The organism is Nodosilinea sp. LEGE 07298, assembly GCF_015207265.1.
Lineage (GTDB): Bacteria > Cyanobacteriota > Cyanobacteriia > Phormidesmidales > Phormidesmidaceae > Nodosilinea.
On the sequence record NZ_JADEXE010000011.1, the window covers coordinates 1 to 55082 of the forward strand.

The following is a 55082-nucleotide window of genomic DNA, read 5'->3' on the forward strand; positions in this document are numbered from 1 at the left end:
CCCTTCCCCCGCCAAATCGCATCCGCCACCCGACACACATCGTGCATCTCCGCCCCATCGTGGACGCGCAGAATGTCCGCCCCGCCTGCGATCGCCGCACAACAGGCCGCCGCCGTACCCCACACTCGCTGCTGGGGGTCGGGCTGGTCGAGAATGTGGCCGATAAAGCTCTTGCGCGAGGGGCCAACCAGCAGCGGGCGGCCCAACTCGCGAAACCGACTGATCTGCCGCAGCAGTTCTAGGCTCTGGGCAGAGGTTTTGGCAAAGCCCAGGCCGGGGTCAACGGCAATCTTGCTGGGTTTAACGCCGACTGCGATCGCCGCTTCGATCTGGTGCTGCAAAAATTCGTAAATCTCGCCCACCATATCGTGATAATCGGTGCGCTGCTGCATGGTAATCGGGGTGCCCCGCAGGTGCATGATCATAATCGGCACGCCCAGGTCGGCCACTGTCGAGAGCATGCCCTTGTCGTAGGTGCCCGCCGAAATGTCGTTAACAATGTCGACCCCAGCCCGCACCGCCGCCCGCGCCACCGATGACCGCGTGGTATCCACCGAGATAATCGCCTGAGCCAGAATATCGTCGTCATCCCGACGAATGGCTTCAATGACTGGAATCACCCGTTCCAGCTCCTCGGTGCGAGAAATCGACTCAGCCCCAGGCCGGGTTGACTGACCACCAATGTCGAGAATGTCGGTACCGTGGTGCACCAGGTGGCGAGCCTGGGCCACTGCCCGCTCTACCGTGTTGAACTGGCCACCGTCGCTAAAGCTGTCGGGGGTTACGTTGAGCACTCCCATCAGATAGGTGCGGCTGCCCCAGATAAAGGTGCGATCGCGAATTGTCCAGGCAGACGGCGCTGCAAGCACAGACATGGAGGTTGCCTCAGCTAGAATCTCTGCCTAGCTTAAACGAATTAGGAGATATAGAGTTTCAGGTATCAGGTTTCAGGTTCTTCCTGACACCTTAAACCCTAAACCTGAAACCCTAGCTACAGCACCTTCTCTAAAAACTGCTGAGCGCGATCGCTCTTGGGTGCGCTGAAAAACACATCCGGCGGCGCATCTTCGACCAGATAGCCCCCGTCGAGAAACAAAACGCGATCGGCCACCTCGCGGGCAAACCCCATCTCGTGGGTGACAATGCACATCGTAATGCCGGTTTTGACCAGAGCTTTCATCACGTCTAGCACTTCCTTCACCATTTCGGGGTCGAGGGCGCTGGTGGGCTCATCAAACAGCATCACATCGGGCTCCATGGCCAGGGCGCGGGCGATCGCTACCCGCTGCTTTTGCCCCCCCGACAGCCGTGAAGGATATTGGTCAGCCTTCTCCGACATCCCTACCTTAGCCAGCAGATCCAGCGCAATTTTGCCCGCATCCGCCTTCGAGAGCCCCCGCACCTTCATCGGTGCGTAGGTGAGGTTACTCAACACCGTTTTATGTGGAAACAGGTTGAAATGCTGAAACACCATGCCCACGTTCTGGCGCACCTTGAGAATGTCGCACTTGGGTGAGGTAATGTCGATGCTATCGATAAAAATGTGCCCAGCAGTAGGCACCTCCAGCAGGTTAATGCAGCGCAGCAGCGTCGACTTGCCCGACCCCGAGGGGCCAATAATCGCCACCACCTCCCCGGTATCGACCTGGGTAGAAATGTCCCTCAGCACCTCCAATGGCCCGAAGGATTTGACTAAGTGCTCGATTCTAATCACTGCGGCGCATCCTCCGCTCAAGAACTTGGGCTGCCTGGGTTAGCCCCATCACCATGACGTAGTAAATCACCCCTACCACAATCAGCGGCTCAAAATAGAGAAAGGTCTGACCTGCCACCACCTGAGCCCGCCGCATCAGGTCTAATGCTCCAATAGTAGACACCAGAGCCGAATCTTTCAGTAGCGCAATGGTCTCATTGACCAGAGCGGGCAGAATATTCTTAAACGCCTGGGGCAAAATAATATCGAGCATCATGGGTCGGTAGGCTACCCCCAGCGACATCGACGCCTCCCGCTGGCCTTTATCGACGGCCATAATGCCCGCCCGAATGGTTTCCGAGCTGTAGGCAGCCGAATTGAGCGAGAAGGTAAACACCCCCGCCTCAATCGGCGAGATCCTGTAGCCAATTAGCTGGGGAGTGGCAAAGTACACTAGCGCCAGCTGCAAAATCAGCGGTGTGCCGCGAAAAATTGACGTATAAAATTCCGCAAACCACCGCAGCGGCTTAATGCTGGAGATCTTCAGCAGCGACAGCAGGGTGCCCAGGGTAAACCCCAGCAGCGCCGATAGTACCGTAAACCTGAGAGTGACTAAAATGCCCTGGATAATAAAGGGCAGCGACGGCAGAATTTGGCCAAAGTCTAGGTTCATAGAGGTGACTACTCGGCCCCATCGCCAAACCACTTGACGATTAGCTCTTCCATCAAACCGCTCGACTCCATTTCGGCCAGCACCTGGTTAAAGTCGTCTACCCGTTCAGAGTCTTTGGGGAATGCGATCGCCGACCCCACCGGACCTTCTTCTGGAATCACGACCGCCTCTAGGTCGGGGTTGTTCTCCAAAAATCCCTTCGCCACCGTATCTTCGATAATGGCCGCATCAATACGGCCCGACTTCAGCTCCTGCACGATTTCGTTGATGCGGTTGAGGGGTGACAGCTCCATGCCGGGAGTTTCTGTCGCCAAATCTTGGGCTAGCCCCTCCTGAATTGAGCCCAGCTGTACCCCTACAGTTTTGTCTTCTAAGTCGGCTGGAGACGTAATGCCACTGCCTGAGGGCGAAACAATCGTTTGCTGGGCGGTGTAGTAAATGTCAGAAAAATCGACGTTTTGCTGGCGTTCTTCGGTAGGGGTCATACCCGCCATCACAAAGTCGGCCCGGCCAGCCTGTAGAGCCGGAATCAGGCCGTTAAAGTCGATGTTGGTAATTTCGAGGTCGTAGCCCAGCTCGGTAGCAATGTGGCGAGCAATATCGACGTCAAAGCCGACGATTTCTTCGGTACCCCCGGCGGTCTCCACAAACTCGTATGGAGGGTAGTCGGCAGAGGTGGCCATAGTGAGAACGCCGCCCGCAGCCTCACCGCCCTCAGCAGACTCATTCCCCCCACAAGCAGCGGTCAAACTCACCGTGGCCAGCGCCACCGCTGCGGTAGATGCTAAAAACCAACGTCGTTTCATAGACTCTTCTCCAGCAGTAATCAGGTCTACAGGGCTAGGGAAACCTCCCAGAAGCCATAACTCTAAAACACGAGGCTGGATCTTGGCCAGCACCGAGCGACATTCCTGATAGCTTGCAGAGAAAATTTTGCCCTGGAAGTAATAGGGGCTACCGTTTAGCAAAGTTGCGGTTTTGGTCGGTGGTGGTACCCGATCGCTGGCCTAACTTTACGGGACGACATCTTCTGGCAAAAAGCGATCGCCCAGTTGATTGGTCGACCACTGATATTCGACGTCAATTTTGGCCTGTTTACAGGTTTCTTCGAGCTGGCGCTGCTGCGACAACGCCTTGCGCAGGGCAACAATCAGCCCCTGCACCTGCATCCGAAGTTGGGGATTTTGGTAGGCCACCGACATAGTCTGCTGTTCAAGCAGTCGCAGCAGCAGTTCGTAGTGAATGTGGGAAGGTAGCGGGAGCGGTTTGCCTAGATTTGCCATTGCGGTGCCCCAGGGTTCGATCTAATGATTAAACAGGAAGTACTGAAAGACCGCAGTATCTATACGGTATTTTTTTCGTAAAGCTGGTCGATGGCAAGCCCAGGGTCGGGCTGCCGAATCAGCGATTCACCAACCAGTACAGCGGTTGCCCCGGCCGCAGCCACCGCCTTTAGATCTGCCGGGGTGTGAATGCCCGATTCGCTGACGACCAAGGCTTTGCTGGCGTTCAGCTGATCGCGGCGGGCCGTAATCAGGTCTGCGGTAGTCTCTAGCCGGGTGGTGAAGGTCTCTAGATCGCGATTGTTAATGCCAATTAGCGCCAGCCCCGGCACCGCCAACACCCGATCGAGTTCTTCGAGGGTGTGGACTTCGACCAGCACCGCCATGCCCAGAGCCTTGGCGATCTGCACAAAATAAGTCAAATCTTGATCGGTCAAAATAGCGGCGATCAGCAGCACGGCATCGGCCCCTTTAGATCGGGCCAGATACATTTGATAGGGGTAGATGATGAACTCTTTGCACAGCAGGGGCAGGTCCACCGCCTGACGAATTTGGGCCAGGTACTCAAAGTCGCCCTGAAAAAAGGCTTTGTCGGTAAGCACCGAGAGGCAGGTGGCCCCGTGGGCGGCGTAGGTTTGGGCGATCGCCACCGGGTCAAAGTCGGCCCGCATTACGCCCTGGCTGGGGGAGGCTTTTTTTACCTCGGCGATCAGGGCCGGGGTCGTGCACCCGTCCCGCAGGGCGGCCACAAAGTCACGCGGCGGCGGCGCATCCAGCACCTGTCGCTGTAAATCGGCCAGGGGCAGTCGCTCTCGCAGAGCGGCCACCTCGGTTTCTTTGTGCCAAACAATTTTTTCTAAAATGTGCCTGGGTTCAGCGTCGTCGGCTTTGATTTGATACTGCAAGTTTTTGACCGCAACGGCGGGGTTGGGAGGGCGGCGACGAATCTTCATTAATTTTGGAGTTTGGATTGGCAGTTTTAGATTGGGCCAGTGTCTCAATTGTAGGGTGGGCACTGCCCACCATTAACCCTGGGAAAAGAGCAGAGTATTAGAACCGGGCATGACGCGATCGCAGCAGCAGGTTGGTCGGATCAGGGCAGGGCGGAAAGGTGGGCAATGCCCACCCTACGAGAATTACACTGGGGAATGGCGACGATCGCGGCTGCGGGTAGATCGAGCGATCGCCAGAGAGAACGGTGGGCAGTGCCCGCTGATCAGGCGGGGACCACCACCGCTCGCTTAAAGGCCTCGTCGAGCACCTCCGAGAGGGTGGGGTGGGTGTGCACGCAGAACGACAAGTCGGTAACGGTTTGGCCATTGGCGATCGCATTGGCCGCCTCCTGAATCAGATCTGCCGCGTGCATACCAATAATGTGGGCACCGAGAATTTCCCCTGTGTCTTTGCGGTAAATTACCTTGGCCAGCCCGTCCGACTCGCCCTCGGCCAGGGCCTTGGAGTTGCCCTTAAAGTAGGTGCGCACGGTGTCGATCATAAAGCCCTCGGCCTCGGCCATCAGTTTGGCAGCGGGTTCGGTCATGCCGACAAAGCTGACCTCAGGGTGGGTAAAGGCCGCTGCCGGAATGCTTAGGTAATTGACGGTGCGAGGCTCGCCGCAGATGGTTTCGATGGTGAGAATACCCTGGGCCGAGGCCGCGTGGGCCAGCATCATCTTGCCAGTGGCATCGCCGATCGCCCACAGATGGGGCACCGGCTCACCGTTGCGCAGCACCTGTAGGTGGTCGTCTACGGGAATAAAGCCGCGCCGATCGGCCTCCACGCCAACTCGCTCTAACCCCAGATCTTTGGTAGCAGGAATGCGGCCCGTGGCCACCAGGCAGGCATCAACTTCCAGGGTTTCGACCACTTCTCGGGTTTCGCGATCGGCTAGCTCGATCACCACAGGCGATCCGGGCGTCACCTTTTGGGCGATCACGCCAGCGCGGGTTTCGATGTCACGAGGGGCAATCAGCACCCGCTGGGCGATCTTGGCGATGTCGGGGTCGAAGGTAGGCATCAGCTGATCCAGCGCTTCGATGATGGTGACTTCGCAGCCCAGGGCGGTGTAGACGTCCGAGAACTCCAGGCCGATGTAGCCACTGCCGATGATGGCGATCCAGTCGGGTAGCCAGTCGAGCTTGAGCGCTTCGTCGCTGGTAAACACCGTTTTGCCGTCGGTCTCAATGCCGGGGGGCACAAAAGGCACCGAACCCGGCGACAGAATGATGTCCTGAGCCGTAACAATTTTTTCGCCGTCGGGAGTGGCGATCGCTACCTTCTGCTCCCCCGCCAGCCTGGCCCAGCCCTTGACAATATCGACCCCCAGTCGGCTCAGGCTATTGGTCATATCGCCCTGAATCTTGCTGACCAGGTTTTTGGCGTGGTCGGCGATCGCCTCGCGATCGTAGGTAACATTGCCCACCGAAATACCCAGTGATTTTAGATGGTGCTCGTTGCGCAGCTCGCGCACCCGGCCAGAGGCCGCCAGCAGAGCCTTAGAGGGAATGCAGCCCCGGTTGACGCAGGTGCCCCCCATCACATCGGCCTCGACAATGGCCGTTTTTAGCCCCCGCTTCACCGCGTGCAGGGCAGCCCCATGGCCCCCCACCCCAGCGCCAATAATCAGCAGGTCGTAATCAAATGCGTCGCTCACAGCAGGCTCCTGAACAGGTGATCCAAAAACAGGGTTACTTAGTTGAAGGTGGGACAATGGAGAGCTTTAACCCCAGAGACCCCCAAGGGCATTGACCCTACATAAGGACTAAAGTTTTCTTTCATTCTTGACTACCAGGGGCAATCAGACAACTCCTCGACCTCAAACCTCTACCACCGATCGCTGTCGCCGCGCCTCGTAGAGCAGTAGTGCTGCCGCAATCCCTACATTTAGCGATTCTACTGCCCCCGCCATCGGGATGCACACCTCCACTGTGGCCTGTCGCTGCAGGGCTTTAGACAGCCCGGCCCCTTCGTTACCCAGCACAATCACCGTCGGCTGGGTAAAGTCTACCGACCAGTAATCCGTGGTGGCGTGGGAACTGGTGGCCACTAGCTGCACTCCAGCCTGATCCCACTCTGTCACGACAGAACTCAGATCATCTACCACCGCGAGGGGTAGCCGAAACCACTGGCCCGCCGAGGCCCGCAACACCTTGGGATGGTCGGGAGCCACGCTGTCGGCGCTGAGCCACAGGCCCTCGGCTCCGGCGGCTACCGCCGTGCGAATGATGGTGCCCAGGTTGCCGGGGTCTTGCAGGGTTTCCACCACCAGCCCAATGCCCTGAATCGCTGGATTTGGAGAACGAAAGACTTGGGGAGCGATCGCCACCACCCCATCAGGATGCTGAGTCGTGGCCATACCTTCTAGCACCGCCGCAGACACCTGCTCGACGCGATCGGCCCGCTGCTCCAGGGCTAGGGCTAGATCGGCATGAGCTTGCTGCCACTCAGGGGTGTAGCAGGCAACTTGTAGGGGATAGTCAGCGGCCAAGGCTTCCTGGATCAGGTGAGTGCCTTCGAGCAGAAATTGGGCCTGCGATCGCCGTACTTTGGCCTGATGCAGCTTGCGAATAAACTTAACCAGAGGATTTTGCAGGCTCGTAAGCATGACTACATCCCCTGGTTAACCGTTTACCGATGAATGCGGAACCCGGGACTTGAACCCGGATGTTATTGCTAACACTAGGACCTGAACCTAGCGCGTCTACCAATTCCGCCAGTTCCGCTGGCCGGGCGTTTTTTATGAACGCCGCGACTTGTAATCATGCACCCATAGAGCACCAGAGTCAAGCGTTTGAAAAAAGATTTCGTGATTCTGAATGAATCAGCTATCCTGATGTGGCCAAGTTTGGCAAATGGATCTGGATTGCTATGGCGAAATTGATGGTTTCGGGTAGAATCTAGACGAAAATTTGGGGAAAAGTGGAGTTATCAGTTGTGGAGGACACCGCCATCGTTACATCCATTGGTTTGCCCAACCCCTTAACCGCTGCCGAGGCGGATGGTGCTGTGCTCGAGATCACTGGCGGTGCTCCCTTAGCAGGCCAGGTCACCATTAGCGGAGCCAAAAATTCAGCCTTAGTCGTAATGGCAGGTACGCTGCTCTGCTCACAGCCCTGCCGCATTCGCAATATCCCCAACCTGATGGATATTGCTCGCATGGGTGAGGTGCTAACCGCCCTAGGGGTCAAGCTCAAGCGCGAGGGCGATGCCCTCACCGTCGATGCCAGCACCATTGCCCACACCAAAGCCCCCTACGACGTTGTCAGTCGGCTGCGGGCCAGCTTTTTTGTCATTGGTCCACTGCTCGCCCGCATGGGGGTAGCGCGCATTCCCCTGCCCGGCGGTTGTGCGATTGGGGCACGCCCGGTTGAGCTACACGTCCGTGGGTTGCAGGCGATGGGGGCCGATGTACACATTGAGCACGGCACCGTTCACGCCTACGTACCCGGCAGCGGTGGACGGCTCAAGGGAGCCAAAATCTACCTCGACTACCCCAGCGTGGGAGCCACCGAAACCCTGATGATGGCTGCCACCCTAGCGGACGGCGAAACCATTATTGAAAATGCTGCCCAAGAGCCTGAGGTGACCGATCTAGCCAACTTCTGCCGAGCCATGGGGGCGCGGATTCGCGGGGCGGGCACCAACACTATTACTATCGTGGGCGTACCCAGCCTGCACAGCACCGACTACGGCATTATTCCAGACCGCATCGAGGCGGGTACGTTTTTGGTGGCCGGGGCCATTACCCGTTCCGAAATCAGCATTGCTCCCATTATTCCTGAGCACTTAACCGCCGTAATTGCCAAGCTCCACGAAATTGGCGGCCAGGTCATTACCGACGGCCCCAACCGAGTGCGCTACGTGCCGTCCCACTCTATTGCGCCTACCGATATTCAGACCGGGCCGTTCCCCGGCTTCCCTACCGATATGCAGGCCCAGTTTATGGCCCTGATGGCGGTCTGCGAAGGCAGCAGCCTGATCACCGAAACAGTGTTTGAAAATCGCCTGCGCCACGTGGCTGAACTCAACCGCATGGGGGCTGATATTCGCCTTAACGGCAACTGCGCCATTATTAAAGGTGTACACCAGCTCTCCGGTGCGCCGGTGCTGGCCACTGACTTGCGGGCCTCGGCTGCTCTGGTGTTGGCAGGGCTTGCGGCCAAGAGTACCACTACCATTCAGGGCTTACACCACCTCGATCGCGGTTACGACGACCTAGAGGGCAAGCTGCGCCTGCTGGGGGCTAACCTGCACCGCTACACCGATGGGGTAACGGTACCGGTATAGAATATCGCTAGGGCGGGGCCTTAAGCTACAGACCTAGCCCAAGGCAAGCATTAACGGGCGATCGCCCCGCCCTAGCTGTCAAAATCGGCGTTTCATACGAATCGACCCTGCTGTTACGACGGTGGGGTCGATTCGTATTGGTTAAGAAAAGCATCAAAACCATCGACCAGAATTCGTCCCTGGGCAGTCTGAGCGTAAGCCACAAGATGGTTGATACTCTCTTTTGCAGGAAGGTTTGCCATGACGTCTACAGATGAGTTTTCGGTTAAAGAAATTACGGTAAGTCGGCAGTCTCCCGGGGAAGAGCGCCAGGCGGCTTTGCACCAGATCTATGCTCAGGTTTTAGAACGACAGCCCTATGGGTTTGAGCGCAAACAGCTAGCTAAAACCGAGGCAGAATTTTTAAAGAACAAAATCGGCGTCAAGCGGTTCCTGCGCGAGCTGGGCCATTCTGAGGTATATCTCAACGAGTTTTACTACAACTCCTCAAATCCTAAATTTATTGAGCTGTGCTTTAAGCACTTTATTGGTCGCGCTCCCAGTGACCCAGCAGAAATGCACCGCTACTGCGATATTCTGATGCGTCAGGGAGTAAAAGCGATGATTACCGCCCTACTCGATTCGGAAGACTATCTGCGGCATTTTGGCTGCTTTACGGTGCCCCACGCCTGGACTGAGGAAAGCTATCCTTCACCCAAAACATTTTGGGAAACCGATGTGCTGCTCCATGAACTGCACGGACGGCGGGGCTGGATTGTACCAACTATGTTCTGGCACGACCTGCATCTCAACTGCGACGGCGGTAGCTGTAGCCTGCCTGAACCTAATGCCTCCCGTGCGGCCTCGGCGCAGGCCCCAGGGCTCGATGCTCTGCACCAGGTGCTCAGCACAATGAACCCACAGGATTTAGAAAAATTTGCGGCTACCCTCTCTGTCGGCGATCGCGATAAGCTGCGTCACCTGCTGATTCAGCCTGCCCGCTAGGACTTGGCCGATTTAATCGTGGCAGCTCTAACGGCCCAGGGGGCAGGGGACGAGGTTTAAGGTTCGAGGTTTAGGGTTCGAGGTTTCAGGTTCAAGGTTTCAGGTTTCAGGCCTGCCGTGAACCGTGAACCTTGAACCCTGAACCCCACTAACCTATCCCCCGCAGATGGGCAGACCAACACGGTTTAAGGAACCAGTCGGGCAAACTTTTTCTTGCCCACTTGAACTACTTTGCCCGCTAGTTCGTCGGCGCTGGCAAATTCCTGGTTGGGGTCGGTTAGCTTTTCGCCATCGAGCTTGACGGCCCCTCCCTGGATTTGGCGACGGGCTTCGCTGCTGCTGGCGCACAGGCTGGTAGACCCCACCAGGTAAAACAGCTTGGCTGGGAAGTTGACCCCGGTCAGGGAAAACTCGGGCACGCCTGCCGCTGGTTCGCCGGTACCCTGTACCAAGCTAATGGCGGCCTGCTGGGCCTGCTGGGCCGCTGCCTCACCGTGGAACTGGCGGGTGACCTCTAGGGCCAGCATTTTCTGGCGATCGCGCGGTTTTTCCGGCAGCGTGCCGAGGTCGAAGGGCGTCAGCAGCTCAAAATAGTCGTCAATCAAAGCGTCGGGCACTTTTTCGAGCTTGGAGTACATGCTCAATGGGTCTTCCTGTAGCCCTACGTAGTTGCCCAAAGATTTCGACATTTTTTGGCTGCCGTCGGTGCCCAGCAGCAGGGGCAGCAGCAGGCCAAACTGAGGCCTGAGGCCGAAGTGTCGCTGCAAGTCGCGACCGACGGCAATATTGAACTTTTGGTCGGTGCCGCCCAGCTCCACATCAGACTGCACAGCTACCGAGTCGTAGCCCTGCATCAGGGGGTAGAGAAACTCGTGTAGAAACACCGGATCGCCTTTGCCGTAGCGCTCGGAAAAGCCCTCTTTGGCCAGCATTTGCCCCACGGTCATGGTGCTGAGCAGTTCCAGAATTTTGCCTAGATCGAGACCAGATAGCCACTCGGAGTTGTAGCGCACCTCCAGCCGCCCTGGAGTGTCAAAGTCAAGAATGGGGCGCACCTGTTCAAGGTAGGTTTCGGCGTTGGCCTTAACATCAGCCTCGGTAAGCTGGCGGCGCACCTCTGACTTGCCGGTGGGATCACCAATGCGGGCGGTAAAATCGCCAATGATCAGTACAGCGGTATGGCCAGCATCCTGAAAGGCGCGCAGCTTGCGCACCGGAATGCTGTGGCCCAGATGAATTTCGGCCCCGGTGGGGTCAATACCCAACTTGACCCGCAGGGGGCGATCGCCCTGGAGCAGCTGCTGCACTAGGTTTTGCTCGGGGTCGCTGGAGTCGGGCTGGTCAGGAAAGACCTCGCTAATGCCCCGGTAAATACGCTCGAACTGAGCGGGGGGAGCGCTGGAATTGGCCTGGGGCATGGTGAGTACGAACGGAGTTAGGGGGTAGGTAGGCAGGCGGGGAGCTAATCAGAACAGTAACGGTGGGGACTGGGCGATCGCGGCCCAATAGTATAGTTTTTGACAGAACTGGCCCTTGGCTTCTCCTTATAACCATCGGCGAGGCTAGGATAGGCGTGCTTGCGATCGCGCATCAAGTCGGTCTCTCAGCATCCTCGCCGCATAACGGTCTGGACTAGCCCCTTTGATGTGTTTGAGTAGACTGTAAACACCAGGGGCAGGTTCACTTATCTAGAGGGTCATTATAATGTCCTAACCGTCACCTACCGACGCGCACTACCCATTGAAAAGCAGCCTCGTTCAAAAGCAGCTTCTAGCATCTATCGTTACCTAGCATCGTCATCTTTAGCAGCCTTTAATAGCCAACGTGTCATCCAACACCCTTCGCCACAAAAGTCGATCTCAGCCTCAGCCCCTGCGCCGAGCGCCCAACGTACTCAAGTATGTGCAAGACGTGGGCCAGGTATCCGCAGCGGCACTCCTGGGCACCACCATGATTGCCAGTTCTGTACTGGCGGGCGGGTTGGTGGGGCTGGCCATTAGCTTTCGCAACCTGCCCGATGTGCGGGTGCTGCGCAACTATGTACCCAGCGAGACTAGCTACATCTACGACATCAATGGCACCCTGCTCCATAGCCTCCACGATGAGGCCAACCGCGAAGTCGTCGATCTCGACGACATATCTCCCCACCTAAAGCGGGCCGTGTTGGCGATCGAAGACAGCTATTTTTACTCCCACAACGGCATCAACCCCAGTAGTGTAGGCCGAGCCATGCTGGCCAACGTAGCGGCTGGGTCAGCGGTAGAGGGCGGTTCTACCATCACCATGCAGCTGGTGAAGAACCTATTTTTGACTCCCGAGCGAGCCGTGAGTCGCAAAGTGGCAGAGGCGGTGCTAGCCCTGCGCCTGGAGCAAATCTTCAGCAAAGACGAAATTTTGGAGATGTACCTCAACCAGGTGTACTGGGGGCACAACAACTACGGCGCGGAAACAGCATCCCAAAGCTACTTCAACAAATCGGCTAGAGATTTGACCCTGCCCGAAGCGGCGATGGTAGCGGGGTTGATTCAGGCTCCAGAGAGCTACAGCCCCTTCCAAAACTACCAGGCCACGAAGGAACGGCAGGCAATTGTACTCAACCGCATGCGTCAGCTGGGCTGGATTACGCCTGAAGAAGAGTTGGCAGCCCGAGACGCCCCTCTGCTGGTGGGTGAGGTGAAATCGTTTCGCAGCAGCATTTCCCCCTACGTGACTGAGGCGACGGTGCAGGAGCTAAAGCAGCGCTTTGGTAACGAGGCGGTGGTGAAGGGCGGCATGCGAGTGCAGACCACCGTCGACCTGGGTATGCAGCAAATGGCCGAAGCCACCGTGCAGCGGCACAATGCCCGGATTCGCCACATCGCTGACCAGATGGCGCTGGTGGCCATTGACCCCCGCACCCACTTTGTCAAAGCTATGGTGGGCGGAGTTGACTACCAGCAAAGCCAGTTCAACCGCGCCATTCAGGCTTACCGGCAGCCAGGGTCGGCCTTCAAGCCATTTGTGTACTACACAGCCTTTGCCACTGGACGCTATACACCAGCCAGCTCTATTGCCGATACCCCAGTCAGCTATCCCGACGGCTATCGCTCCTACAGTCCTAAAAACTATGACGGTAGTTTTATGGGCAATATCCCCATTCGCACGGCCCTGGAAATGTCGCGCAACGTGCCAGCAGTAAAGCTAGGCCAGGCAGTCGGGGTCAACCAAATTATTGAGTTGTGCCGCACCCTGGGTATTACCAGCCCGATGCAGCCCGTGACCTCGCTCCCCTTGGGATCGGTAGATCTGACCCCGATGGAAATGGCCGGTGCCTACGCCACCTTTGCCAGCAATGGCTGGTACTCTGAGCCAACCTTTATTGTGCAGGTGAGCGACAGCAGCGGCAATGTGCTGCTCGACAATACCCCCCAGCCCCAGCTAGTGCTCGACCCCTGGGCCGCCGCTTCACTCACCGATGTGCTGCAAGGCGTAATTGCCCGAGGCACGGGTACAGCCGCCCAGATTGGAAGGCCCGCCGCCGGTAAAACCGGCACCACCGACTCCCAGCGCGACGTGTGGTTTGTGGGCTATGTGCCCCAGCTTTCAACGGCGGTGTGGATCGGTAACGACAACTACTCGCCGATGCGAGCGGGCACGACTGGGGGCACCTACGCCGCCCCGGTGTGGAAAGACTTTATGCAGCAGGCTTTAGTCAATGTGCCGGTCGAAAATTTCAAGCGGCCTTCGGAGTTTGTGCAGCCCTAGGGAGGGCAGTGAATGCTGAACTGGTGTTTTGGGCACAAAGATTAGGGATCGGCTTCGTCGATTTGGGCCAGGACGCGATCGCGAAATTCTGGGTCGCTATTGGCTAGCCCCAGCAGTTCCCAGTAGGCCGACAGGGTGAGCCCGTCAGCCTGAATTAACTCTAGGGCAGCCGCCTGAATCTCTTGCTGCATTTGGTGCGACTCGGTGTCGGTTTCGGCCCGCTGTAGGCTCAGCTCGCGCGATTCGATCAGCTTGACCACAGCTATATAGGCCCTGACAAAGCGGCTGACGGTCTCAGAGGGAATGTCGTTAGCATCGGGAGCGGTAGGAGTCGCCAAGGGAGCAGCATCGGCAGTGGGCATTGTCGGGGCTGCGATCACCGGTAGGCCGAACCCTAGCAGCAACAGGGCGATCAAGCTGAGACCAACCAAGCCCTTTTTCCACTGGGCTAAGCGGTTGTTTACCCTGATTAGCATGGCTAGAGGCTTATTGATAGCGGCAGTTATCCACCCATAGCCCATTGCACTATCGCCTCGAACCTGTTCTAGAAGCCTACCCGAAACCAGATCGCCTATAGTGGTAGTAGACATAAGCATAAATACATAATGACAAAGGGAACAGACCGCTATGGCAAGCGATGAGATGTCTCCGGTACCCGGTCAGGGAAGCCTTTCTGACCGGGAGCTACAGATCGTAGAGCTAGTGGCATCGGGGCTAACCAACCAGGAAATTTCTGAAAAGCTAGAAATTAGCAAGCGCACCGTCGACAACCATATCAGCAACATCTTGACGAAGACAGCAACAGGTAATCGGGTGGCGCTGTTTCGGTGGGCATTGCAGTCGGGTAAGGTCTGTATCGACGAAGTCAACTGCTGCGTGCTGCCTGAGGCCAAACCCGAAAGCCAGGAGGCTTGAGTCACTGGCTCTGAGTCCAACACGGGCTATGATGGGGATTCTGTATTGCCCTTTGAGAGCACCTGTTCAGATATGGAGCCGATTCAATCTCTGCCCGGAACCGAAGATATTGTGCCAAAGGCGCAGTTTGTAGGCCAAGACCTCAAGGTGGCCGATATTCACACCTGGCAGCGGGTTGAGGCAACGGCCCGAGATATTTTAGGCCGAGCCGTCTACCGCGAAATTCGCACCCCCACCTTTGAGGCCACCGCACTGTTTGAGCGGGGCATTGGTGAGGCCACCGATGTGGTGGGTAAAGAGATGTATAGCTTTAAAGATAAGGGCGATCGCAGCTGTACTCTGCGCCCTGAGGGCACCGCTGGGGTCGTGCGGGCCTACGTTCAGCACAGCCTCTATGCCCAGGGCGGCGTGCAGCGGCTCTGGTATGCCGGCCCCATGTTTCGCTACGAGCGCCCCCAAAAAGGTCGCCAGCGGCAGTTTCACCAGATCGGCGTCGAGGTGCTGGGCAGTGCCGATCCTCGCGCCGATGTTGAGGTGATTGCCCTGGCCACCGATATCTTGCAGGCGTTGGGGTTAAAGAATCTGACCTTTTATCTCAACTCGGTGGGCGACAGGAGCGATCGTGATCGTTACCGCGAAGCTCTGGTCAACTACCTCACCCCCTACTCCGCCGATCTAGATGCAGATTCGCGCGATCGGCTCAGCCGCAACCCGCTGCGCATTCTCGACAGCAAAGACGAAAAAACCCAGGCGATTACCGCCGATGCGCCCAGCATTTTGGACTATCTCGGGCCTGAGTCGAAGCGCAACTTTGACCAGGTGCTAGATCAACTCGCCGGTCTTGGCATTGACTTCGAACTCAACCCGCGCCTGGTGCGGGGGCTCGACTACTACACTCACACAGCTTTTGAAATTCAATCCCAAGATTTGGGGGCTCAGGCGACGGTATGCGGCGGCGGTCGCTACGACGGCCTGGTAGAAGAACTAGGTGGCCCAGCAACCCCGGCCGTGGGCTGGGCGATCGGCCTAGAACGCCTTACCCTGCTGCTTGAAACCCTTCAGCAGACAACGACTGCGGCCCCTGACCTCTACCTGGTGTCGCGGGGCGAACAGGCCGAGGCCAACGCCCTACAGCTGGCCCAAAAACTACGTCATCGGGGTCTGTCCGCAGAGCTTGACCTCAGCGGCTCGGCCTTTGGCAAGCAGTTTAAGCGGGCCGATCGCAGCGGTGCTGCCGCCTGCCTAATTGTGGGCGACGACGAAGCAGCCCAGGGCACCGTGCAGATTAAGTGGCTGGGCTCCGGCAACCAAACCAGCCTTTCGCAAGCCGCGCTGCTCAGCGATATCGATGGGTTTTTGCAGCAGATTCAGAACGCCCGCCTTTAGGGACTCGAAAATTAATAAAATCTCAACGTCATTCCCGCGCAGGCGGGAATCCACTACGGAGTAGCTATTCTAGCTGGTGCTTTATTTTGAGGCGCATCCCTTAGTGTGCCAAATAGTGTGCCAAAGTACCTCCGGCACGTCTAATAGAGCACTCGTGACTAAACACGTCAAAGCGTTATCTCATCCCTAAAGGGTGTGGGATCCTATCGATGGGCAGACCCCACGCCCTCAGAATTTTCGTTACAATCGTTTACACGATTAAATATTTTTTGTTCAACAATTAATTCATCTGCTGGTTGTATGCCTGACACCATGACGAAACTGGCTTATCAAGCCTTACAACAGGGCAAAAGCTACTTTGGGCTGGCCCACAAGACTGTTAGCACCCAGGTCATGCAGGCGGTTAATCCGCCCAAAGACGTTCAGACCACGCCCCTAGATATCAAATCCCTGCAGCTGCTTCAGCAGCGCATGAGTGCTTTACTTGAGCGCGATTGGCAGGATGCCGAAGCGGGCATTTATCCTAAAGAGCTGCTGTTCGATAACCCCTGGGATGATTTCTTTCGGTTTTATCCGCTGGTATGCCTAGACCTGCCCAACATTTGGGATCGATTCAATCAGGGTAGTCATCAGACCTTTGCTGATGATATTGACACAGCAGGCTACCCCAAGTACTACCTGCAAAACTTTCACCACCAGACCAACGGCTACCTGAGCGATATGTCGGCTAACCTGTACGACCTGCAGGTAGAAATCCTCTTCAATGGTACTGCCGACCCGATGCGGCGGCGCATTCTGGCCCCTCTTAAGCAGGGCCTAACAACGGCTGGCATCACCGAGGGGGCAAAGGTGCTGGATGTAGCCTGCGGCACTGGTCGCACTCTGAGCATGATTCGTGAGGCACTGCCCAAAGCCTCGCTGTATGGGGTGGACCTGTCGCCGACCTACCTGCGCAAAGCGAATGAAACCCTGACCGCCCAGCCCGGTGTGCTGCCGCAGCTGATTCAGGCTAATGGCGAGAGTCTGCCCTTTATCGACAACTACTTTGACGGCGTGGTGAGCGTTTTCTTGTTCCACGAGCTACCGGCGGTGGCCCGGCAGAACGTGATCAACGAGATGTATCGGGTTGTGAAGCCCGGCGGCACCGTAGTTCTGTGCGACTCGATTCAGCGGCTCGACTCACCTGAGTTTGAGGCGGCCATGGAGAACTTCCCGACGATGTTCCATGAGCCCTATTACCGCCACTACACCACCGACGACCTCAATCTGCGGATGACTGATGCAGGTTTTGAAGAGGTCAGCAATCAGATCCACTTCATGAGCAAGTACTGGGTGGCTCGCAAGCCAGCGGTAGCCTAAGTCGCTAGCTCACAGTACCAAAAGCCAACAGCCTCCGGTTCTTTGCCGGGGGCTGTTTTTGGACAGTGCTCAGGGAATGCGCCACAGATAGAGTACAGAATCTTCCTCTGACGGCTCTAGGCGCTGGGTAAGGTGGGGCTGCCAATCGCCCATGTCAAACATGTGCGAGACAATGCGGCTACCCGATCGCAGCTGGGTTTGCAGGCGCGATCGCAGCCGCAGATTCAGGTGCGGCAGCAGGTAGATTAGCACCACCGTAGCGTCGTGCAGATCGGCCTCAAACAAATTGCCTTGGGTAAAGGTCAGTCGATGGTTAACCCCGACCTGGCGGGCGCGGGCGCGAGCCTGCATTAAAAGGACTGGGTCGACGTCAATGCCTACCCCCTGAACGCCATAGTCTACAGCAGCCTGCATCAGCAGACGACCATCGCCGCAGCCCAGGTCGTAGACTACATCGGCAGCGGATAGCTCGGCCAGCTTGAGCATGGCGGCGGCGGCATCGGCGGGGGTTGGTATAAAGCCAATGTCGGGACGAGGTAAGGCTGGCATCAGGCGGGCTGGAGCGTGGCCCAGTGAGCCTGAATATCCTGAATGGTAAACAGGGCCTTAAAGGGGAGATTCTGGCTTTGGTAAAGCTCGGCCCCACCCTGCTGGCGATCGACTAAGGCCAGAATTTGGTCGACCTGATACCCGGCAGACTGGAGGCGGTCGACGGCTTTAAGGGCCGACTGGCCGGTGGTGACCACGTCTTCGAGCACCGTTACGGCACTGCCGGGGGGTAGGGTAATGCCCTCAATGTAGGCGCGGGTGCCGTGCCCCTTGGCCTCTTTACGAATAATCAGCGGAAATAGGGTGCGCTCATTGTAGAGGCCGACCAGGCTAACGGCGGTGACCAGCGGGTCGGCCCCCAGGGTGAGCCCCGCCACGGCGGTTGTCTCGGCAGGCACTAAATCGAGCAGCAGTCGGCCCACCATCAGCGACCCCTGAGGGTGCAGGGTAACCAGCTTGCCGTTGATGTAGTAGGTGCTGCGCTGCCCCGAGGTGAGGACAAAGTCACCCTCCTGGTAGGCTCCCTGGCAAAACAAATCGAGCAGGGGCGATCGCAGGGCAGCGGTTTCTAGACTAAGCAGATCAGAGGCTGAGATTTTCAGCAGTAGCTCGTCCATGGGCGGTTAATTCCTTAAAAATGCTCCAGTTTTCTGCGATCGCGCTATAAAGGACATGCACTGGGTGATCGGTTCGGCACAGTTTTGTATAGGATAGGGGCATTTTTGGCCCCAGGCCTGGTTCAGGGCAGCGGCACAATGCCAGAATCGCACCAATTCCCCGCACTGTTTTATTGAGTTGAGGAGGCTTGGCCATGGGCATTCAATTAAATCATATTTCTGGTTTGGCGCTGGCAATGCTAGCGGCGGCGGTCATTGCGCCGGCAGCGCACGCCCAGGATACAGCACCCGAAACAATTCCTGAAGCCCTAGACAACCTGGGTACCACCTACTCCGGCGACTACTTCAGAAATCGGGGCATTACCCGCCAGGCCAAACGCATTTTTGGCCTCGACTTCCCTGAGCGCGCGATCGAGTGGGATGCCAATGCCACCTCTGCCGCCGTTCGAGATATCTTGCTGCTGCAAAATACCAGCGACCCCACCATCCGTGTACCAGATTTGGCCAACCCCTACAGCAGCAGCCTGCTGACCATGCCCAGCAGCAGCGCGCCCTACGTCGGGTCAGAGTTTATCTTTGAACAGCTGTAGCTATCCGTAGCACGGGCTGGTTTAACAGTGATTTTTACCAAAGCAGATCCAGCTAAATCAGCAAAGTTCCCGCCTTGAGCGAACGAGCGTTCATCCAGGGCGGGATTTCTTTGCAAAAAACGCCCTGAGCCTAGACACTCAAACACCCAGTTGAGCCGACAGGGGGTGAAAAATCCAGGGTGCAGGAGTTGAACCTGCCTGGGGCGAATTATGAGTTCGCTGCCTAATCCGCTCGGCCAACCCTGGGATGCTACCTAAACGGTAAAGCACTTTCTATTGTACGCGCAGGTCTAAACCATAATCTTAAATTTTGTTTGAGGCTTAAACTTTATAATTGGGGTAATGTTTAGACCTAATGGGCTGCCAAGCCAAAGATACTGGGTCAGTAGGGTTCAAGGTGTCCGGCCCACGGTCTGTCTTGAGCCATATACCTTGAATTTTGGGCAACTGCCTCCTGTCGCGATTAACTTGGTCAAGTACTCAGCGTCTAAAGTATTTCCATCTCAGGTTTTCTATTTTTGCCCCTGCCATGAACCCTGCCGTAGCGTTTACGTTAATTTTGCTCTCGCTGATGATTGGTTCGGGGGTCGTCAGCGCGTCGTGGGGGTTTACCCTGGGGCGGCAAGCGCTGACCGGTGTACGCCAGCCAGAAACTCGGCCTACGAGTGGTTCTCCCGTCGCCCGCGAGGCTGGGTCGGCAGGACATGGCGATGTCGTTCTAGTCAACGAAGCTGAGGTTTTGCAGCAGGTAAAAGCTCGCACTAGCGGCGGCCAGTAGCTTTTAGGCACTGGACAATGGGCGTTTTACCCTATGTATTAACCGTCATTATTCCTGAACAGCTGCCTCCCGCCGCGATCGCATCGCGGCTACTGGCTGTGCTGATGCTAATTGGCATTAACGCCTTCTTTGTGGCGGCAGAATTTTCAATGGTGTCGGTACGGCGATCGCGCATTAGCCAGCTGGTTTCTGAAGGCGATGTGCAGGCCAAGACGGTGCAGCAACTCCAGCGCAGCCTCGATCGCCTGCTTTCCACCACCCAGTTGGGCATTACCCTGTCTAGCCTAGCGCTGGGGTGGGTGGGCGAAGGCACCATGGCTGTCATCCTAGCCTTTTGGATTACCCAAACTCCCCTAAACGAGGCCCAAAGCGAAGCTCTGGCCCACGCCCTGGCGATTCCAATCGCGTTTTTTTTGGTTGCCTACCTGCAAATTGTGCTGGGAGAACTGTGTCCTAAATCGGTCGCGATGCTTTACCCCGAGCAAGTTGCTCGGTTCTTAGGTCCCCCCAGCCTGACCATTGCCCGGCTATTCAATCCGTTTATTTGGATTTTGAATCAGTCGACCCGGCTGCTGCTGCGGCTGGTCAATATTCGGTACAGCGACCAGGTCAGCTACAGCCGCCTTACCCCCGAAGAACTCCAGCTCATCATTCGCACCACTGCCGAAACCCCAGGCCTGGAAGCCGAAGAGCGCGAGCTGCTCAACAATGTGTTTGAGTTTCGCGACGTGACCGCCGAAGAAATCATGGTACCCCGCACTCAAATCCATGCTATTCCCCTAGCGGCTACCTTTGGGGAGCTAATTGAGGTCGTGGCCACCACCGAGCACTCCCGCTACCCGGTCATGGGTGACTCCCTCGACGACATTCATGGCATGGTCGAGCTGAAGCAGTTTTTGCAGCCTCTGGCTCGCCAGCAGATCAATGCTGATACGCCTCTGCGGGCCTGGGTCAAACCCGCTCGCTTTGTGCCCGAGCACACGCCGCTGCACGAGTTGCTGGCCACTATGCAGCGAACAGGCCAAGAACTCGTCATCGTTGTCGATGAATTTGGCGGTACCGCCGGACTGCTCACCCTCCACGACTTAACTACCGAAATTATTGGCGATATTCACGAGCCCGATGACCACGAACAGTTGGTGCAGCTGCTCGCCGATCAGTCGTATCGCATTAAGGCTCACACCGACCTCGAAGAGGTCAATGAACTGCTCAACTTAGCCCTGCCCTATGCTGACGACTACCAGACTCTAGGCGGATTTTTGATCTATCAAATGCAAAAAATCCCCCACACGGGCGATCGCCTGGTGTTTGCCGAGCATGAGTGGGTGGTTTTATCGACCGATGGCCCCCGGCTCAAAGATATTTTGGTGCGATCGCTTGATTCACCGCTGCCGGGGCCTGAACCAAATATCTCTAGTCGTAGTGCCTCCACCGATTCCGATGAGACGTTTATGATCTAAAGTGCAGCATTCCCCAGGGACAAACTATCGGCGACGCCATCTAAGCGGTTAAAAAACTAGGTGTAAAACGCCTGCGATCGCGTGGGAATCCAGCCGTTTAGACAGCTACTTAACTGCCACAGGTCGCTCGACGGCCTAGGCCAGCATCGTTAGCATTACAGAGCAGGCCAAAATTCGAAATAACGAGTACAGATCCGGGCTAGATTGCGAATCTGGTCGTAAATTCATGCTTCTCTGCCCAGGAATGTCGCTATTCTTTACAGTGTGAAGCATTGTGATACTATCTGAGTAATTTTACCTGGCCGTCCCAGTTCTCCATTGGCTCTGACGTTCGCAATCTATTAGCTGTTTAGCTGTCAGCGTATCTTTGTCTCCCTAGGAAGGACAGGCGTGCAAAACCCCATGTTGTCATCTGCCTTAGACATGCACCAATCTCGAAATCTACCAGATCCTATTCGTGTCGGCGTTATTGGCGTGGGCAACATGGGCCAGCACCACACGCGTGTACTCAGCCGGTTTAAAGACGTAGAGCTAGTCGGCGTGTCTGATGTCAACGTAGAGCGGGGTTTAGACACCGCTGGCAAGTACAGAATTCGTTTTTTTGAAGACTATCAAGAGCTGCTTAAGCATGTCGATGCGGTGTGCGTAGCGGTACCCACCCGGCTTCATCACACCGTGGGCATGGCTTGTTTACAGGCTGGAGTGCACATTTTAATTGAAAAGCCGATCGCCGCCAGCATTGCCGAGGCAGAGTCGCTGGTGAATGCGGCGGCGGCGACCAACTGCATTTTGCAGGTGGGCCATATCGAGCGGTTTAACCCCGCCTTTCAAGAACTGCACAAAGTTCTGAAAACCGAAGAACTGCTGGCCCTCGAAGCCCGCCGCATGAGCCCCTACTCCCAGCGGGCTAACGACGTGTCGGTGGTGCTTGACCTAATGATTCACGACATTGACCTGCTGCTTGAGCTAGCCGGGTCAACAGTCGCCACCCTCACCGCCAGCGGCAGCCGGGCCTCTAACTCTGGCTATTTAGACTACGTTACCGCCACTCTGGGCTTTAGCAATGGCATTGTGGCCACGCTGACCTCCAGCAAGGTCACCCACCGCAAAATTCGCAGCATTACGGCCCACTGCAAAAACTCCCTCACCGATGCCGATTTTCTCAACAACGAGATTTTGATTCATCGGCAGACCACCGCCGACTGCTCTACTGACTATGGCCAGGTGCTTTACCGCCAGGACGGCCTGATTGAAAAAGTTTATACCAGCAATATTGAACCTCTCCACGCTGAGCTAGAGCACTTTATTAACTGTGTGCGCGGTGGCGAAAAGCCCTCCGTAGGCGGCGAGCAGGCCCTCAAAGCCCTGCGCCTGGCCAGCCTTATCGAGCAGATGGCCCTAGACGGCAAACCCTGGCACCACCTTAATCTAACCGATGTAGGCAGCGAACTCCCGGTGGCCCTCCAGGTCTAACCTCTCGACGGGAATATCAGTAACGGTTAGCTCTTTCTGCTGGGCCTTATTTTTTCCCCATGAAGGTCTCTATCAGGGCTGGAAGGCTTTCCAAAGCGGGATGGGTAATATCGGCCTTGCTCAAATCCTCCGCGATATCAGTCGGCTCACCGTTCCTGAAACCCAGTACCTGAAACCCTCAACACAGCAGCTATAGCGCCGCCACAGAGTACTAAGGCACCACCTTAATCGGGGTGCCTATTTTGATATAGCTGTAGAGCTCGTGGATGTCTGCTTCAAACATTCGTACGCAGCCATGGGAAACGGCCTCGCCAACTAGCGTTTCTTGGTTAGTACCGTGAATGCCAATATGATACTGGCCCTGCAGTGCAAAGCCAATCCAGCGCGAACCCAGAGGATTGCTAGGGCCAGGGCCAACGTCTTCTTTAGTAATAGGGTGCTGCCACACGGGGTCGGTGCGCATGTCGCGGACTGCAAAATCGCCCACGGGGGTTTCCCAATCATCTTGACCAATGGCCACGGGAAACTCGTCGCGCACGTTGTCGTTTTGAAAGAGGGTAAGCCGTCGCCGACTCAGGCTAATGACCACGCGGGTGTTGGCGGTAATTAAGGTTTCGGGCGCTTGAGTAATGATCGGGGTCAAACGGGCTAGGCGAATGCGCTCGAAGGGAGCCTCAAACCGCCAGCGCGAGTTGACCTGGTCTTGCCAGGTAGCGGCAGCTAACAGCCCGGCAGCGCCGTAGCACAGCACCATCAGGCAGCGATTTAGGGGAGCTGGCGTGTCCATAGGTCGTTTTGATTGATCCCACCCAACTCCAGCATACTGCTATCCCCAGGTTGTAGCCCGTTTGCAGCGCAGCACACCAGGGCAAGTGCTGCGGGGATTGATATGATTGAGTCGCAGACATAGTGCCGGGGTTGAAAACTGTGGCGGTAAAACCAGATTGGTTACGGGTAAAAGCTCCTCAGTGGGAACGGGTCGGTGAAGTTAAGTCGATTCTGCAAGACCTGGGCCTCAACACCGTTTGTGAAGAGGCCTCGTGCCCGAATATTGGCGAGTGCTTTAAGGCGGGCACAGCTACGTTTTTGATTATGGGGCCAGCCTGTACTCGCGCCTGCCCCTACTGCGATATTGACTTTGAGAAAAAGCCCCAGGCGCTCGACCCGACCGAGCCCTTGCGCTTGGCCGAGTCGGTGCGGCGCATGCGGCTCAATCACGTGGTGATTACATCGGTTAATCGCGATGACTTAGCTGACGGCGGAGCCAGCCAGTTTGTCGCCTGCATTGAGGCGGTCAGGCAAACAACCCCCGAGACCACCATTGAAGTGCTGATTCCTGATCTGTGCGGCAACTGGCAAGCGCTGGAGACCATTTTGGCCTCGCGCCCCCACGTACTGAACCACAACACCGAGACTGTGCCTCGCCTCTACCGGCGAGTGCGGCCCCAGGGCGACTATGCCCGTTCTTTAGAACTGCTGCGGCGCAGTCGAGAGCTCGCCCCCTGGGTATATACCAAGTCGGGCCTGATGATGGGGCTGGGCGAAACCGATGCCGAAGTGCGGCAGGTGATGGATGACCTAAGGGCCATTGACTGCGACATTTTAACCCTGGGCCAGTACCTGTCGCCGGGGCCAAAGCATTTGCCTGTAGCAGAGTTTGTCACCCCGGCCCAGTTTGATGCCTGGCGCGTGGCGGGCGAGGCAAAGGAGTTTTTGCAGGTAGTGTCATCGCCGCTGACCCGCAGTTCGTACCATGCTGAAGCTGTGCGCCAGCTCATGGCCCAGCATCCGCGCTAGCATCCGCGCTAGAAGTTAGCACCATTTTGGGAAGACTCTAGGGGCAGTTGTCGGTAAAACCGCAAAGGTGGAACCGACTGTTTGGTGCAGCCGTCAAAGGGGAGGGCTGAGTCGTTTACGGCAGCGCCACATTTTACCCTGAGGAAATAGCCATGCAGCAATGGAAACAAATGCTACGCCCCCAACCTGCCCGCGCCATTCTGCTAGCAGCGGTTTTAGCTGGGCTGCTGCCGGTATTCCTAACCCCGGCAGCAGCCCAGCGCTCGGCGACAAATTCTGGCGTAACCGTAGCCCAGGCCGACATCGCGATCGATCAAGATTTGCTGCGGCTGGTCAATACCGAACGCCAGCGGGTGAATGCGCCGCCCCTGACCATAAACGACAAACTCACTGCTGCGGCCCAGCGCCACGCCCAGGATATGGCGACCAGCCAACGCATGAGTCATGATGGCTCTGACGGATCGACGATGCGATCGCGGATTGATGCCACCCAGTACAACTGGTCAAATATTGGTGAAAACGTCGCTATGGGGCAGCCCACCGCCGCCGAGGTCATGAGCGCGTGGATGAATAGCCCCGGCCACCGCCGGAATATTCTTAACCCCGCGTTTACGGAGTTGGGCGTTGGGTACGCCACGGGCAGCGGTCGGATCTACTGGGTACAGGTATTTGGCAGACCGCTTTAGTAGTCTGCCAAGCCAAAGATGACGGGTTAGTGGAGTTCAAAGTTTCAGGTACACGACTGGCCTTAATGGACTCGCAAGAAAATAAGGTAGCTGTTGATCGGACTTCGACTTCGCTCAGCCCTCGATTCCTGAAGGCTGAGCGAAGTCGAAACCTGGCTACCTGGTACACCATTAATCCGCAGATCCCTAAACTATGACATCTCAAACCTGAACCCTAACCTGCATTAATCCGAGGGCATCTAGGTGTGGGGAAAGAGATGTACACCATTGTTTTATAGCGAAGGTTAGAATCTGTTCGCCTGAATGCCAGGGATGGTGACTAAAGTGCTGTCATCACTTTCAAAAATTCTTCTGACAGACAGGCCGTAGCAGCACTCTTTTGGCGAAAAAGAACCCCAGCCAGAAAGTAGATTCTTTCTGAGAAAAAGGCCTGACGCCTGCGCTTGAGTATTGCAATAGAGTCTCTTACTTTGGGTTCACAGCTGTAGTAGCCAAACTTAAGCGGGGTGACCATAAAATCAACTACCTCATACCCAAGGTTGAGCGCATGGTTAACCGTGTCCACAGGGTTTGAGTAGGCGGAGATCATGAGCATGACTTGCTCGCAGCCCTGAGCAATGAGCTGCTTGGTAATGGTTGCGCCATCGTCGCCGCCGTGCAAGGACGGCATATAGAGCTGATTATCAGGAGCGGGTAGGTAGGGAGGATTGGCGACCAGGCATCGCGCTGCTGCTGTAGATCCTTTGAAAAAGCAGTCATTGTGAACTTGGTAATAAGGGGTTAGCCCGTACTGCTCAATTCTGAGCTTCGCCAATTGGTAGGCGGCTAAGTTTAATTCGTATCCCTGAATTGTTCCCTTAAAGGAGCTTCTCAGCAGCGCCTGAATCACCGGGCTACCATCCCCAGACCCAAATTCAACGATGGGGCTTTCTGAAGCGCCCTGAGATAGCACCATTTTCTCCAAACACTGGGCATAGAACTGCGATTCTTCGGGGCAAAAGAAAACTTGATTTGGAGATTTCACCTCAACCGCAGGGTCAGAGGTCAACAAGCTTTTGTTCATGGCAAGGGTTCAGTAAGTAAGTTAGAAAACAGGCTCACAGCTTAGACTGAGTAGATCTTGGGTAGGGGAGTGGTCGCTTGCTTAATTTGCTGAATGATCGCTTGGCCTGCCCGTTCGCCAATAAATTTCTCCTGGGCATATCCCAGCAAAATTTCCCAGGCGTGATCGGTGTATTGCTCTGCTAGGGCGATCGCTACATCCTGCAGCATCCAAAGGCCGTGGCGCTCATCTTCGCGAATGTGCAACTCCCAATATCCTGACGACTCTTCGCTCAAATTCAATCGCTGGGCCGCCATCAGGTAGTCGGTATAGATAGATGGGCCAACAATTTCAAAGTAGGTTAACCCGCCGTTGTACCGCAGGAAGTGCTGCTTACATTCAGTCAGCAAGAAGTTATGGTTAATGCTGGCCAGCAGCTGCCAAGGAGCCAGATCAAAATACCCTTCTGGGGTAGTGTCTAGGTTCATTTCGGCCATCATTTTGGCAAAAAAAGTAGAGTGCTTACGAGAAAGGCGACCGTTGCCGTACTCCTCCATGAGCACTCGAATCAACATGGCTTGAATTGCGTTGCTGGCCCCCCCCAAAATGCGCGACATGCGGCTAGCTTCTACTAGACCATCTAGTGATGTAATGGCTAGCAGTCGGCGATAGCCCTCGCGATCGAGGTCTTCGCGCAGGAACCGTCTGTTTTCGGTCACCGGTGGGTTTAGATCGGCGTCGTACCATTCTCTTAAGGTTTGCTGTACGTCCTGCTGTTTCAAGCGTTCGACGTCTATCTGGCCTAACTCCCAGGCTTGCCAGGCAGACTCAATGCGATCGCGTAGCCACTGCAGGTAGAGCGATCGCTCGTTTCTGTAGTGCTGGAGGTCGTCATACCAAAAGAGGTTGAGACGGTTGATGCGGTACAAAATGCGCTGCAAGAACCGATGGGCCGATTGATCGCCTGGTTCTGAGGTATCTCCATAGGCTAAAGGCAGTGCAGCGGCGATCGCGGCTTCTAATGCCTCAACATATTGGGGAGACTGAGTAACCTGCTGGTCAAGATTTTCAAGATTCAGCAGATCAATAAATTCTTGCTCTAGAGTGCTAAAGTCAATGTCTTCAGGAGTTGAAAAGCTGCGACTTGAAAGGTCTTTCCTCAAGTCTCGATTGTTGACAGCGGCAAACATAAAGATACCTTAAAAACCTCTTTCCATGAGTTCATCGATCGACTTATCTTTAACCAATCGACTAGCAAAACAATCGATGAATAAGACGACCCAACACTTGCTCGCGAGCATAATGTAACTGTAGCTACCAAACGAATAAACCCTATCCGCCCAGAGACAGAATATTAAGTTGAGCTATTCGCTAGCTAAGCCGTTTAAGCTAACCTGTGTTAAGAACAAAATCGTAGTAAAAATTCACGCGCTCTAGAAACTGAAAAGCCCTATTTTTTAGGCACCCACACCGCGCTTAGTTTGACTTCTTAAGTGTCCAGGTCAGTGACTTACGGGGAGCCTTCTTCAATGCCTGAGTTAGTTCGTCATTGGATGAGAACTGCAGCTGTGACAAATAGCAGGCATCTACCTTGATCACAAATTTATCGCAGGAAAATGGCCAGGGCGTAACGCTTAAGTCGCCAGAATCGAGTTGATAAATGCTGTAGGGCCGACCATCAGGTCCAGAGGTTATTTCTAATTTGCGCCCGCCAACAGGAATCTGGCGCTGAGACAAAATTAGCGAGAGGCGATCGCACCACCGCATGTAGGTATAAGCTTTTTCAGCCTCTTCTTGACTAATCTCTAGTTCGGCTTGCCACTCGGCCTGTCGCTTTTGTTGTTCTTTTAAGAACTGGGCCATATCAGGATCGTCTTCCCCTTTACCCTGGTTTAAAAAGCACAGATGCATTGAAATCAGCATTGCTACCCAGCGCCCCTGGTAAAGCGCCTCATCGGCGTGCTTGCGCAGCTTTTCAAGCGGTGATTCTTTCTCTAGGGTAAAGTCTAGGGGTGCACCAGCTTCGGTGAGCTGATCGTCTTCCCACTCTTTTTCGAGGTGGTCGTGGTGGGCGATCGCGGCAATAGTTTCGTAAAGGCGATAGGTCTGCTTGTCAAAGTCCCAGTGGCCGGCAATTTGGGCAGCTAAAAGAGCATGAGCGCGATGGTAAATGATTTCCCAACCATCGCTTTGAAGATTGACGATCATAGCGTTTTAGATGTAGCAAGAGAATAAATTTGAGGATGCGATCGCTCTATTTTGTTTGGCCTATTCTTCAGCTTAAGTTCCAGGCCAAAACAACGTGCGGTTGTTTTGGCCTGGAACGTGACTTTGATTTACCAAACAGGCAATCTAGCGATAGAGGCTAGCTGTTGGGGAGGTCAGGAGTGTTTTGATCGACCGTATTGGCAGCGCGATTGATAGCTCCCTTGGTATTTGCAGCGGCATTGTCGGCAGCCCGCTGGGTCGACTTACCAATGTTCTTAGCGGCCTCTTCTACCGCGTTATCGTCAGTACTTTGCATGCGCTGCTCGGCCTGACGAATCATGCGATCGGCCTTGGCATCGGCGGCACTGGTGTCACGGATGGTATCTTTGTGAGGGTACATGGCCTCGTTTTGGGCCGGGCCGCCGCTACCAACACTGTTTCTAGCGGGTGTAGAAGACTGGGCTGCGCCACAGGCGGTCGTTACAAGCACCATTAACCCAGCTAGAAAAACGATGGCCCACTGCCGTAAGGCGGTAGGATTAAGAACTCGTTTTAGGCTTTGCATAAATTGCTCCTTAAAGAACTAAGTTGAAACATTTGAAACTTTTGGGATGAAACCTAATTGCTCAAGCTTCACGTTGATGCAGATGTGGCACTAGCTCTCGTCCCCAAGGGTGGGGCGGCCAAATCAGGCTCTTACGGACCAGCATCGAGAAGCAAGGGGTTTCACCCAGGCTGACAATAACCAAATTGCGAGCCTCTTATACACCGAGCGCTACTACATTTGGCTTTGCAGCGTCTGCTTGCTCTCCTTGAAACGCGCGCCCATACGCTCGCGGTCATCTTGGGAAAGGTTTTTGCGCATAGACGCAAACATGGTGCTTTCTTCCTGGCGAGTGTGGTCGCCTACCATGGCCTTGAGCTGCTTAATCTTGGCGATAAATGAGTCGCCTGTAGAAGGCATAGACTTGATCTCGTTAAGCAGGTTTTCCATCTCGGCTTGCTCAGAGTAAAGCTCTTGGGTGTCATCGCTGCCGTAGAAGGGCTGAACGGCAGGGTAAACAACGGCTTCTTCCGCTTTGGAATGCACCAGCAGATCTTTGTAAAGCTGGCCAAATAGAGCCTTACGCTGCTCGGCATTGTCTGTATTGCGAATTTCGCTGATAAGGGTTTTAGCCTTTTGGTGATCCATAAAGATCAGGTCGAGGACATCAGCGGAGTCGCTATCCGAGGCCTGGGTGGTGGCACTGCCCACAACTCCAGTGGCAGCGGCGATCGCATCCTGCACACGAGCCCATAGCCCCTGCTGAGGTTCTTCGCCAGTCAGCTCCAGGGTACCGAGGTATTCGAGCATGCCTTTGAGCTGCTCCTGGTGGGCGCGGTTTTCAAAGTTGACGGTATTGAGGGGGGCGAGGGCAGCTTCTACGTCTTTGCCCACTACCTGAGCCGCTTTGTGTACCACTAGGCCCGAGACAACCTGGCCATGCTTGAGCAGTTCGTGCTGGGCCATTTTTTCGTACAGGCTCAGCTCGGAGCGCGAGAAGGTGTTTTTGGTCTGGCTGACCAGCTCTTGCACCGTAGATTTGGGCTCGGCCTGTACCCCGTACTGAGTAATGGCGGTTTCTACAATGTCTAAATTCTTTTGGTCGTCTTCAAGCATATCTTCCAGCCGCTTGCGCAGATGGTCGTTGTCGCACTGGTTTAAAAACTGCTCCTCATTGTCAATAATCACGCTTTGAATAGCTTTGATATCGGCCAATTTCTCGGCGATCGCGGCTCGTTTTTGATCGTTTAAGGTGGCAGGCATAGATGTAAAGACTCCAGTGATATTCCGATCACAGCCTAATAACTTTAGGACAAAGGCATATCTATCATTAGAGCTGAATAACTAATCTCAGTTGGGCGACTGCCTATTTCTTAAGAACTAGCCTCAACTCGTCTTAATGTCATCCTAAAGCTAACTTAACAAACGTACAAAAGGGCTTTCTTTTTCTCTGCCTGGACTCTGTTCATCTTCATACAAGGCTACTTCAAAATCACCTGATCTAAATCCTTCAAAAGATGGCGAAAAGAATCATTCGGGTGAGCGATGACGCCATCTCGATTAACCCTTTAGCGTCAAGGCAAGTTGCCATCGGGAATACCTATATGAGCCTTGTTCTAGAACAAATAAAAACGCCCGGCCTGGCCCAGCTCTCTTATATTGTTGGCGACGCGGCGGCGGGGGTTGCCGCTATTATTGACCCCCGCCGTGATGTCGACGTGTATCTACAGCGATCGCGGCAGCTGGGGCTGCGCATTACCCACGCTATTGAAACCCACATTCACGCTGATTTTGTCTCGGGGGCGAGGGAGTTGCAGGCGCAGCTCGGCCTACCAATTGCGGCAGGGCGCAGCGACGACTACCAGTTTGACTACCAGCCCTTAAAGGCGGGCAACACCATCACCCTGGGCAACATTACCCTGGAGGTTCTACATACCCCAGGGCACACTCCTGAGCACATTAGCCTACTGCTGTCCGATACAAAGCAGGAGGAGCAGCCTTTTGCAATATTCACCGGTGATACGCTGTTTAACCTGGATGTGGGCCGACCCGACCTGTTGGGAGAAGGCACCGCTCGACCGCTGGCGCACCGGCTCTACCACTCGCTGTTTGAACTGCTGCTGCCCTGGGGCGATCGCATGGAAATTTATCCCTGCCACGGAGCTGGGTCAGCCTGCGGCAAGTCGATCGGCGATCGCACCCAGAGTACCCTGGGCAATGAGCACTTGTTTAACCCGGCCCTGCAGCCGCGCAGCGCCGACGAGTTTGTCGACTGGTTGCTCAGCGATATGCCCGAACCGCCCCGCCACTATGCCCACCTTAAAAAAGTCAACGCCGCCGGACCGCCTGTTCAAGGCTGCCTTCAGGCCCCCCAGGCTTTAACTATTGAAGCCTTTCAGCGCCAGATGGAGCAGGCCAACACTCTGGTGATCGACACCCGCTCGATGCTGGCCTTTGGCGGCGGCCATATACCAGGGGCCATCAATATTGGGCTAGGGCCATCGTTTCCGTCCTGGGTGGGCTGGCTGATCGATCCTGAAACATCGCTTTTACTGATTACCGAAGGCCCAGAGGATCTTAAGGCCGCAAGTGAACACCTGTTTCGAATTGGCTATGACCGGGTGAGCGGTTATTTGCACGGCGGCATGACCGGGTGGCACACCCAGGGGCTACCGCTCCAGCGCATTACCCAAATGCCCGTCACCGAGCTATACGAGCAGCTTGACCGCGATGACCTGCTGGTCTTAGACGTGCGCAGCGACCAGGAGTTTTTAAACGGCGCAGTGCCCCACGCCCAGCATATTTACCTGCCGCACCTGGAGGAAAACCTGTCCCGTCTCGACCACACTAGAACTGTCGCCACCTACTGCGGTAGCGGCTACCGGGCTTCGATCGCCGCTAGCCTGCTACAAAAGTATGGCTTTGCCTCGGTCGTCAATATTCCTGGCTCCTGGAGCGCATGGCGGTCCGCCGATTTACCCATAGAAAAGCCCACAAGCTAGTACTCTGCGGCGCAAGTTTAGATACTATTCTCCGGGGGCTAGGGAACAGGGGGGCTAGGGAGCCAAGCGATTCGGAATGGTGGGCATATTTCAGCCGTCGAGGACTAGGCAATCGGTAGCAGCTAGGGGCCGTTAATCAGATTTCAGATTGCAGGGGGGAATGCTACCGGGCTGGTGAACAATGCCCACCCTGCAATTATTAAAAGCTGATGTTCAACGACTAATTTCGGCTTCATCACCACTGGAGTTACTGACCGCCACGTGGTTGATATCGACAGAACGAGTTCCGTCAACCTGGCTGGCTACGTCGACGATACGCTCCAGGATAATGCGATCGCCCACCTGGCCAGTGAGCTGAATGGTGCTGCCGTGCTGAATTAGGGTGAGGGTATCGATGGCGGTTAAATCAGACTCGCGATCGAGGGCCTCAGCCAGGCGGCGCACCAGCCCAAAGGTGTCGTACTCCCCTTCCAACCCCATATACTCCGGCGGCGGCGGCGGCACGTGCTGGCCCGCCTTCTCGCGCAGTTCGTCGTCGTAGGTGTTGGTTAGGCCCGGCGTCATGGAGCTAGATGTCGAACCGTGGGAAATAGTGCAGCGGTCAAAATCAATATGATCTTGCCAAGTCATAATTACACCTGAATAATTTACAGGGAATAGCTGAACCGGGCGTTGCAGGGCAGGCCCTTACGGCTCCATAGTTTCACCGGGGCCGACGATGCCGACCTTGTGACGAAACGTCAGCTCGCCGCCAAACCAACCGCTGACCAACAGCATCCCCGACACCACCAGCGACAGCACCAGCCCTACGGGCAAAATGGCCCCCGCTGGATTGCCCCACCGCAAAATGACGTTGATAATGCTGAGCACCAGCGCCCCAGCATTGAGGGCCATATGAGCCCATCCAGCGGTACGGTGACGCACCCGAGGAATATTGATAAAGTCGGCCATACCGGTAACGGCGGCAGCCACGCCCGACAGCACCCCTAGCCCCAAGAGCCAGACACTGGCCCTGGCCCAAAAGAAATCTTGAGTGAGCCAGTAGCCCAGGTCAGCACCCGCCGCACTACTCAAAAAGGCAATCGGGAAAATAACGATGATGGGGTGAATGGGATGCCCAAAAATAGCGATCGAACTGGTAATGCCAGTGCCTCGATACTCCGTCGCGCGGCTGTCGATCAGCGGCGGCAAATTGGGATACGGCACCTGATTAGACTGATTCTGGTAATCCTGGGTGGCCATGGCGATGTCCTCTAACTATGTGAATGATCAACTACAACGCTCGTTCAATATTCACCATCAGCCAGAGTTTGTGCTGGCTGATGGTGAAAGGCTTTAGCGACTTAAGCTAGCCACTGACTTAAAGCGGTCTTTGAGCCAATTACCGGCTTCTTTCAGGTTGTACTTCAGGGGTTCCTGCACACTCAAGAACACGCGAGCGCAGTTGCGCCCCGGCATACCCGAAATTGAGCCGCCCGGATGGGTACCCGCCCCAGTCAAAAACAACCCGTCAATCGGAGTTTGATAGTTGGCTAGTTCGGGCAAGGGGCGAAAGAACACCATCTGATCGAGGGTCATATCGATGTGGTAGTGATTGCCCTTGCGCACGCCGATTCGCTGGGTCAGCTCGGCCGGGCTTTCGACCCGCCGTGCAATAACGGACTCTTTCAGGTTGGGCGTGTAGTCGGCCAGTTTGTCGAGCACGCGATCGGCCACTTTGTTCTTCAGTTCGTCGGTCCAGCCGGTGCCCATTAGCCCTGTGCCTTCGGCCCCCTTGACCTGGTAGGGAGCAAAAAACTCAATCCAAAGGGTATGCTGGCCCGCTGGTGCCATTGATGGGTCCATCACCGTAGGCACGACCACATAAAGCGATGGGTCGTGGTCGGGAATCAGGCCCTGACTGGGCATGGTGTGGGCTGTTTCTACCTGATCTACTGAATCAGCAATCAGCACCGAGCCAATCAGGTAGTCGTCCTGGTGGTTGTAGGCCTCAAAGCGGGGCATTTCTGAGAGCGCACAGTCAATTTTGAGAATGCCCTCGTTGTTGTTGACAATCCGACGGTCTAGCCGTTCTGCCAGGCCTGGGGCCAGGGTTTGAGCGTCGGCGGTTGGCACCAAGTCTTGAAAGACTCGCTGGGCATCAATATTTGAAATCACCCCTTTGGTGGCCCGATATTCTTGACCACCGGCTACTCGCACCCCTTCTACACGCCCGTTGGCATTCACTAAAATTTGCTCAACGGACTGGTCGCATAGAATGACGCCGCCGTTGTCTTCAACCATGCGCACCAGGGCTTCGACGAGGGCACCCGTGCCGCCTCGGGGCCGGGCCACTCCGGGGTTATGGCGCAGCCCCATCATCATCGATCCTACCGCCAGAGTCTTTTGGGAGGGCGGCCCCCCCAGTTCTGACGCCAATCGCGCCAGAGGGGCTTTGACTACCTCGGTCTCAAACCATTCATTGAGGGTGTCTTGAGGGCTGTTCAGCATGGTGCGAATCAGGTCTAGCGCCTGATCCACGCCCCCAATCAGCGAAAACAAATCTTGCAGGTTGTGCAGGCCGTAGTTGCCTAAAATATCGACAACCGATTTTGGCGGTGCGTTGAATACGGGGGTTATGGCTTGGGTGAGGGTATCCCAAAAGGCCATGTATTCTTTGTACTTTTCTGCATCTCGCTGGCTGTAGCGGGCAATTTCAGCACAGGTTTTGTCAACTGAGCGGTAGGCCAGAAATGCTTTGCCATCCGCTTGCGGACAGTAGGTGATGGGGTCGCAGTAGAGATACTCTAGGCCGTAACGCTCTAGCTCTAGCTCATCGACTACAGGTCCTAGATGGATAAACTCGTGGTCAATGGCGCAGAGGTTGAAATAAAAGCCAGGCGCATCTTCGGGCAAGGCCTCTTCTGTAGTGGCTGCCCCGCCCGGAATCTCGCGTTTTTCTAGTAGTAAAACGCTGTAACCTGCTTTTAGTAAATATCCTGCACAAACTAAGCCATTATGGCCTGCCCCAATAATAACAACGTCGAATGTCTGCATGGGAGAATTACTCAAAGTGTGTTTTGATGGTAAATAATATGCTGATTGAGGCGACCTACCGTTAGAAATAGATTGTTGAGAGAAAAATTCTCTTAAGGGTTTTCTTCGTCTATAAGGACAAGATCAATCCTACCTGAGTGAGGTTTGAAGGTGATACCTCCTCCCATGAGGTAGGGTCGTATAGTGTGAAGTTGCGGCGACACGACTTTGGGCCTCTGTAATATCAGAGGCCCAAAGCTCAACGTATTCGCAGAACGATTTGCGGCAGTAGATAACTGCTCTTAGCTTTGGGACATAGTTTTCATCAAATGCTTGCGAATCTCTTGAATTTGATCCATCTCGGTCTGCTTGAGCTGGGTAAATAGATCAACGCATTCCTGCGAGTTAGCATCGTGGGCATCCTGCACGTACTTGTCGTAGGCTTGAAGCGCCTCCGCTTTGTTTTGCATAACGGTGAGCCAGTCATACTCAAGGTTGCTGACGACTTGTTGAACTTTAGTTCCGGTAGCCATAGAAAATTTCCTCCACGGTTTAATGTTTATATGTGCTCTCAATTGACAGTGAGGCTGAACAATTAGAATCCGTTAGGATAAAGGGCTTGAAGTGCCTTGGCATGCCCATACTCACTCCCAGTAATCATTAGACTGACCCCTATCCCAGTCTTTTCCATCGTCCTAAAGAGGGTTTTGGTCGAGATGACGGCAGCGCAGGGGCAAATGTTACCGGAATACGCGGACAAGCAACAACATAAGTGAACGGTTCTAATTGCTGAATAAAATTAGTTATTAGTGGTGCTGTGAGCCAGGCATAACATTTCTACAACGAAAAATAACTTAACAACCAGAAACTGAGAGCATTACCCTAGGCAAGCTCTGCCTTTTGGCTTAGCCGTCCTATAGCTGTTGGGAGATGTTTGTTAAAGCCAAGTTACTTAAACTACTGATCGACATGTGGTGAGGCGCGGTGCGATCGCCCATTTAGCTGGTCTTAAGGCTGTAGCTTTTTAAGGCGATCGGCAAAAGATCGCGAATCAAAACCTCACTAGTCGTTTGTTATTGGAGTAAAGCCCATGTTGATTGCTTTAGAAGTTGGAATGGTGATGGTTGGTCTGGGGGTAGCCCTGCGGCTGGTACGCCTTCCCAAGGCTGGACAAGCTAGTTTAGTAACCGCAGCTTGTCTGGCGGTTGTGCTAGTTGGATTTACTCAACCGGCTATGGCTGGTGCGGTTAATGGCGATGCTTTGACGAGCGGCCAAAAAGAACTTAACGAAACGCTCCAGACGACCCCCCAAGGCAATCAATACCAAGGCATTGAGTATGCCGATGCGAAAGGTACACCCCTGGGCGATCAGGAGATTACCAATCGGGTTGAAAGCAAGACCCCCAAAGAGCTGAAAGTTAGTGTCTCCAATGGTTCTGTGCGACTGTCGGGCAAAGTAGCCGATCGCAGCGCGGCCCAGGCTATTGTTGACGACATTAAGAAGATCCCTGGCGTGCATGAAGTAGCCTACGATTTGGGCCTCAGGGGCTAGGCTGAAGCGCTACTGAAGAGGTCTACAAAGGCCTGCTCTAGGGCTTATTAAGCAAGTTCAAAAGCTACTGATTGATTAGCTGTATCGGCGGTCCTGCCTGGGCCGCCGATTTCGTTTGTAACTAGACGGCGGCTCAGACGGGCTAAAGTCTGCCCAAGGGCAGACCACGGCTCTCTTTAGGGCACTCTAAGCTATACCAAAGGGAGCATAAAGCGATGGGAATTGCTAGACACAGGTGTGAATCAAATATTCAACCTCTCTCGTAGGGGCGAGCAGCCACAAAGCCTTCAGATTGGCTACGCCTATGCCCCTAGCCAAGGTCATGCCGCCGCTTAGCAACGCCAGGCTGTGAATTTCAGTCATAATTGAATATGTTGCGATCGCTGACTGGCCAGCTTTAGCTCTGTGCACACGCTTCGCGAACGCCATCACGGCTCTCCCCAACGCATCTTCCGAACCGCTAATGCCACCATCTCCCCTACCTCACAATGAAGCGGGACGGTTAGAAGCCCTGCGGCGATACAACATTCTAGATACTCCCCCCGAAGCCGGGTTCGACCGCATTACAGCCCTGGCAGCCCGACTGTTTGACGTACCCATTGCTCTAATTTCGCTGGTCGATGAGTCTAGGGCCTGGTTTAAGTCAGCCTATGGGTTTGACCTGCAGTTGGTACAGCGACAGGCCTCTGTTTGTAGCTATGCGCTGCTGACTGAACAGGTGATTGTGCTGCCCGATGTTCATCAAGATCAGCGCTTTGCCGGTAATCCGCTGGTGCACGGTGAGCCGGGGGTACGTTTCTACGCTGGGGCACCACTGCGTACCCACGATGGCTTTATCGTCGGCACCCTTTGTGTGCTCGATGCTCAACCCCGCGACGGGCTCAGCGATGATCAGCAAATGGTGCTGGCCGACCTGGCGGCCCTAGTCGTCGATGAGCTAGAACTGCGCCTGGCCGCCCACAGAGTCGCTGACATTGATACGGCCCTGGTAGCCGTAACTGAAGGAGTAGCGGCCCAAACGGGGTCAGCTTTTTTTGCAGCGCTGGTGCAGCACCTAGCCCATACCCTGGGCATTGATTACGCTTACATTGGGCTGATTGATGGCGATCGCCAAGATACAGTGAAAACCATTGCTGCCTGTGTTCAGGGGCAAATCGCCGACAATTTTGAGTATCTACTGCACCACACCCCCTGCCAGCAGGTGCTGCTCAACCGGGCGCTGTGCTGCTATGCCGGTGGGGTAAAAGTGCAGTTTCCCGATGCCCCACTGCTGCAACCCCTGGGCATCGATAGCTATGCGGCCATTCCCTTTTTTGATGCCGACGGCATCCCCCTGGGCCTGCTGGGGGTCATGGACTGTAGCCCCTTCACCAATGTTCAGCTGATTGAGGCGCTGTTGCCTATTTTCGCCCTGCGCATCGCCACCGAACTCGATCGCCAGCACACCGATACCGCCCGACTGCGGGTGCAGCAAGACCTGGAGCAGCTGGTGGCCCAGCGCACCGCCGAACTCTCCCATACCAATGAGCAACTGCAGCTCGAAATTGCCGAGCGACAGCAGGCCGAAATTGCCCTGCAAACAGAGCAGGAGATGCTGCGGGTGCTGCTCGAAAACGTGCAGGCAGGCATCGTGGCCTGCAATCAGACGGGCATTTTGACCCTCTTTAATCAGACGGCCCGCGATTTTCACGGCCTGCCCGAAGAACCGCTGCCCCCCGAGCAGTGGGCTGACTACTACGATCTCTATCAACCCGATGGCCATACGCCTTTGCCCACAGAAGAGATTCCGCTGTTTCGTGCCCTACAGGGAGACGTCGTAGACAATGTTGAGATGGTGATTGCCCCCAAGGGGGGAGTAGCCCGCACGGTGTTGGCGAGTGGGCAGGCGATCGCCGCCGTTGACGGCAGCCCCCAGGGCGCAGTAGTGGTCATGCACGACATTACCGATCGCAAGCGTATGGAAGATGCCCTGCGCGCTAGTGAAGCCCAGCTCTCCAGTATTTTTGAGACTATTCCCGATGGAATTGCCATTTTTAACCTGCAAGGCCAAATTGTGGCGGTTAACTCCGCCGCCGAGAAGATTCTGCGCCAAACTCGCCATGAGCTAACTCAGCGCCGCTACAGTGACCCAACCTGGCTGATTACGACCCTAGAGGGCGAAGCCTTTGCACCCGCAGATCTGCCCTTTATGCAGGTCATTCGGACTGGGCAGCCGGTGTACGGGTTTGAAATGGTTATTACCCATACCGACAACACCCGCACAATTTTGTGTGTCAATGCCTCGCCGCTGCTCGATGCGCAGGGCAACATTACCCATGTGATCTCGTCAATTAGCGATATTACCGAGCGCAAGCAGGCAGAACTGACCCTGCAAGCCTCTGAGGAGCGCTATCGCTCGGTGATTGAAACGACCGCCGAAGGTATTGTCTTGCAGGATGTCGACGGCACAATCTACACCTGCAACGCCAGTGCCGCCGAAATTTTGGGCCTCACCGTTGACCAACTAACGGAGCGCAACTCCCTCGACCCTGCCTGGTCAACCATTTACGAAGACGGCTCCGATTTTCCCGGCGATCGCCACCCTAGCATGGTCACGCTGCGCACTGGCGAACCGCAGTCTAACGTGGTGATGGGGGTAAACAAACCCGATGGCACCCTGACCTGGATTTCGATCAACACGCGACCGCTGTTTCACCCCAATGACCCCACCCCCTTTGCTGTAGTGGCGTCATTTTTTGACATTACCGATCGCAAGCTGATCGAAGCCGAGCGAGCCCAGCGCATTCGTGAACAGACGGCTCGCTTGGATGCCGAAGCCGGACAGTTTCGAGCCGCGCTGCTGGTCGATATCAGTACCGCGCTGGCTTCGTTGCTCAACCACACCGATACCCTACAGCGGGTAGCCGATCGGGTCGTACCCTTCTTTGCCGACTGGTGTGCCATCGATCTACTGGCGTCTGAGCAAACCCTGAAACGGGTGGCCATGGCCCACTGTGACCCGGCTAAGGTAGAGCTGGGTTGGCAGCTATATCACCGCTATCCTCAACCGCTGGACACACCCGCAGGGGCCGCCAAAATTTTGCGTACTGGTCAAACCGAGCTGGCGGCAACTATTCCGACCATGGCCTTGGAACTGGTGGCCCAAGACTCTGAGCACTTACGCCTGCTGCAAGCGCTGGGGCTAACCTCATGCATCGCGGCACCCCTGATTGCCCGTGGGCAAATTTTAGGGGTGATTTCGTTTGTCACCGCCGAGTCTAACCGCCAGTACACCTCGACTGATTTAGCTTTGGCCGAAAATATCGCCCACCAGGTGGCGATCGCCGTAGACAACGCCCGCCTCTACCAAGACGAGCAAACTGCCCGCAGCGAGGCCGAGGCGGCCAACCGCATCAAAGATGAATTTTTGGCCGTGCTCTCCCACGAGCTCAGGTCGCCCCTCAACCCCATTTTGGGCTGGTCGCAGCTGCTGCAAAAGCGCCAGTCCGACGACGACATTCTCATGCGGGGCCTGCAAACCATTGAGCGCAACGCCAAGCTACAAACCCAGCTGATTGCCGACCTGCTTGATGTCTCCCGCATTTTGCAGGGCAAGCTCAATCTAGATAGTGCCTTTGTGTCGCTGAAGACCACCATCGAAGCCGCGATGGAAACGGTGCGGTTGGCAGCAGAGGCCAAGTCGATTCAGCTGCACACCCACCTCGAAGCCACTGTGCTACCCGTGCTGGGCGATGCTGGTCGCTTGCAGCAGGTGGTGTGGAACCTGCTCTCCAATGCGGTGAAATTTACCCCCGAGGGGGGCCGAGTGGAGATTAGCTTGACAGCAATTACCCCAGAGCCAGACTCCTCAGAGGCACCGCCGCAAAAAGGAGGGCCATCCCACGCCCAAATCATCGTTACCGATACGGGCCAGGGGATTACCCCAGAGTTTATCCCCTACATTTTTGACCGCTTTCGCCAGGCCGACAGCAAAACGACCCGGCAGTTTGGGGGGTTGGGTCTGGGCTTGGCGATTGTACGGCAGTTAGTAGAGCTTCACGGCGGCACGATTGCCGTGGCCAGCCCCGGCGAAGGGCTAGGATCTACATTCACGGTGCGGATTCCGTTGCAGAGGCACTCCGACGACGCGATCCAGGAAGCTGAAGCCGCCGCTGCTTTCTGCCGCTCGAGTCGGCCTACCCTGCTGACCGGGGTGCGTATTTTGGTGGTCGAAGACGAAGCCGACGCCCGCGAACTGCTGGTGCTAGTGCTAGAGCAGGCTGGGGCAAAGGTAACAGCCGTCACCTCCGCCGTAGAGGCGTTGCAGCGACTGCCCCAGCTAGAGCTAGACGTGTTGATTAGCGATATCGCGATGCCCGACATTGATGGCTACATGCTGGTGCAGCAGGTGCGATCGCAGCTTGCTAAGCAGGGTAAGCAGCCCACCTTCAAGGCGGTAGCCCTGACGGCCTACGCCGGAGAAATCAACCAGCAGCAGGCCCTAAGCGCTGGGTTTCAGCGCCATCTCAGTAAACCCTTTGAACCGGCTGATCTGGTGGCTGCGATCGCGGCCCTAGCTGAATAACGGCACGCGCTTGCCCACTCGCCTCTAAGAAGCCGAATCGTGGTGGTGACACTCTTCTAACAGGGTTGCCACCTTCGTCAACAATTGGTCAAACTCGATGGGCTTACGAATGAAATTATGGGAGCCCAACGCTAAACCTTGACCGGTGTTGATTGTGTCGTAGGCAGTGACCATTAAAATAGGCATAAACGGTAAAGCTGGATTTTGCCGAATCTGTCGGGTCACTTCGTAACCATTCATATCGGGCATCATCACATCCATCAAAATCAAATCGGGGGGAGAGCTTTCGACTTTCGCCAAAGCCGTGCCGCCATTCCCAGCAGTATCTACCGCATAACCCTCTGTTTCCAGAACGGTTTGCAGTAAAAACAAATTATCGTCGATATCATCTACGACAAGAATACGAAAATCTGATGGAGTACACACTTTAATAAGTTAAAAATTTCTTGAATACAGTTAGCTTAATCGATAAGCTATTATGCCTACCTCAAACTTCCGGTACAGATTTTTTTGGCTCGATTAGCCGGAAAGATATAACCAAACCATGCAACAAAAAAGGTAGGCCGAAACCTACCTTACTAACTGTCTGCTGTGTTGATGTAGTTGACAATAGTCGGCCGTCGGCCAGCCCTTTAGCGGGTAGCGGCACGGGGATGGCGAACGCCAACGGCAGAGCCAGCCAGAGCAGCTACCAAGCCTAGCAGCGAACCCAGTGCAAACGACCAGCCTACTTTGGCGGCGTTGCCTGCAGCGTTTTGGATCTGTTGGGGGGGCACGCTGGGGTCTTGGGGAACGTTGGGCAGTTCACCAGCAGGGATCTGGTTAAGGACCGCATCGGCCCCTTGAGCGGCCAGGCCAAAGGCTCCTGCTACACCGGTAGACAGTAGCCAGGCGCTTACAGCCAGAGTAGTCGCCCATAAAATAGCGCCATTGAGCATAGCCGTTTTACGGTTCATGGGGCCGCAGGCGCGGGCTGTAACCCAACCGCCAATAAACAGCGCAATCAGCAAACTAATGATTGACCAAATACCAACGGCAGTGCCAACACCACTCGCCTCGCCTTGGGGGGTCGGTGCGTTGGCTAGAGTCGTGAGGCCTATAGCAGCTCCTATACCGGTCAGCACAAGCTGAGTTGCGATCGCAATCACTAATCCCGCAAAAATTGGCCCCCAGCGTACCAAGTCGTGATACTCGGCTACGGGCATAGTTGTTGTTGTTTCCGTAACCCGGTAGTTGGGGTTGGCGCTGGGGTCATCCCTGTAAGCTCCGGGCTCATTCCTGTAAGCACCAGGTTCGTTGGTGTAAGACATAGCTGTACTTTCCTTCTCAATTGCTACTGCAATGAATGCGAACGGTAATCAATTCTTGCCAACTAATGTATGACCTAGCCAAATCCGCCCCATCTACCCACAGACGCAAAAGAAGAGGCCAAAAGACGTAGATAGGCCTTGAAATTAGAAAATTTCGGCGCATATCTAAGCTTTATTGGAGAAATCACCTTTGTTAAAAACTGTTTGTGTTCAATTCGTTAGGATTACGCGCATTCTTTACAAAATTTAGACATTTTCTCCAAGGGGTTATGCCCTGGGGTACATGTCGATGGAGGGAATAAAGGCTTAACCCTAGAGTAGGGATCTACGGGTTAATGCTGTACTCAGAAGCCAGGTTTCGACTTCGCTCAACCATTAGTGCTCGAGGGCTGAGCGAAACCAAAGACCGATCGGCAGGTACGTTGTTTTCTGTTAAGTCCTCAAAGGTAATAGGCTTCAGAATTTCAGCAGTCTTCAGCAGTCGACGGACTCTACTTTCTGCGGGGTGAACTGTCGCTAGTAACGCAACTAAAGCCAACCCCGGCAACGCTTGGGCTAAGGCCCACTAACGCTACAACCCACCCTATAGCGCCATTTAGTTACGCCTCTCTGCTGATCACAAAAGCAGCCCAGAGGATAATGCTGTTTTTAGAAGCGTACTTTAACCTCGCTAGTCGTAAGCTACAAACAAAGAAGGAGATACTGTGAATAGAGTGTTAGGAATCGTACTGGGTGGCGGCGCTGGAACCCGCCTCTACCCATTGACTAAAACTCGAGCTAAGCCTGCTGTACCCCTGGGCGGAAAACACCGATTAATTGATATTCCCATCAGCAACTGCATCAACTCAGATATTTCCAGAATCTACGTGCTGACGCAGTTTAACTCAGCTTCTTTAAATGCACATATCTCCCGTTCCTATAGCTTTTCAGGCTTTCAGCAGGGGTTTGTAGAAGTGCTGGCCGCCCAGCAAACTCCCGAAAATCTAGATTGGTTTCAGGGTACCGCCGATGCCGTACGGCAGTATCTCCCGCGTTTCGAGGATATGAATGTAGACGAGTACTTAATCCTCTCGGGCGATCACCTGTACCGCATGGACTATCGAGACTTTGTGCGGCACCACCGCGAGACCAATGCCGACATTACCCTATCGGTACTGCCAGTAGACGATAAGCGGGCTTCCAGTTTTGGTCTCATGAAAATTGATGACTCGGGTCGCATTATCGACTTCAGTGAAAAGCCTAAGGGTGATGCCCTTAAAGTGATGCAGGTCGACACCACTACTCTAGGTCTCTCTGCTGAAGAAGCTAAAGAAAAGCCCTACATTGCCTCCATGGGGATTTACTTATTTAAACGAGATGTGTTAATCGACCTGCTCAAGCAGCAGCCCGACCAGACTGACTTCGGCAAGGAGATTCTCCCCAACTCGGCCAAAGATTATCGGGTACAGGCCTATTTGTTCAACGATTACTGGGAAGATATCGGGACTATCGAGTCGTTCTTCAACGCAAATTTGGCACTAGTGAAACAGCCCAACCCGTTGTTTAGCTTTTATGACGAGTCGGCCCCCATCTATACGAGGGCTCGCTATCTACCGCCCACTAAGTACCTGCAGTGTACTATCTCTCAGTCGATGGTTAGCGAGGGCTGCGTGCTCAAAGAATGCAGCATTACCAATTCGGTAATTGGCATTCGCTCTCGGATTGAATCGGGTTGTACCATTGAGGACAGCTTAATTATGGGGGCCGACTATTACCAAGACAATTTTGAGCGTCGAGGTAACTGCGATACCGTCAACACTCCCGTTGGCATTGGGGCGAACAGCACAATTCACCACGCCATTGTCGACAAGAATGCTCGCATTGGCTGCAACGTGCAGATTCTCAACAAAGATCGTGTCGAAGAAGCCGATCGAGAAGATCAAGGGTTCTTTATTCGCAGCGGTATTATTACCATTTTGCGAGGGGCCACCATCCCCGACGACACAGTGATTTAAGTCATGTCATAAAAACTTAGCACTTAAGCAAGATTCCCTGGCGTTTGTCAAGGAATCTGCTTGAGTGCGAGTTCGGCTTTAGGCCACGCGAATCAAGCAGATACAGCAGTTTTTGCTCAGGTAGAGTACCACAGAGAGATTCACCTCCCCTTTACCAAGGGGGTAGCAGAGCAAAGCCTAAACAGCCTAAAACCGGGGAGCTAGAATTCAGAAATTTTGTACCTTGCTAAATCGAGAATCGCTATATAGTCTGCCTTGCGAAGTAGGGATAGCTATCCCCTATTAAAGAGGCTAATGCGGCTAAGAATTATTAACTTGATTGCAGTTGTCGCGCTTAAGCTAAATCTAATCTGCCATGAAGACTACACAGAAATTTGCATTGATAATTGGTATTGTCTATGTCGCCATTGGCGTCATGGGCTTTATTCCAGCCTTAGTTTCCCATCCTGTCTCCTTTGACTCAGCGGCTAGCAACCTAGAAGTGGTTTCTGGCTATGGTGCTCTAATGGGCCTGTTTCCGGTCAATACCGCTCACAATATTGTGCACATTGTGACTGGGCTGTTGGGTATCGTAGCCGCTATTTCGCTGGATAGCTCTCGCCTATTTGCTGGACAGTTAGGCATTTATTACACCGTGCTCGCCATTATGGGTTTTGTTCCTGTCCTAAATACCTTCTTTGGCCTTTTTCCTATTTTTGGGCCAGACGTATTCCTGCACGGGCTAACGGGTCTGCTGGGCATTTATTTTGGTTTCTTTGTTACCCCCTCACTGCTCACCCTGTTTAAGAAAAACGTTAAGGATGGTGAGGGTGCTGGTGAAGTTCTCTAGTTAGAGAATAACAAGCTGTACTCCGCTAACTGCTGTAGTCATCAAGGCTAGATTTGCTTCGCAGGTCTGGCCTTGATGGATCGATCGTTTCAGGAGAACTGCCCAAATGATTAAACGTACGATCGCGATCGCGAGCACCCTAACCATAGTTAGCATCGGGCTACCTCTAGCTGCCCAAATTGATAACGACGCTGAAACCCCTACTGTTCGCCCCACTCGCCCCACGGTTGATGACGACGTTGGGCTACCCGATGGCGTTGAAGACCCAGCCGATAGCAGTCTGCCCGACGCTGGAAGCCCACTACGGGTAACTCTGCTGCTACTGGCATAATCATTTTAGAGATTGACGGCGTTCCTACTTACTACGCCCCCATCGATCCAAGCCAGGTCGATCTCAGCGGTGGAAATATTCCTACCTACAGACTCGATCGCGGCTCTACAACCTCTAACGATGTCAATACCGACGCTAGCGATACCGAAGATCGCAGCGGTGGTTTTGTCATTTATCCCCCTGTAGACAGCCTTGACGATCTAGAACCCGAAGACATTCTTCAGTAAAAGTGTTCCCATTGACCGATGGGCAAAGCAAATCGTTTTCTTAAGCTGTAAGGGTGTTAATCAAATTGGAGAATAATCCATGGGTATTCAAGATAGAGCCGAAGCTACCGCTAAGAATGTCGAAGGTAAAGCACAAGAAGCCGCTGGTAAAGCAACCGGCAATACCTCCGACGAAATGAAAGGTAAAGCCAAGCAAGGTGAGGCTGAAGCCAAGCACGCCAAAGAAGACGTAAAAGATCAGGCTAAGAAAGCCATCGACTAATTGGCGTTAGTGCTACACACTAACCTTGGCCTCTTTATTTAGGCCTTAAAAAAGGGAGAGCAGTGCATTGCTCCCCTTTTTTTGTGCGTTTTTTTAGACCGGCTTAGCTCAAAAATAGTTAACTCAAAGCGATCATCAGTAGAGGGCTGCCATTCTCTTTATTGGATAAACGCTGTGTAGAACACCTTAACCGGTCGATCTGGCGATGACTATACCGGCCTTCTCAGTACTCTACCGAAAGTCTACAAAAAGGCAGATGGTTCTACACAATTACGCTATTAAGATTTGTTTAGAAACATAATTATTCAAAGGAGAATATTTAATGGATTTTGGTATTAAAGGCAAGGTAGCTGTAATTACAGGGGCTGACTCTGGTATCGGCCGCGCTACCGCTAAACTTTTAGCCGATGAGGGTGTAAAAGTTGCGCTCCTCGATAAAACCGATGACAAGCTTGATGCTGCTGTAAACGAGTTAAAAAAAGTCGGCGAAGTCATCGGGGTGCAGGCCGATTTACGCAATTTAGATGATATTGAAGCCGCTAAAAATAAGGTGCTCGACCAGTATGGGCAGGTAGATATTTTGGTCAACTGTGCCGGTATTACCGGGGCTACTGGCGACTTTTTAGAAATCAGCGACGACGATTGGCTAGAAACCCTCGAAGTCGATCTAATGGCGGCAGTAAGAGTGTGTCGCACCTTTATTCCGCTTATGCGCGAAACAGGCTGGGGCCGAGTTGTGCTGATCACATCTGAGGATGCTGTGCAGCCCTACACCGATGAAATGCCTTACTGTGCGGCCAAAGCCGGTGTACTCAACTTTGCCAAAAATCTCTCTAAAGCCTATGCTGAAGATGGCGTGCTGGTGAATTCGGTAGCACCCGCTTTTATCGCTACCCCCATGACCGACGCCATGATGGAGCAACGCGCCGAAAAAACCGGCACCGATGTCGATGGCGCGATCGAATCTTTTCTAGAAAAAAAGCGGCCCCATCTGAAGCTCAAGCGCCGGGGCAAACCTCAGGAAGTGGCGGCTGTAATCGCCTTTTTGTGTTCTCAACAATCCAGCTTTGTAGTGGGGGCTAACTACCGGGTTGATGGTGGTTCGGTAGCCAGCATTGGACTGTAGCGACTTGGTTAGAGAATATTAAATCGGGCCAAACTGCGTCGAGGGAAGGATGTGAACGAGGGGCCGTCCGCCCAAGATGAAACGGATCTAGCCAGCCAACGCTACTATTTGCAACCGCTTATGACCGTCGAGCGTCCGGGTTTGCGCCTGCTAATTACAATGAATCTGGGCTTTTGGGGGGTGCAGATTGGCAACGGCCTGCAAACGGCCAATGCCAGCGCTATCTTTGAGTCACTGGGGGCCGATGTCAGTCAGCTGCCGATGCTGTGGCTAGGAGCACCGCTGATGGGGCTACTGGCGCAGCCCATCGTAGGGGAGCTGAGCGATCGCACTGTCAGCCCGTGGGGCAAACGGCAGCCCTACTTCCTTGGCGGTGCCGTGCTGGGAGCCATTATGCTAGTGGCGCTGCCCCTGGCGACAAGCCTGGCCCAGGCCGTGGCTCTGTACTGGGTGCTGCAGTTGGCCCTAAACATTAGCATTGCGCCCAGTCGTCCCTTTGTGGGTGACCTGCTGCCGGCTCGCTATCGCACCTGGGGCTATTCCATTCAGGGCGTTTGCATTGGTTTAGGAGCCATCTGCGCCGCAGGGTTGCCCTGGCTTCTAGAGTACTTTTTTCATCTTCAGCCAGCGGCTGAGTTTACAGAAATTGGAGTGCCTACCGTGATTAGCGGGGCCTATATCGTTGGGGCAATCCTCTGTCTAATTAGCACCCTGTGTACCTTTTGGGCCGTCAATGAACCGCAGCCGCCCCCGTCTAACGCAGACGCATCGGTGAATACTGATGAAAGTGAAGAACTTCTAAATCCGATCTGGGCGATCGCCCAGGCGATGACCTCGCTGCCGCCGATGATGCGCCAGCTAGCAGGGGTGCAGGCCTTGAGCTGGGCCGGTATCTACTGCATGTTTTTATACTTGCCTAATGCGATCGCCCGCAATATTTTAGAGGCTCCCAATCGTGAGTCGCTCAGCTATGCCCACGGGGTGGAATGGGCTGGTCTCTGTACCGCTTTCTACAACCTGGTATGCCTGGGCATCTCGTTTTTGATCCCTACGCTGAGTCGGCGCTGGGGCCGGGTGACGACCCACGCCACCTGCCTGATGGCGGGGGCAGTGGGCCTGCTGTCGCTGCTGCTAGTACACGATCGCTACTCCATTTTGCTCTCCATGGTGGGGGTGGGCATTGCCTGGGCCAGCATTCTGTCAATTCCCTACTCCCTGCTGATGGATGACCTGCCCGAAAGCCAAAGCGGTGTCTATATGGGGTTGTTTAACGGCTTTGTCACCCTGCCCCAAATTGTCATGTCGCTGGGCTTTGGCTGGGTCATGCGCCACCTGCTGCACGGCAATCGCCTTTCGGCACTGGCTTTGGGTGGCGTTTTGATTGGCCTAGCCGCCGTACTAATGCTGCGCGTGCCCGAACCCGCGATCAAACGAGACGCTGGTAGTCTGCCAGAGGGGTCAGGCCGCACCTTAGAAAAAGAAGTTTTGTCTCCTTAGAGCGATGTGGCCACCCTGGGTTGCTCGCTAGGCTAAAGCTAGTTGTAGACCTTAGGAAAGAAAATATGGCTACCCAAAATTCTGACCAGCATAAAGAAATTCATCAGCCGCTTACCCCTGAGGACGTGTCACCTGAGCAAAAAGCGGCCCAGAAAAAAGCTCTCGAAGAAAACGAGAACATGGTGCTAAATCCGGGGGATATGGTTGACGGCGAAAAAACCCTGGAGGAGAAGTCTCAGCAGGTGGCTGTCGACGCTCCTGACATTACCGGTGACCACATCGTTGTACCCACCTACTTTGTCGTAGACGACCCCGAAGAAGGCCAAAAGGCACTACACCACGTCAAAGACGCCGAAGAAATTTCTGACGTCATTCGTCAGGCCCGCGTTGACGAGTCGGGCGAGCGCACCTGGAACTAGCCCTACAAGCAGCCTTACAACGCCATGAAATATTCAACTACCGACGAACCTGAACTGTCTGATCTGTCGGCTAAGGCAAAGAACAGCAGGTTGAGCACGTTTCTAGGCAAGGTTGCGCTGTCAGTTATCGCCGCTCCCCTAGGGGGCTACCTCCTGGGGTTGCTGCTTGAGCGACTCTGGCCAGGTGAGATTTCCTGGTCGCTGACGCTGCTGCTATTGGGCCTTATCGTCGGCTTGATCTACCTTTGGCTGTGGATGAAGCGCGATCGCTGGAGCGATCGCGCCAATTTGAGTGAATAACACCGTCCTTAGCAATAAGCGCCAAGGCTGACATCAAAGCCTCAGCGTTATCATCGTCATTTCAGCACTGGAGTTTTCGAGGCAGTCTCGATGGCCCTGGTGCTCTCCTAGCTCCCCTAAAGGCGCTGCGCCAATGCCTTCAGAATCAAGTAGCATCCTGACTTCGACTCCATCGGAGCTTTAGTTACTTTAGGGCTAGGCAAAGTCGAAACCGGTTTTCGACGACGCTGCCCACAAAACGCCCCACTGCCCAACCTCTCTCCAAAGTTCCCTTACTTTATTTCTGCCAAACCCCTCTTCCACAGCGGTTGTTTGGGAATCATTGGCACGCTAAATTTCTATATTCAGCAGGGCGAAAATCTTTCGGCCAACCCGTGCCCAGTCTGGCAATCCCTGCTAATGTGAATGTCTAAATTCTGCCGCTAACGGGTGAAGACATCGTCGGTGCTAGCACCATTTGAACTACTGTGGGCTCTGATTGGGTTGGTTCTCACCATTGTGGCCACCTGGATGGAAGCCTTTACCCTCAGCGCCCCGTGGGGCTGGGGCCAGTCTGGAATAGGAATTTTATCGCTGGGGGTCAGCTTTCAGGTCGGGGCCGTGCTGCTGACCGGCTGTGTCGGGGGCAAAAATGCGGCGGCACTCTCGCAAATTGCCTACTTGGTGCTGGGGCTGGCCCTATTTCAGGTATTTGAATTTCCGGTATTTACCCAAGGTGGCGGCCTCAGCTACGTGCGCGAACCCGGTTTTGGCTATTTAATCGGCTTTGTGCCTGCTGGCTGGGTATGTGGTTACCTGGCCTTTCAAAACCCACCCAAGCTCGAAACCCTGGCACTGAGCAGTCTCAGTGGGCTGGGCATTATTCACGGGCTAGGTATTATTTACCTAACTCTGGCCTCCCTGCTAGGCTGGTTGCAGACCGTATCGGCCTCCTACTGGGAGCTGCTGCTGGGCTACTCAATTTTGCCGCTGCCGGGCCACCTAGTGGTAGTGTGTGCCGTGGCAGTGCTATCGCTGGTGCTGCGTCAGCTGTTGTTTTACTAGGCCCATGAGAGTGCGAAATCGTTGGTTTTGGATCGCCGCCGGGGTGGGGCTGGCCCTCGATCAGCTGACAAAGATGTGGGTAGCTCAAACCTTTGAACTCACCACACCACCCGACTCCCTGCCAATTTGGCCGGGGGTGTTTTACTTTACCTATGTCACCAACAGTGGTGCCGCCTTTAGCCTGTTTAGCAACAATGGCGAATGGCTCAAGTGGCTGTCAATGGCCGTTAGCCTGGGGCTGATTGCCCTAGGCCTAAAAGCACGATTGCCCAACCGCTGGGAGCAGGTGGGCTACGGGCTAATTTTGAGTGGTGCCCTGGGCAACGGCATCGATCGCATGTTGGCTGGAGAAGTCATCGACTTTCTCGACTTTCGACTAATCCGCTTTCCAATCTTCAATTTGGCCGATGTGTGCATCAACATTGGCATCGCCTGCCTGCTGATTGCGGCTTTTAAAACACCGCCACCCAAACAGAGGGAAGTTTAGTTGGTTTAGGGTTCAAGGCAACACCTCGAACCCTAAACCTTGAACCCTATTCCCCTGCCACTGGCACCGCCTTCACCTTCCAAATATCGCGGGCATATTCGGCAATGGTGCGATCGGCAGAGAACTTGCCGATCCGAGCCGTATTGAGAATGGCCATGCGTACCCAGCGATCGCGGTCTTCGTAGGTGCGGCTAACGTGCTCCTGGCACTGCACGTAGGCGGCGTAGTCAGCCATCACCATGTACGGGTCATCGACCAGCAGCGAGTCGAGAATCGGCAAGAACAGGTCGGGCTCACCGGGCGAGAACAGCCCTGAGGCAATCACGTCCAGCACCCGTTTTAGCTCGGGGTTGGTGTCGTAGTAGTACCAGGGGTTGTGGCCCACGGCCTTGCAGGCGGCCACCTGTTCGGTGGTGAGGCCAAACAAGAAGAAGTTGTCGGCTCCGACCTCTTCGCGAATTTCTACGTTAGCGCCGTCGAGGGTGCCCACGGTGAGCGCCCCGTTGAGGGCAAACTTCATGTTGCCGGTACCCGAGGCTTCCATGCCAGCCGTCGAAATCTGCTCAGACAGATCAGAGGCCGGAAACAGCCGCTGGGCCTGCGACACGTTGTAGTTGGGCAAAAACACCACCTTCAGCCGCCCGGCCACAATCGGGTCGTTGTTTACCACATCGGCCACGGCGTTGATTAGCTTCACCACCAGCTTGGCCATGGCGTAGCCTGGGGCCGCCTTGCCGCCGAAGATCACCGTGCGGGGCACGACATGGTCGCCGGGGTTTTGCACCATACGGTTGTACAGCGTTACCACGTGCAGCACATTCATCAGCTGGCGCTTGTACTCGTGGATGCGCTTAATCTGCACATCAAACATCGAGTCGGGGTTGACCTCTAGGCCCAGGGTGTCTTGGATGTAGCGGGCCAGGCTCCACTTGTTTTCTTGCTTAATGGCCTGCCAGGCGCGACGGAAATCGGCGTTGTCCACGTGAGCCTCTAGATCCTTGAGGAGATCTAGGTTGGTGATCCAGCTGTCGCCAATCGTTTCAGAAATTAGCTGAGCTAGGCGGGGGTTGCACTGCAGCAGCCAGCGGCGGGGGGTAATGCCGTTGGTCTTGTTGCTAAATTTATGGGGCCACAGCTCGTAGAAGTCTTGCAGCACCTCCTGCTTCAGCAGCTCGGTGTGCAGCGCCGCTACTCCGTTAATGGCGTGGCTACCCACACAGGCCAAGTTAGCCATCCGCACCCGCCGCTCAGGGCCTTCTTCAATCAGCGACAGACGCTCCAGGCGAGCAGGATCTTTGGGATAGCGCAGCTTGACCTGGTCTAAAAAGCGCTGGTTAATTTCGTAGATCAGCTCCAGGTGGCGCGGCAGCAGTTTGCCAAATAGGTCTACCGACCAGCGCTCCAGGGCTTCAGGCATCAGCGTGTGGTTGGTATAGCCAAAGGCACGCTGGGTAATTTGCCAGGCGGTTTCCCACTCCATGTGGTGCTCATCGAGCAGCAGGCGCATCAGTTCAGCCACCCCGATCGCCGGGTGGGTGTCGTTGAGCTGAATCGCCGCCGAGTCGGCCAGCTTGGTCAAATCGCTGTGGTCACGCAGGTGCAGACGAATAATGTCTTGCAGGGAGCAGGCCACAAAGAAGTACTGCTGCTGCAGGCGCAGCTCTTTGCCCTGGCGAGTTTCGTCGTTGGGGTAAAGCACCTTAGTGATGTTCTCAGAGATCATCTTGCTAGCTACCGCCCCAAAATAGTCGCCCGAGTTGAAGGCAACTAGGTCAAAGGCTTCTCCGGCCTCAGCCTTCCACAACCGCAGAATGTTGACATTCTCGGTACCGTAGCCCGGTACCGGCACATCGTGGGGAATGCCAATCACCGTCTGACCTGGCACCCAGCGCACCTGGTAGTCGTCGTCGCCGTCTCTGTAGACCTCGGTGTGGCCGCCAAACTTGATCTCGACGCGGTAGTCGGGGCGAGCAATTTCCCAGGGATTGCCGTAGCTGAGCCACTTGTCGGGGGCTTCCACCTGGTGGCCCTGGCGAATTAGCTGGGTAAAGATACCAAACTCGTAGCGAATGCCGTAGCCCACCGCTGGCAGGTTGAGGGTGGTGAGCGAATCCATGAAGCAGGCGGCCAGGCGACCTAGACCGCCGTTGCCCAGACCCGGCTCGGCCTCACGCTCTAGCAGTTCGTCCAGGTCGAGGCCGCAGTCGGCCAGGGCGTGGCGCATGGTGTCGTAAAGGCCCAGGTTGATTAGCCCGTTGCCCAACTGCCGACCCATCAGAAACTCTGCCGACAGGTAGTAAACGGTTTTAGCGCGCTTGTCGGCGTAGGTTTTAGCGGTGCGAATGCGCTTTTGCAGCAGCTGGTTGCGCACGCTGTGGGCCAGAGCCGTGTAGTAGTCGTGGGCGTTGGCAAATTGCTCGTCTTTGCCCTGCACCCAGTGCAGGTTATTGACCAACGCCTGCTGTATTTGGCTCACCTGTGCCTCAGCATCGAGAATGACATCCCCCGCGACCCCTAGCGACAGAGGCACTTCAGCCGCTGTGCTTGAATCGGGCAGACGAACAGATTGCTTAGCCATAAGAACCCTTAATACTGTAATGGTCACACCAGAATTCGCTGGCAGCCTGCAGGCTCGAAGCAGATGCCGCAAGCGCCCCGTCAAGGGCAAGCTCGGGCCATTCGCTTTGACAATGCAGCCTTAATTACTCAAGACTTTTACACCAACAAACCCCAACACGGATTGTTTATCGACCCCAGCTGCGTCAAAACGCTAACGCAGCTTTGGTGCGATGGACCCATTTTAACTGGCCACGAATAAAACACTGTTACCAAAACAACACGAAGTAGTGCCACATGATAGAAACCGCCTTTTAGTCGCCCCCAAACAACCCCTGAAATAGCATCATACCCAACATAGAAAAAAGTCTATCAGGGCCTTAAGCGTTGCTACACAGAGCGTTGACAGGGCTTAAAAAAATGTTAAGAGAAATATTATGAGCCGGTAGTTTAGAACTATTAAGTTGCGTTAATTAGTACTTCAAATAATGGATTTAGTTGTGGAAAAAGCCTGCAAGCCTCGCAGATAGGGAGTTTTAAGTGTAACGAAAGTTTTTTGAAGAAGTCTTAATATGGTTAAGAATGGCTTTACATTGATGCGTCGTCGGCTCTTGAGGCCAATGGTCTGGCGCTGGGTAAATCACTTTGACTATCTTAATCAATTTATTGTCAAGCTGATTCTGACTATTGAAAATCTAATTGGCTACTGCCAGCCCTTCTAAATACTATCTGTAGATTAATTTAAGGCGAAGATGTTTTGAAAACTACGACAAAACACGCTTTTTTGTGGTCCTAAACTATGCTGTGGGTAACCTAAACGTTTGGCCAACTACCCATCAAGCCTACTTAGTGCCAAACAAGCGATCGCCCGCATCCCCTAACCCCGGCAAAATGTAGCCGTGCTCGTCGAGCTTTTCATCGACGGCAGCGGCGTAAAGGGGCACGTCAGGATGCTCGCCATGGAAGTGAGCCACGCCTTCGGGGGCAGCCAGCAGGCAGAGAAACCGCAGCGATCGCGGATTGGCCTGCTTCAGCGGGTATAGCGCCGCCACCGCTGTATTGCCCGTAGCAATCATGGGGTCAACGACGAGAACATCGCGATCGCTCAAATCCTCCGGAACCTTAAAGAAGTATTCAATCACCCGCAGCGTTTGCGGGTCGCGGTAGAGGCCAATATGACCAACCCGCGCCGAGGGCATTAGCTCTAGAATGCCGTCGAGAATGCCCTGCCCTGCCCGCATAATCGAAACTATCACCAACTTTTTCTCTGGAGCCAGCACTGGCGCTTCCATCGTGGTCATGGGCGTTTGGATGGTCTCTAGCTTCAGCGGCAAATCTCGCGTCACTTCGTAGGCCATCAGCAGGCTAATTTCCCTCAGCAGCGTACGAAACTTGGCGGTACTGGTCTCGGCCCGTCGCATCAGGGTGAGCTTGTGCTGAATCAGGGGGTGGTCGATCAGGTGAAGGTCAGGCATGGGTGGGGATGAGGGGAAGGGGGGA

Annotated in this window: 52 protein-coding genes and 2 tRNA genes; 26 read left to right on the forward strand and 28 right to left on the reverse strand. The window is 54.8% G+C overall.

Annotated features, from left to right (window positions below):
* The 9 genes from folP to IQ273_RS02725 form a co-directional block, all read right to left on the reverse strand.
* On the reverse strand, positions 1-875 hold an 875-nt coding region (gene folP / locus IQ273_RS02685), incomplete at its 3' end, for a dihydropteroate synthase (RefSeq protein WP_194021639.1).
* A 116-nt stretch (positions 876-991) separates the two neighbouring features.
* Positions 992-1714 (reverse strand): amino acid ABC transporter ATP-binding protein, encoded by a 723-nt coding sequence (locus IQ273_RS02690; RefSeq protein WP_194021640.1) that lies wholly within the window; start codon positions 1712-1714, stop codon positions 992-994.
* A complete protein-coding gene (locus tag IQ273_RS35300; protein ID WP_194021641.1) occupies positions 1707-2366 on the reverse strand; it encodes an amino acid ABC transporter permease in 660 nt (219 codons plus the stop codon). The genes IQ273_RS02690 and IQ273_RS35300 overlap by 8 nt, the downstream gene beginning before the upstream one ends.
* 8 nt (positions 2367-2374) lie before the next feature.
* Positions 2375-3172, reverse strand: coding sequence for a transporter substrate-binding domain-containing protein (locus IQ273_RS35305; RefSeq protein ID WP_194021642.1), 798 nt, complete (start codon positions 3170-3172; stop codon positions 2375-2377).
* 207 nt (positions 3173-3379) lie between these two features.
* A complete protein-coding gene (locus IQ273_RS02705; protein WP_194021643.1) occupies positions 3380-3649 on the reverse strand; it encodes a DUF5340 domain-containing protein in 270 nt (89 codons plus the stop codon).
* A 59-nt stretch (positions 3650-3708) separates the two neighbouring features.
* Positions 3709-4602: an indole-3-glycerol phosphate synthase TrpC gene (trpC, locus tag IQ273_RS02710; RefSeq protein WP_194021644.1), complete on the reverse strand. Its 894-nt coding sequence runs from the start codon at positions 4600-4602 to the stop codon at positions 3709-3711.
* A 263-nt stretch (positions 4603-4865) separates the two neighbouring features.
* A complete protein-coding gene (lpdA, locus tag IQ273_RS02715; protein WP_194021645.1) occupies positions 4866-6302 on the reverse strand; it encodes a dihydrolipoyl dehydrogenase in 1437 nt (478 codons plus the stop codon).
* Positions 6303-6464: 162 nt separating this feature from the next.
* Positions 6465-7253, reverse strand: coding sequence for an RNA methyltransferase (locus tag IQ273_RS02720; RefSeq protein WP_194021646.1), 789 nt, complete (start codon positions 7251-7253; stop codon positions 6465-6467).
* Between the two features lie 34 nt (positions 7254-7287).
* Positions 7288-7371: transfer RNA gene (locus IQ273_RS02725), tRNA-Leu, on the reverse strand.
* A gap of 211 nt (positions 7372-7582) precedes the next feature.
* Between IQ273_RS02725 and murA the strand changes: the two genes are divergently transcribed.
* Together murA and IQ273_RS02735 are read left to right on the forward strand one after the other, a co-directional pair.
* Positions 7583-8935 carry a UDP-N-acetylglucosamine 1-carboxyvinyltransferase gene (murA, locus tag IQ273_RS02730; protein WP_194021647.1) on the forward strand — a complete coding sequence of 451 codons (1353 nt, stop codon included), beginning with the start codon at positions 7583-7585 and terminating at the stop codon, positions 8933-8935.
* Positions 8936-9175: 240 nt separating this feature from the next.
* A complete protein-coding gene (locus IQ273_RS02735; protein WP_194021648.1) occupies positions 9176-9919 on the forward strand; it encodes a phycobilisome rod-core linker polypeptide in 744 nt (247 codons plus the stop codon).
* 185 nt (positions 9920-10104) lie between these two features.
* On the opposite strand, the gene tyrS is transcribed toward IQ273_RS02735, so the two are convergent.
* Positions 10105-11337 (reverse strand): tyrosine--tRNA ligase, encoded by a 1233-nt coding sequence (tyrS, locus tag IQ273_RS02740; protein ID WP_228052249.1) that lies wholly within the window; start codon positions 11335-11337, stop codon positions 10105-10107.
* Between the two features lie 406 nt (positions 11338-11743).
* Here tyrS and IQ273_RS02745 point away from each other — a divergent pair, with 406 nt between their 5' ends.
* On the forward strand, positions 11744-13663 hold the full coding sequence (locus IQ273_RS02745; protein ID WP_194021649.1) for a transglycosylase domain-containing protein: 1920 nt from the start codon (positions 11744-11746) through the stop codon (positions 13661-13663).
* Between the two features lie 41 nt (positions 13664-13704).
* Here IQ273_RS02745 and IQ273_RS02750 read toward each other — a convergent pair whose 3' ends face one another.
* The gene (locus IQ273_RS02750; protein ID WP_194021650.1) at positions 13705-14139 is read right to left on the reverse strand and encodes a DUF4168 domain-containing protein; all 435 of its coding nucleotides are present in this window, start codon (positions 14137-14139) and stop codon (positions 13705-13707) included.
* A 151-nt stretch (positions 14140-14290) separates the two neighbouring features.
* Between IQ273_RS02750 and IQ273_RS02755 the strand changes: the two genes are divergently transcribed.
* From IQ273_RS02755 to IQ273_RS02765, 3 genes are all read left to right on the forward strand, one after another.
* The gene (locus IQ273_RS02755) at positions 14291-14578 is read left to right on the forward strand and encodes a helix-turn-helix transcriptional regulator (protein WP_194021651.1); all 288 of its coding nucleotides are present in this window, start codon (positions 14291-14293) and stop codon (positions 14576-14578) included.
* Positions 14579-14650: 72 nt separating this feature from the next.
* Positions 14651-15964 carry a histidine--tRNA ligase gene (gene hisS / locus IQ273_RS02760; protein WP_194021652.1) on the forward strand — a complete coding sequence of 438 codons (1314 nt, stop codon included), beginning with the start codon at positions 14651-14653 and terminating at the stop codon, positions 15962-15964.
* A 300-nt stretch (positions 15965-16264) separates the two neighbouring features.
* Entirely contained in the window at positions 16265-17323 is a 1059-nt protein-coding gene (locus tag IQ273_RS02765) for a class I SAM-dependent methyltransferase (protein ID WP_194021653.1), read from the forward strand.
* A 69-nt stretch (positions 17324-17392) separates the two neighbouring features.
* Here IQ273_RS02765 and IQ273_RS02770 read toward each other — a convergent pair whose 3' ends face one another.
* Entirely contained in the window at positions 17393-17872 is a 480-nt protein-coding gene (locus tag IQ273_RS02770; RefSeq protein ID WP_194021654.1) for a cyclopropane-fatty-acyl-phospholipid synthase family protein, read from the reverse strand.
* Positions 17872-18489, reverse strand: coding sequence for an orotate phosphoribosyltransferase (pyrE, locus tag IQ273_RS02775; RefSeq protein ID WP_194021655.1), 618 nt, complete (start codon positions 18487-18489; stop codon positions 17872-17874). The genes IQ273_RS02770 and pyrE overlap by 1 nt, the downstream gene beginning before the upstream one ends.
* A gap of 194 nt (positions 18490-18683) precedes the next feature.
* Between pyrE and IQ273_RS02780 the strand changes: the two genes are divergently transcribed.
* Positions 18684-19079, forward strand: a complete 396-nt coding sequence (locus IQ273_RS02780; protein WP_194021656.1) for a hypothetical protein — start codon at positions 18684-18686, stop codon at positions 19077-19079.
* Between the two features lie 173 nt (positions 19080-19252).
* Here the strand turns inward: IQ273_RS02780 and IQ273_RS02785 are convergent.
* Positions 19253-19325, reverse strand: a tRNA-Ile gene (locus tag IQ273_RS02785).
* Positions 19326-19608: 283 nt separating this feature from the next.
* On the opposite strand from IQ273_RS02785, the gene IQ273_RS02790 reads away from it, so the two are divergent.
* The 3 genes from IQ273_RS02790 (at position 19609) to IQ273_RS02800 (ending at position 22790) form a co-directional block, all read left to right on the forward strand.
* Entirely contained in the window at positions 19609-19857 is a 249-nt protein-coding gene (locus IQ273_RS02790; protein ID WP_194021657.1) for a hypothetical protein, read from the forward strand.
* 17 nt (positions 19858-19874) lie between these two features.
* The gene (locus IQ273_RS02795) at positions 19875-21317 is read left to right on the forward strand and encodes a hemolysin family protein (protein WP_194021658.1); all 1443 of its coding nucleotides are present in this window, start codon (positions 19875-19877) and stop codon (positions 21315-21317) included.
* Between the two features lie 423 nt (positions 21318-21740).
* On the forward strand, positions 21741-22790 hold the full coding sequence (locus IQ273_RS02800; RefSeq protein ID WP_194021687.1) for a Gfo/Idh/MocA family protein: 1050 nt from the start codon (positions 21741-21743) through the stop codon (positions 22788-22790).
* Positions 22791-23001: 211 nt separating this feature from the next.
* On the opposite strand, the gene IQ273_RS02805 is transcribed toward IQ273_RS02800, so the two are convergent.
* Positions 23002-23577: a L,D-transpeptidase gene (locus IQ273_RS02805; RefSeq protein ID WP_194021659.1), complete on the reverse strand. Its 576-nt coding sequence runs from the start codon at positions 23575-23577 to the stop codon at positions 23002-23004.
* A 140-nt stretch (positions 23578-23717) separates the two neighbouring features.
* On the opposite strand from IQ273_RS02805, the gene lipA reads away from it, so the two are divergent.
* Together lipA and IQ273_RS02815 are read left to right on the forward strand one after the other, a co-directional pair.
* On the forward strand, positions 23718-24587 hold the full coding sequence (gene lipA / locus IQ273_RS02810) for a lipoyl synthase (RefSeq protein WP_194021660.1): 870 nt from the start codon (positions 23718-23720) through the stop codon (positions 24585-24587).
* Between the two features lie 152 nt (positions 24588-24739).
* Positions 24740-25273: a CAP domain-containing protein gene (locus IQ273_RS02815; RefSeq protein ID WP_194021661.1), complete on the forward strand. Its 534-nt coding sequence runs from the start codon at positions 24740-24742 to the stop codon at positions 25271-25273.
* Positions 25274-25592: 319 nt separating this feature from the next.
* Here the strand turns inward: IQ273_RS02815 and IQ273_RS02820 are convergent, their stop codons facing one another.
* From IQ273_RS02820 to IQ273_RS02840, 5 genes are all read right to left on the reverse strand, one after another.
* Positions 25593-26336 carry an SAM-dependent methyltransferase gene (locus IQ273_RS02820; RefSeq protein WP_194021662.1) on the reverse strand — a complete coding sequence of 248 codons (744 nt, stop codon included), beginning with the start codon at positions 26334-26336 and terminating at the stop codon, positions 25593-25595.
* 41 nt (positions 26337-26377) lie between these two features.
* Positions 26378-27505 (reverse strand): iron-containing redox enzyme family protein, encoded by a 1128-nt coding sequence (locus IQ273_RS02825; protein ID WP_194021663.1) that lies wholly within the window; start codon positions 27503-27505, stop codon positions 26378-26380.
* 286 nt (positions 27506-27791) lie between these two features.
* Entirely contained in the window at positions 27792-28523 is a 732-nt protein-coding gene (locus tag IQ273_RS02830) for a DUF3891 family protein (protein WP_194021664.1), read from the reverse strand.
* Between the two features lie 157 nt (positions 28524-28680).
* A complete protein-coding gene (locus tag IQ273_RS02835) occupies positions 28681-29088 on the reverse strand; it encodes a hypothetical protein (protein WP_194021665.1) in 408 nt (135 codons plus the stop codon).
* 213 nt (positions 29089-29301) lie between these two features.
* The gene (locus tag IQ273_RS02840) at positions 29302-30330 is read right to left on the reverse strand and encodes a hemerythrin domain-containing protein (RefSeq protein WP_194021666.1); all 1029 of its coding nucleotides are present in this window, start codon (positions 30328-30330) and stop codon (positions 29302-29304) included.
* Between the two features lie 341 nt (positions 30331-30671).
* Between IQ273_RS02840 and IQ273_RS02845 the strand changes: the two genes are divergently transcribed.
* Complete coding sequence (locus IQ273_RS02845; protein WP_194021667.1) at positions 30672-32069, forward strand: rhodanese-like domain-containing protein; 1398 nt, start codon at positions 30672-30674, stop codon at positions 32067-32069.
* 213 nt (positions 32070-32282) lie between these two features.
* On the opposite strand, the gene IQ273_RS02850 is transcribed toward IQ273_RS02845, so the two are convergent.
* From IQ273_RS02850 to IQ273_RS02865, 4 genes are all read right to left on the reverse strand, one after another.
* Positions 32283-32699 carry a BON domain-containing protein gene (locus tag IQ273_RS02850; protein ID WP_194021668.1) on the reverse strand — a complete coding sequence of 139 codons (417 nt, stop codon included), beginning with the start codon at positions 32697-32699 and terminating at the stop codon, positions 32283-32285.
* Between the two features lie 57 nt (positions 32700-32756).
* Positions 32757-33311: a DUF2231 domain-containing protein gene (locus IQ273_RS02855; RefSeq protein ID WP_194021669.1), complete on the reverse strand. Its 555-nt coding sequence runs from the start codon at positions 33309-33311 to the stop codon at positions 32757-32759.
* A 93-nt stretch (positions 33312-33404) separates the two neighbouring features.
* Entirely contained in the window at positions 33405-35105 is a 1701-nt protein-coding gene (crtO, locus tag IQ273_RS02860) for a beta-carotene ketolase CrtO (protein ID WP_194021688.1), read from the reverse strand.
* 281 nt (positions 35106-35386) lie between these two features.
* Complete coding sequence (locus IQ273_RS02865; RefSeq protein WP_194021670.1) at positions 35387-35617, reverse strand: hypothetical protein; 231 nt, start codon at positions 35615-35617, stop codon at positions 35387-35389.
* A 557-nt stretch (positions 35618-36174) separates the two neighbouring features.
* Between IQ273_RS02865 and IQ273_RS02870 the strand changes: the two genes are divergently transcribed.
* A complete protein-coding gene (locus tag IQ273_RS02870; RefSeq protein ID WP_194021671.1) occupies positions 36175-36636 on the forward strand; it encodes a BON domain-containing protein in 462 nt (153 codons plus the stop codon).
* A 463-nt stretch (positions 36637-37099) separates the two neighbouring features.
* Positions 37100-41200, forward strand: a complete 4101-nt coding sequence (locus IQ273_RS33490) for a PAS domain S-box protein (RefSeq protein WP_228052251.1) — start codon at positions 37100-37102, stop codon at positions 41198-41200.
* A 24-nt stretch (positions 41201-41224) separates the two neighbouring features.
* Here the strand turns inward: IQ273_RS33490 and IQ273_RS02890 are convergent, their stop codons facing one another.
* A complete protein-coding gene (locus IQ273_RS02890) occupies positions 41225-41626 on the reverse strand; it encodes a response regulator (RefSeq protein WP_194021672.1) in 402 nt (133 codons plus the stop codon).
* A 206-nt stretch (positions 41627-41832) separates the two neighbouring features.
* The gene (locus tag IQ273_RS02895) at positions 41833-42510 is read right to left on the reverse strand and encodes a hypothetical protein (RefSeq protein ID WP_194021673.1); all 678 of its coding nucleotides are present in this window, start codon (positions 42508-42510) and stop codon (positions 41833-41835) included.
* A 704-nt stretch (positions 42511-43214) separates the two neighbouring features.
* On the opposite strand from IQ273_RS02895, the gene IQ273_RS02900 reads away from it, so the two are divergent.
* The 10 genes from IQ273_RS02900 to lspA all read left to right on the forward strand — a co-directional run bounded on the left by IQ273_RS02900 (position 43215) and on the right by lspA (position 51026).
* On the forward strand, positions 43215-44504 hold the full coding sequence (locus tag IQ273_RS02900; protein ID WP_194021674.1) for a glucose-1-phosphate adenylyltransferase: 1290 nt from the start codon (positions 43215-43217) through the stop codon (positions 44502-44504).
* Between the two features lie 355 nt (positions 44505-44859).
* Positions 44860-45333 carry a DUF4383 domain-containing protein gene (locus IQ273_RS02905; protein WP_194021675.1) on the forward strand — a complete coding sequence of 158 codons (474 nt, stop codon included), beginning with the start codon at positions 44860-44862 and terminating at the stop codon, positions 45331-45333.
* Positions 45334-45439: 106 nt separating this feature from the next.
* Positions 45440-45664 carry a hypothetical protein gene (locus IQ273_RS02910; RefSeq protein ID WP_194021676.1) on the forward strand — a complete coding sequence of 75 codons (225 nt, stop codon included), beginning with the start codon at positions 45440-45442 and terminating at the stop codon, positions 45662-45664.
* 306 nt (positions 45665-45970) lie between these two features.
* Positions 45971-46153, forward strand: a complete 183-nt coding sequence (locus IQ273_RS02915) for a CsbD family protein (protein WP_194021677.1) — start codon at positions 45971-45973, stop codon at positions 46151-46153.
* Between the two features lie 322 nt (positions 46154-46475).
* Positions 46476-47279, forward strand: a complete 804-nt coding sequence (locus IQ273_RS02920; protein ID WP_194021678.1) for an SDR family NAD(P)-dependent oxidoreductase — start codon at positions 46476-46478, stop codon at positions 47277-47279.
* A 51-nt stretch (positions 47280-47330) separates the two neighbouring features.
* On the forward strand, positions 47331-48776 hold the full coding sequence (locus tag IQ273_RS02925) for an MFS transporter (protein ID WP_194021679.1): 1446 nt from the start codon (positions 47331-47333) through the stop codon (positions 48774-48776).
* A gap of 65 nt (positions 48777-48841) precedes the next feature.
* Positions 48842-49195 (forward strand): hypothetical protein, encoded by a 354-nt coding sequence (locus IQ273_RS02930; protein ID WP_194021680.1) that lies wholly within the window; start codon positions 48842-48844, stop codon positions 49193-49195.
* A gap of 24 nt (positions 49196-49219) precedes the next feature.
* Positions 49220-49495, forward strand: coding sequence for an AtpZ/AtpI family protein (locus IQ273_RS02935; RefSeq protein WP_194021681.1), 276 nt, complete (start codon positions 49220-49222; stop codon positions 49493-49495).
* 444 nt (positions 49496-49939) lie between these two features.
* Positions 49940-50539, forward strand: a complete 600-nt coding sequence (locus IQ273_RS02940; RefSeq protein WP_313898005.1) for a biotin transporter BioY — start codon at positions 49940-49942, stop codon at positions 50537-50539.
* A 4-nt stretch (positions 50540-50543) separates the two neighbouring features.
* Positions 50544-51026 (forward strand): signal peptidase II, encoded by a 483-nt coding sequence (gene lspA / locus IQ273_RS02945; protein ID WP_194021682.1) that lies wholly within the window; start codon positions 50544-50546, stop codon positions 51024-51026.
* A 46-nt stretch (positions 51027-51072) separates the two neighbouring features.
* On the opposite strand, the gene IQ273_RS02950 is transcribed toward lspA, so the two are convergent.
* A complete protein-coding gene (locus IQ273_RS02950) occupies positions 51073-53604 on the reverse strand; it encodes a glycogen/starch/alpha-glucan phosphorylase (protein ID WP_194021683.1) in 2532 nt (843 codons plus the stop codon).
* Between the two features lie 63 nt (positions 53605-53667).
* On the opposite strand from IQ273_RS02950, the gene IQ273_RS02955 reads away from it, so the two are divergent.
* On the forward strand, positions 53668-53844 hold the full coding sequence (locus IQ273_RS02955; RefSeq protein WP_194021684.1) for a hypothetical protein: 177 nt from the start codon (positions 53668-53670) through the stop codon (positions 53842-53844).
* 580 nt (positions 53845-54424) lie between these two features.
* Here the strand turns inward: IQ273_RS02955 and upp are convergent.
* Complete coding sequence (upp, locus tag IQ273_RS02960; protein ID WP_194021685.1) at positions 54425-55057, reverse strand: uracil phosphoribosyltransferase; 633 nt, start codon at positions 55055-55057, stop codon at positions 54425-54427.
* Between the last annotated feature and the right edge of the window lie 25 nt (positions 55058-55082).

Excerpts from the sequence above, each read along its gene's own strand:
- IQ273_RS35300 (WP_194021641.1), bottom strand. The coding sequence starts at position 2,366 with ATGAACCTAGACTTTGGCCAAATTCTGCCGTCGCTGCCCTTTATTATC.
- IQ273_RS35305 (WP_194021642.1), bottom strand. The coding sequence starts at position 3,172 with ATGAAACGACGTTGGTTTTTAGCATCTACCGCAGCGGTGGCGCTGGCC.
- IQ273_RS02705 (WP_194021643.1), bottom strand. The coding sequence starts at position 3,649 with ATGGCAAATCTAGGCAAACCGCTCCCGCTACCTTCCCACATTCACTAC.
- trpC (WP_194021644.1), bottom strand. The coding sequence starts at position 4,602 with ATGAAGATTCGTCGCCGCCCTCCCAACCCCGCCGTTGCGGTCAAAAAC.
- IQ273_RS02720 (WP_194021646.1), bottom strand. The coding sequence starts at position 7,253 with ATGCTTACGAGCCTGCAAAATCCTCTGGTTAAGTTTATTCGCAAGCTG.
- IQ273_RS02735 (WP_194021648.1), top strand. The coding sequence starts at position 9,176 with ATGACGTCTACAGATGAGTTTTCGGTTAAAGAAATTACGGTAAGTCGG.
- tyrS (WP_228052249.1), bottom strand. The coding sequence starts at position 11,337 with ATGCCCCAGGCCAATTCCAGCGCTCCCCCCGCTCAGTTCGAGCGTATT.
- IQ273_RS02750 (WP_194021650.1), bottom strand. The coding sequence starts at position 14,139 with ATGCTAATCAGGGTAAACAACCGCTTAGCCCAGTGGAAAAAGGGCTTG.
- IQ273_RS02755 (WP_194021651.1), top strand. The coding sequence starts at position 14,291 with ATGGCAAGCGATGAGATGTCTCCGGTACCCGGTCAGGGAAGCCTTTCT.
- hisS (WP_194021652.1), top strand. The coding sequence starts at position 14,651 with ATGGAGCCGATTCAATCTCTGCCCGGAACCGAAGATATTGTGCCAAAG.
- IQ273_RS02765 (WP_194021653.1), top strand. The coding sequence starts at position 16,265 with ATGCCTGACACCATGACGAAACTGGCTTATCAAGCCTTACAACAGGGC.
- IQ273_RS02770 (WP_194021654.1), bottom strand. The coding sequence starts at position 17,872 with ATGCCAGCCTTACCTCGTCCCGACATTGGCTTTATACCAACCCCCGCC.
- pyrE (WP_194021655.1), bottom strand. The coding sequence starts at position 18,489 with ATGGACGAGCTACTGCTGAAAATCTCAGCCTCTGATCTGCTTAGTCTA.
- IQ273_RS02780 (WP_194021656.1), top strand. The coding sequence starts at position 18,684 with ATGGGCATTCAATTAAATCATATTTCTGGTTTGGCGCTGGCAATGCTA.
- IQ273_RS02790 (WP_194021657.1), top strand. The coding sequence starts at position 19,609 with ATGAACCCTGCCGTAGCGTTTACGTTAATTTTGCTCTCGCTGATGATT.
- IQ273_RS02795 (WP_194021658.1), top strand. The coding sequence starts at position 19,875 with ATGGGCGTTTTACCCTATGTATTAACCGTCATTATTCCTGAACAGCTG.
- IQ273_RS02800 (WP_194021687.1), top strand. The coding sequence starts at position 21,741 with ATGCACCAATCTCGAAATCTACCAGATCCTATTCGTGTCGGCGTTATT.
- IQ273_RS02805 (WP_194021659.1), bottom strand. The coding sequence starts at position 23,577 with ATGGACACGCCAGCTCCCCTAAATCGCTGCCTGATGGTGCTGTGCTAC.
- IQ273_RS02815 (WP_194021661.1), top strand. The coding sequence starts at position 24,740 with ATGCAGCAATGGAAACAAATGCTACGCCCCCAACCTGCCCGCGCCATT.
- IQ273_RS02820 (WP_194021662.1), bottom strand. The coding sequence starts at position 26,336 with ATGAACAAAAGCTTGTTGACCTCTGACCCTGCGGTTGAGGTGAAATCT.
- IQ273_RS02825 (WP_194021663.1), bottom strand. The coding sequence starts at position 27,505 with ATGTTTGCCGCTGTCAACAATCGAGACTTGAGGAAAGACCTTTCAAGT.
- IQ273_RS02830 (WP_194021664.1), bottom strand. The coding sequence starts at position 28,523 with ATGATCGTCAATCTTCAAAGCGATGGTTGGGAAATCATTTACCATCGC.
- IQ273_RS02835 (WP_194021665.1), bottom strand. The coding sequence starts at position 29,088 with ATGCAAAGCCTAAAACGAGTTCTTAATCCTACCGCCTTACGGCAGTGG.
- IQ273_RS02840 (WP_194021666.1), bottom strand. The coding sequence starts at position 30,330 with ATGCCTGCCACCTTAAACGATCAAAAACGAGCCGCGATCGCCGAGAAA.
- IQ273_RS02845 (WP_194021667.1), top strand. The coding sequence starts at position 30,672 with ATGAGCCTTGTTCTAGAACAAATAAAAACGCCCGGCCTGGCCCAGCTC.
- IQ273_RS02850 (WP_194021668.1), bottom strand. The coding sequence starts at position 32,699 with ATGACTTGGCAAGATCATATTGATTTTGACCGCTGCACTATTTCCCAC.
- IQ273_RS02855 (WP_194021669.1), bottom strand. The coding sequence starts at position 33,311 with ATGGCCACCCAGGATTACCAGAATCAGTCTAATCAGGTGCCGTATCCC.
- crtO (WP_194021688.1), bottom strand. The coding sequence starts at position 35,105 with ATGCAGACATTCGACGTTGTTATTATTGGGGCAGGCCATAATGGCTTA.
- IQ273_RS02865 (WP_194021670.1), bottom strand. The coding sequence starts at position 35,617 with ATGGCTACCGGAACTAAAGTTCAACAAGTCGTCAGCAACCTTGAGTAT.
- IQ273_RS02870 (WP_194021671.1), top strand. The coding sequence starts at position 36,175 with ATGTTGATTGCTTTAGAAGTTGGAATGGTGATGGTTGGTCTGGGGGTA.
- IQ273_RS33490 (WP_228052251.1), top strand. The coding sequence starts at position 37,100 with ATGCCACCATCTCCCCTACCTCACAATGAAGCGGGACGGTTAGAAGCC.
- IQ273_RS02895 (WP_194021673.1), bottom strand. The coding sequence starts at position 42,510 with ATGTCTTACACCAACGAACCTGGTGCTTACAGGAATGAGCCCGGAGCT.
- IQ273_RS02905 (WP_194021675.1), top strand. The coding sequence starts at position 44,860 with ATGAAGACTACACAGAAATTTGCATTGATAATTGGTATTGTCTATGTC.
- IQ273_RS02910 (WP_194021676.1), top strand. The coding sequence starts at position 45,440 with ATGATTAAACGTACGATCGCGATCGCGAGCACCCTAACCATAGTTAGC.
- IQ273_RS02915 (WP_194021677.1), top strand. The coding sequence starts at position 45,971 with ATGGGTATTCAAGATAGAGCCGAAGCTACCGCTAAGAATGTCGAAGGT.
- IQ273_RS02920 (WP_194021678.1), top strand. The coding sequence starts at position 46,476 with ATGGATTTTGGTATTAAAGGCAAGGTAGCTGTAATTACAGGGGCTGAC.
- IQ273_RS02930 (WP_194021680.1), top strand. The coding sequence starts at position 48,842 with ATGGCTACCCAAAATTCTGACCAGCATAAAGAAATTCATCAGCCGCTT.
- IQ273_RS02935 (WP_194021681.1), top strand. The coding sequence starts at position 49,220 with ATGAAATATTCAACTACCGACGAACCTGAACTGTCTGATCTGTCGGCT.
- lspA (WP_194021682.1), top strand. The coding sequence starts at position 50,544 with ATGAGAGTGCGAAATCGTTGGTTTTGGATCGCCGCCGGGGTGGGGCTG.
- IQ273_RS02950 (WP_194021683.1), bottom strand. The coding sequence starts at position 53,604 with ATGGCTAAGCAATCTGTTCGTCTGCCCGATTCAAGCACAGCGGCTGAA.
- IQ273_RS02955 (WP_194021684.1), top strand. The coding sequence starts at position 53,668 with ATGCCGCAAGCGCCCCGTCAAGGGCAAGCTCGGGCCATTCGCTTTGAC.
- upp (WP_194021685.1), bottom strand. The coding sequence starts at position 55,057 with ATGCCTGACCTTCACCTGATCGACCACCCCCTGATTCAGCACAAGCTC.